The organism is Shimia sp. (assembly GCF_039969785.1).
Taxonomy (GTDB): Bacteria; Pseudomonadota; Alphaproteobacteria; order Rhodobacterales; family Rhodobacteraceae; genus Shimia.
Genome location: NZ_JBDVNC010000036.1, coordinates 56,395 through 113,491, shown reverse-complemented (window position 1 = coordinate 113,491; position 57,097 = coordinate 56,395). Strand labels below are relative to the sequence as shown.

Annotated in this window: 55 protein-coding genes and 1 tRNA gene (2 of these 56 running past the window's edge); 24 read left to right on the top strand and 32 right to left on the bottom strand. The window is 56.5% G+C overall.

Annotated features, from left to right (window positions below):
• Positions 1–2,529, top strand: partial view of a vitamin B12-dependent ribonucleotide reductase gene (locus ABJI08_RS16930; RefSeq protein ID WP_348403025.1) — the 3' portion only. Its footprint begins 1,152 nt before the window's first position; 2,529 of the gene's 3,681 nt are visible here — the last part of the coding sequence; its start codon lies off the left edge, out of view; the stop codon is at positions 2,527–2,529.
• Between the two features lie 443 nt (positions 2,530–2,972).
• Positions 2,973–3,215: a hypothetical protein gene (locus tag ABJI08_RS16925; protein ID WP_348403024.1), complete on the top strand. Its 243-nt coding sequence runs from the start codon at positions 2,973–2,975 to the stop codon at positions 3,213–3,215.
• A 58-nt stretch (positions 3,216–3,273) separates the two neighbouring features.
• Here the strand turns inward: ABJI08_RS16925 and ABJI08_RS16920 are convergent, their stop codons facing one another.
• The 3 genes from ABJI08_RS16920 to soxR form a co-directional block, all read right to left on the bottom strand.
• A complete protein-coding gene (locus tag ABJI08_RS16920) occupies positions 3,274–4,812 on the bottom strand; it encodes a trimethylamine methyltransferase family protein (protein ID WP_348403023.1) in 1,539 nt (512 codons plus the stop codon).
• Positions 4,813–5,026: 214 nt separating this feature from the next.
• Positions 5,027–6,202 carry a pyridoxal phosphate-dependent aminotransferase gene (locus ABJI08_RS16915; protein ID WP_348403022.1) on the bottom strand — a complete coding sequence of 392 codons (1,176 nt, stop codon included), beginning with the start codon at positions 6,200–6,202 and terminating at the stop codon, positions 5,027–5,029.
• Between the two features lie 155 nt (positions 6,203–6,357).
• Positions 6,358–6,825, bottom strand: a complete 468-nt coding sequence (gene soxR, locus ABJI08_RS16910) for a redox-sensitive transcriptional activator SoxR (protein ID WP_348403021.1) — start codon at positions 6,823–6,825, stop codon at positions 6,358–6,360.
• A 52-nt stretch (positions 6,826–6,877) separates the two neighbouring features.
• Between soxR and ABJI08_RS16905 the strand changes: the two genes are divergently transcribed.
• Positions 6,878–7,279, top strand: coding sequence for a VOC family protein (locus ABJI08_RS16905; RefSeq protein ID WP_348403020.1), 402 nt, complete (start codon positions 6,878–6,880; stop codon positions 7,277–7,279).
• Positions 7,272–8,207 carry a DMT family transporter gene (locus tag ABJI08_RS16900; protein ID WP_348403019.1) on the top strand — a complete coding sequence of 312 codons (936 nt, stop codon included), beginning with the start codon at positions 7,272–7,274 and terminating at the stop codon, positions 8,205–8,207. Before ABJI08_RS16905 ends, ABJI08_RS16900 begins: the two co-directional genes overlap by 8 nt.
• Here the strand turns inward: ABJI08_RS16900 and ABJI08_RS16895 are convergent, their stop codons facing one another.
• Positions 8,208–8,552, bottom strand: a complete 345-nt coding sequence (locus tag ABJI08_RS16895; RefSeq protein WP_348403018.1) for an MmcQ/YjbR family DNA-binding protein — start codon at positions 8,550–8,552, stop codon at positions 8,208–8,210. It lies immediately after the preceding gene.
• A 210-nt stretch (positions 8,553–8,762) separates the two neighbouring features.
• Here ABJI08_RS16895 and cysS point away from each other — a divergent pair, with 210 nt between their 5' ends.
• From cysS to ABJI08_RS16880, 3 genes are read left to right on the top strand one after another with little or no spacing between them, the layout of a single operon-like run.
• Entirely contained in the window at positions 8,763–10,127 is a 1,365-nt protein-coding gene (cysS, locus tag ABJI08_RS16890; RefSeq protein WP_348403017.1) for a cysteine--tRNA ligase, read from the top strand.
• Positions 10,127–11,758: a citramalate synthase gene (gene cimA, locus ABJI08_RS16885; protein WP_348403016.1), complete on the top strand. Its 1,632-nt coding sequence runs from the start codon at positions 10,127–10,129 to the stop codon at positions 11,756–11,758. Before cysS ends, cimA begins: the two co-directional genes overlap by 1 nt.
• Before the next feature lie 49 nt (positions 11,759–11,807).
• Positions 11,808–12,590, top strand: a complete 783-nt coding sequence (locus tag ABJI08_RS16880; RefSeq protein ID WP_348403015.1) for a squalene/phytoene synthase family protein — start codon at positions 11,808–11,810, stop codon at positions 12,588–12,590.
• An 11-nt stretch (positions 12,591–12,601) separates the two neighbouring features.
• Here the strand turns inward: ABJI08_RS16880 and ABJI08_RS16875 are convergent, their stop codons facing one another.
• The gene (locus tag ABJI08_RS16875; protein ID WP_348403014.1) at positions 12,602–13,810 is read right to left on the bottom strand and encodes an MFS transporter; all 1,209 of its coding nucleotides are present in this window, start codon (positions 13,808–13,810) and stop codon (positions 12,602–12,604) included.
• Positions 13,811–13,903: 93 nt separating this feature from the next.
• Between ABJI08_RS16875 and ABJI08_RS16870 the strand changes: the two genes are divergently transcribed.
• From ABJI08_RS16870 to ABJI08_RS16855, 4 genes are all read left to right on the top strand, one after another.
• On the top strand, positions 13,904–14,536 hold the full coding sequence (locus tag ABJI08_RS16870; protein WP_348403013.1) for a DNA-3-methyladenine glycosylase 2 family protein: 633 nt from the start codon (positions 13,904–13,906) through the stop codon (positions 14,534–14,536).
• On the top strand, positions 14,533–15,201 hold the full coding sequence (locus ABJI08_RS16865) for an alpha/beta fold hydrolase (RefSeq protein ID WP_348403012.1): 669 nt from the start codon (positions 14,533–14,535) through the stop codon (positions 15,199–15,201). Before ABJI08_RS16870 ends, ABJI08_RS16865 begins: the two co-directional genes overlap by 4 nt.
• Before the next feature lie 176 nt (positions 15,202–15,377).
• Complete coding sequence (locus ABJI08_RS16860) at positions 15,378–16,985, top strand: hypothetical protein (protein WP_348403011.1); 1,608 nt, start codon at positions 15,378–15,380, stop codon at positions 16,983–16,985.
• A gap of 250 nt (positions 16,986–17,235) precedes the next feature.
• Entirely contained in the window at positions 17,236–17,820 is a 585-nt protein-coding gene (locus ABJI08_RS16855; RefSeq protein WP_348403010.1) for an HNH endonuclease, read from the top strand.
• Between the two features lie 85 nt (positions 17,821–17,905).
• Here the strand turns inward: ABJI08_RS16855 and ABJI08_RS16850 are convergent, their stop codons facing one another.
• On the bottom strand, positions 17,906–18,952 hold the full coding sequence (locus ABJI08_RS16850) for an ornithine cyclodeaminase (protein WP_348403009.1): 1,047 nt from the start codon (positions 18,950–18,952) through the stop codon (positions 17,906–17,908).
• 47 nt (positions 18,953–18,999) lie between these two features.
• Positions 19,000–19,926 (bottom strand): arginase, encoded by a 927-nt coding sequence (gene rocF, locus ABJI08_RS16845; protein ID WP_348403008.1) that lies wholly within the window; start codon positions 19,924–19,926, stop codon positions 19,000–19,002.
• 119 nt (positions 19,927–20,045) lie between these two features.
• On the opposite strand from rocF, the gene ABJI08_RS16840 reads away from it, so the two are divergent.
• Positions 20,046–20,471 carry an Lrp/AsnC family transcriptional regulator gene (locus ABJI08_RS16840; protein ID WP_348403007.1) on the top strand — a complete coding sequence of 142 codons (426 nt, stop codon included), beginning with the start codon at positions 20,046–20,048 and terminating at the stop codon, positions 20,469–20,471.
• Here ABJI08_RS16840 and ABJI08_RS16835 read toward each other — a convergent pair.
• Both ABJI08_RS16835 and ABJI08_RS16830 read right to left on the bottom strand, forming a co-directional pair.
• Complete coding sequence (locus ABJI08_RS16835; RefSeq protein WP_348403006.1) at positions 20,468–20,935, bottom strand: disulfide bond formation protein B; 468 nt, start codon at positions 20,933–20,935, stop codon at positions 20,468–20,470. The genes ABJI08_RS16840 and ABJI08_RS16835 overlap by 4 nt on opposite strands.
• Positions 20,932–21,510: a YqaA family protein gene (locus ABJI08_RS16830; RefSeq protein ID WP_348403005.1), complete on the bottom strand. Its 579-nt coding sequence runs from the start codon at positions 21,508–21,510 to the stop codon at positions 20,932–20,934. Before ABJI08_RS16830 ends, ABJI08_RS16835 begins: the two co-directional genes overlap by 4 nt.
• A gap of 129 nt (positions 21,511–21,639) precedes the next feature.
• Here ABJI08_RS16830 and ABJI08_RS16825 point away from each other — a divergent pair.
• A tRNA-Leu gene (locus tag ABJI08_RS16825) sits at positions 21,640–21,725 on the top strand.
• A gap of 76 nt (positions 21,726–21,801) precedes the next feature.
• Here the strand turns inward: ABJI08_RS16825 and ABJI08_RS16820 are convergent.
• From ABJI08_RS16820 to ABJI08_RS16805, 4 genes are all read right to left on the bottom strand, one after another.
• Positions 21,802–23,247 carry a hypothetical protein gene (locus ABJI08_RS16820; protein WP_348403004.1) on the bottom strand — a complete coding sequence of 482 codons (1,446 nt, stop codon included), beginning with the start codon at positions 23,245–23,247 and terminating at the stop codon, positions 21,802–21,804.
• 305 nt (positions 23,248–23,552) lie between these two features.
• On the bottom strand, positions 23,553–24,140 hold the full coding sequence (locus ABJI08_RS16815; RefSeq protein WP_348403003.1) for a nucleotidyltransferase family protein: 588 nt from the start codon (positions 24,138–24,140) through the stop codon (positions 23,553–23,555).
• Positions 24,141–24,194: 54 nt separating this feature from the next.
• Entirely contained in the window at positions 24,195–26,612 is a 2,418-nt protein-coding gene (locus ABJI08_RS16810; RefSeq protein WP_348403002.1) for an FAD-dependent oxidoreductase, read from the bottom strand.
• A gap of 87 nt (positions 26,613–26,699) precedes the next feature.
• A complete protein-coding gene (locus tag ABJI08_RS16805; protein ID WP_348403001.1) occupies positions 26,700–27,455 on the bottom strand; it encodes an aldolase/citrate lyase family protein in 756 nt (251 codons plus the stop codon).
• A 165-nt stretch (positions 27,456–27,620) separates the two neighbouring features.
• On the opposite strand from ABJI08_RS16805, the gene ABJI08_RS16800 reads away from it, so the two are divergent.
• Positions 27,621–30,044, top strand: coding sequence for an FAD-dependent oxidoreductase (locus ABJI08_RS16800; protein WP_348403000.1), 2,424 nt, complete (start codon positions 27,621–27,623; stop codon positions 30,042–30,044).
• 8 nt (positions 30,045–30,052) lie between these two features.
• On the opposite strand, the gene ABJI08_RS16795 is transcribed toward ABJI08_RS16800, so the two are convergent.
• Positions 30,053–30,940, bottom strand: a complete 888-nt coding sequence (locus ABJI08_RS16795; protein ID WP_348402999.1) for a LysR substrate-binding domain-containing protein — start codon at positions 30,938–30,940, stop codon at positions 30,053–30,055.
• 133 nt (positions 30,941–31,073) lie between these two features.
• Here ABJI08_RS16795 and ABJI08_RS16790 point away from each other — a divergent pair, with 133 nt between their 5' ends.
• Together ABJI08_RS16790 and ABJI08_RS16785 are read left to right on the top strand one after the other, a co-directional pair.
• Positions 31,074–31,481, top strand: coding sequence for a GFA family protein (locus ABJI08_RS16790; RefSeq protein WP_348402998.1), 408 nt, complete (start codon positions 31,074–31,076; stop codon positions 31,479–31,481).
• Between the two features lie 17 nt (positions 31,482–31,498).
• Complete coding sequence (locus ABJI08_RS16785; protein ID WP_348402997.1) at positions 31,499–31,699, top strand: DUF1059 domain-containing protein; 201 nt, start codon at positions 31,499–31,501, stop codon at positions 31,697–31,699.
• 11 nt (positions 31,700–31,710) lie between these two features.
• On the opposite strand, the gene ABJI08_RS16780 is transcribed toward ABJI08_RS16785, so the two are convergent.
• The gene (locus tag ABJI08_RS16780) at positions 31,711–32,121 is read right to left on the bottom strand and encodes a Fur family transcriptional regulator (RefSeq protein WP_348402996.1); all 411 of its coding nucleotides are present in this window, start codon (positions 32,119–32,121) and stop codon (positions 31,711–31,713) included.
• A gap of 351 nt (positions 32,122–32,472) precedes the next feature.
• Between ABJI08_RS16780 and ABJI08_RS16775 the strand changes: the two genes are divergently transcribed.
• Positions 32,473–33,762: a DEAD/DEAH box helicase gene (locus ABJI08_RS16775; RefSeq protein ID WP_348402995.1), complete on the top strand. Its 1,290-nt coding sequence runs from the start codon at positions 32,473–32,475 to the stop codon at positions 33,760–33,762.
• A gap of 2 nt (positions 33,763–33,764) precedes the next feature.
• Here the strand turns inward: ABJI08_RS16775 and ABJI08_RS16770 are convergent, their stop codons facing one another.
• The 8 genes from ABJI08_RS16770 to mazG all read right to left on the bottom strand — a co-directional run bounded on the left by ABJI08_RS16770 (position 33,765) and on the right by mazG (position 41,737).
• Positions 33,765–34,607: a PhzF family phenazine biosynthesis protein gene (locus ABJI08_RS16770; RefSeq protein ID WP_348402994.1), complete on the bottom strand. Its 843-nt coding sequence runs from the start codon at positions 34,605–34,607 to the stop codon at positions 33,765–33,767.
• 4 nt (positions 34,608–34,611) lie between these two features.
• On the bottom strand, positions 34,612–35,871 hold the full coding sequence (locus ABJI08_RS16765; RefSeq protein WP_348402993.1) for a sodium:proton antiporter: 1,260 nt from the start codon (positions 35,869–35,871) through the stop codon (positions 34,612–34,614).
• A gap of 54 nt (positions 35,872–35,925) precedes the next feature.
• A complete protein-coding gene (locus ABJI08_RS16760; protein WP_348402992.1) occupies positions 35,926–36,627 on the bottom strand; it encodes an endonuclease/exonuclease/phosphatase family protein in 702 nt (233 codons plus the stop codon).
• Positions 36,628–36,704: 77 nt separating this feature from the next.
• Entirely contained in the window at positions 36,705–38,114 is a 1,410-nt protein-coding gene (locus tag ABJI08_RS16755; RefSeq protein WP_348402991.1) for a protein adenylyltransferase SelO, read from the bottom strand.
• Between the two features lie 74 nt (positions 38,115–38,188).
• Complete coding sequence (locus ABJI08_RS16750) at positions 38,189–38,641, bottom strand: GNAT family N-acetyltransferase (protein ID WP_348402990.1); 453 nt, start codon at positions 38,639–38,641, stop codon at positions 38,189–38,191.
• Entirely contained in the window at positions 38,638–39,579 is a 942-nt protein-coding gene (locus ABJI08_RS16745; protein WP_348402989.1) for a nucleoside hydrolase, read from the bottom strand. Before ABJI08_RS16745 ends, ABJI08_RS16750 begins: the two co-directional genes overlap by 4 nt.
• Before the next feature lie 235 nt (positions 39,580–39,814).
• Positions 39,815–40,828: a Fe(3+) ABC transporter substrate-binding protein gene (locus ABJI08_RS16740; protein ID WP_348402988.1), complete on the bottom strand. Its 1,014-nt coding sequence runs from the start codon at positions 40,826–40,828 to the stop codon at positions 39,815–39,817.
• Between the two features lie 81 nt (positions 40,829–40,909).
• A complete protein-coding gene (mazG, locus tag ABJI08_RS16735) occupies positions 40,910–41,737 on the bottom strand; it encodes a nucleoside triphosphate pyrophosphohydrolase (RefSeq protein WP_348402987.1) in 828 nt (275 codons plus the stop codon).
• A gap of 62 nt (positions 41,738–41,799) precedes the next feature.
• Here mazG and ABJI08_RS16730 point away from each other — a divergent pair, with 62 nt between their 5' ends.
• The gene (locus ABJI08_RS16730) at positions 41,800–42,960 is read left to right on the top strand and encodes a M20 aminoacylase family protein (RefSeq protein WP_348402986.1); all 1,161 of its coding nucleotides are present in this window, start codon (positions 41,800–41,802) and stop codon (positions 42,958–42,960) included.
• Positions 42,961–43,199: 239 nt separating this feature from the next.
• Positions 43,200–43,604 (top strand): DUF1499 domain-containing protein, encoded by a 405-nt coding sequence (locus tag ABJI08_RS16725; protein WP_348402985.1) that lies wholly within the window; start codon positions 43,200–43,202, stop codon positions 43,602–43,604.
• On the opposite strand, the gene ABJI08_RS16720 is transcribed toward ABJI08_RS16725, so the two are convergent.
• Entirely contained in the window at positions 43,527–43,790 is a 264-nt protein-coding gene (locus tag ABJI08_RS16720; protein WP_348403029.1) for a hypothetical protein, read from the bottom strand. The two genes, ABJI08_RS16725 and ABJI08_RS16720, sit on opposite strands and share 78 nt — an antisense overlap.
• 106 nt (positions 43,791–43,896) lie before the next feature.
• On the opposite strand from ABJI08_RS16720, the gene prfA reads away from it, so the two are divergent.
• From prfA to ABJI08_RS16705, 3 genes are all read left to right on the top strand, one after another.
• Positions 43,897–44,949 (top strand): peptide chain release factor 1, encoded by a 1,053-nt coding sequence (prfA, locus tag ABJI08_RS16715; protein ID WP_348402984.1) that lies wholly within the window; start codon positions 43,897–43,899, stop codon positions 44,947–44,949.
• The gene (gene prmC, locus ABJI08_RS16710; RefSeq protein WP_348402983.1) at positions 44,946–45,773 is read left to right on the top strand and encodes a peptide chain release factor N(5)-glutamine methyltransferase; all 828 of its coding nucleotides are present in this window, start codon (positions 44,946–44,948) and stop codon (positions 45,771–45,773) included. Before prfA ends, prmC begins: the two co-directional genes overlap by 4 nt.
• Positions 45,774–45,993: 220 nt before the next feature.
• Positions 45,994–46,629, top strand: coding sequence for a DUF4167 domain-containing protein (locus ABJI08_RS16705; RefSeq protein WP_348402982.1), 636 nt, complete (start codon positions 45,994–45,996; stop codon positions 46,627–46,629).
• 54 nt (positions 46,630–46,683) lie between these two features.
• On the opposite strand, the gene rsmA is transcribed toward ABJI08_RS16705, so the two are convergent.
• Genes rsmA through lptF form a run of 6 tightly spaced genes read right to left on the bottom strand, consistent with a single transcriptional unit; the run spans position 46,684 to position 54,110 of the window.
• The gene (gene rsmA / locus ABJI08_RS16700) at positions 46,684–47,523 is read right to left on the bottom strand and encodes a 16S rRNA (adenine(1518)-N(6)/adenine(1519)-N(6))-dimethyltransferase RsmA (protein ID WP_348402981.1); all 840 of its coding nucleotides are present in this window, start codon (positions 47,521–47,523) and stop codon (positions 46,684–46,686) included.
• 34 nt (positions 47,524–47,557) lie between these two features.
• Positions 47,558–48,526: a 4-hydroxythreonine-4-phosphate dehydrogenase PdxA gene (gene pdxA / locus ABJI08_RS16695; RefSeq protein WP_348402980.1), complete on the bottom strand. Its 969-nt coding sequence runs from the start codon at positions 48,524–48,526 to the stop codon at positions 47,558–47,560.
• Complete coding sequence (locus ABJI08_RS16690; RefSeq protein WP_348402979.1) at positions 48,523–49,761, bottom strand: peptidylprolyl isomerase; 1,239 nt, start codon at positions 49,759–49,761, stop codon at positions 48,523–48,525. Before ABJI08_RS16690 ends, pdxA begins: the two co-directional genes overlap by 4 nt.
• Position 49,762: 1 nt before the next feature.
• Positions 49,763–51,901 carry an LPS assembly protein LptD gene (gene lptD, locus ABJI08_RS16685; protein WP_348402978.1) on the bottom strand — a complete coding sequence of 713 codons (2,139 nt, stop codon included), beginning with the start codon at positions 51,899–51,901 and terminating at the stop codon, positions 49,763–49,765.
• The gene (lptG, locus tag ABJI08_RS16680) at positions 51,898–52,995 is read right to left on the bottom strand and encodes an LPS export ABC transporter permease LptG (protein ID WP_348403028.1); all 1,098 of its coding nucleotides are present in this window, start codon (positions 52,993–52,995) and stop codon (positions 51,898–51,900) included. The genes lptD and lptG overlap by 4 nt, the downstream gene beginning before the upstream one ends.
• Positions 52,992–54,110: an LPS export ABC transporter permease LptF gene (lptF, locus tag ABJI08_RS16675; protein WP_348402977.1), complete on the bottom strand. Its 1,119-nt coding sequence runs from the start codon at positions 54,108–54,110 to the stop codon at positions 52,992–52,994. The genes lptG and lptF overlap by 4 nt, the downstream gene beginning before the upstream one ends.
• A 127-nt stretch (positions 54,111–54,237) precedes the next feature.
• Between lptF and ABJI08_RS16670 the strand changes: the two genes are divergently transcribed.
• Both ABJI08_RS16670 and ABJI08_RS16665 read left to right on the top strand, forming a co-directional pair.
• On the top strand, positions 54,238–55,713 hold the full coding sequence (locus tag ABJI08_RS16670; RefSeq protein WP_348402976.1) for a leucyl aminopeptidase: 1,476 nt from the start codon (positions 54,238–54,240) through the stop codon (positions 55,711–55,713).
• Between the two features lie 4 nt (positions 55,714–55,717).
• On the top strand, positions 55,718–56,179 hold the full coding sequence (locus tag ABJI08_RS16665) for a DNA polymerase III subunit chi (protein ID WP_348402975.1): 462 nt from the start codon (positions 55,718–55,720) through the stop codon (positions 56,177–56,179).
• On the opposite strand, the gene ABJI08_RS16660 is transcribed toward ABJI08_RS16665, so the two are convergent.
• A complete protein-coding gene (locus tag ABJI08_RS16660) occupies positions 56,176–56,757 on the bottom strand; it encodes a TIGR02281 family clan AA aspartic protease (protein ID WP_348402974.1) in 582 nt (193 codons plus the stop codon). The genes ABJI08_RS16665 and ABJI08_RS16660 overlap by 4 nt on opposite strands.
• A gap of 38 nt (positions 56,758–56,795) precedes the next feature.
• Positions 56,796–57,097, bottom strand: partial view of a MarC family protein gene (locus ABJI08_RS16655; protein ID WP_348402973.1) — the final stretch only. The gene runs 316 nt beyond the window's last position; the window shows 302 of its 618 coding nt (coding positions 317–618); the start codon falls outside the window, past its right edge; its stop codon occupies positions 56,796–56,798.

Genomic DNA, 57,097 nt, shown 5'->3' with positions numbered 1-57,097 from the left:
GTGTCTGGCCAGAACTCGAACAATTCGATCCGGGTGACTGATGCGTTCCTCAAGGCTGTTGAAGACGACGCTGACTGGGAACTGATCCGCCGGACCGACGGCACGGTTGCCAAGACCATCAAAGCGCGCAAATTGTGGGAAGACGTTGGTCACGCGGCGTGGGCTTGCGCCGATCCCGGCATTCAGTATCACGACACAGTCAATGCCTGGCACACATGCCCGGAAGACGGCGAAATTCGCGGTTCGAACCCATGTTCCGAGTATATGTTCCTTGATGATACGGCGTGTAACCTTGCCTCTATGAACCTGCTCAGCTTCTTTGAAGATGGCGAGTTTCAGGTCGAAGATTATATCCATGCGACGCGTCTGTGGACCGTGACATTGGAAATCTCGGTGACAATGGCACAGTTCCCATCCAAGGAAATCGCGCAATTGTCGTATGATTTCCGCACCTTGGGTCTGGGCTATGCCAATATCGGCGGATTGCTGATGAATATGGGGCACGGCTATGACAGCGACGAAGGTCGTGCCTTGGCCGGTGCGCTGACAGCGATCATGACCGGTGTTTCTTATGCGACCAGTGCCGAAATGGCGGGTGAACTGGGTGCGTTTGACGGGTATGCCCGCAACAGCCAGCATATGCTGCGTGTGATCCGCAACCACCGCAACGCAGCCTATGGCCGCAGCGAAGGTTATGAGGCGCTGGCGATCCAGCCGGTGGCTTTGGATCACGCCAACTGTCCGGACCAAAAGCTGATCGGTCTGGCCAAGTCGGCATGGGACGAGGCGCTGAGCCTGGGTGAAAAGCACGGCTATCGCAACGCGCAGACCAGCGTGATTGCCCCAACCGGCACCATTGGTCTGGTGATGGATTGCGACACAACCGGGATCGAGCCTGACTTTGCCCTGGTGAAGTTCAAAAAGCTGGCCGGTGGCGGTTATTTCAAGATTATCAACCGGTCTGTTCCGGCGGCGTTGGAAAACCTTGGTTATTCCTCCAGCCAGATCGAAGAGATCGTCAGCTATGCTGTTGGCCATGGCACCATTGGCAATGCGCCGGGTATCAACCACACATCGTTGATCGGACATGGGTTCGGCCAGAACGAACTGGACAAGATCGAAGCCGCACTTGGCTCGGCCTTTGACATCCGGTTTGTGTTCAACCAGTGGACGCTGGGCGAAGAGTTCTGCACCAATGTGTTGGGCATTCCCACCGAAAAACTGAATGATGCGGGCTTTGATCTGTTGGCATCGCTGGGCTATTCCAAGGCAGATATCGACGCGGCGAACGATCATGTTTGCGGAACGATGACGCTGGAAGACGCGCCATTCCTGAAGAAAGAGCATTATCACATCTTTGATTGTGCCAACCCATGCGGCAAAAAAGGTAAGCGTTATCTGAAGGTTGACAGTCACATCACAATGATGGCCGCAGCGCAGTCATTCATTTCGGGCGCGATCAGCAAGACGATCAACATGCCAAATGACGCCACCATTGAAGATTGCCAAAAGGCCTATGAACTCAGCTGGTCGCTGGGCATCAAGGCCAACGCGCTGTATCGCGACGGCTCCAAGCTGAGCCAGCCTTTGGCGGCAGCACTGGTCGAAGATGACGACGACGCGGCAGATGTGCTTGAAAGCGGTTCACCGCAGGAAAAGGCACAAGTTCTGGCCGAGAAGATCATTGAAAAGATCGTGGTCAAGGAAGTGGCACGCGGGCGTGAAAAAATGCCTGAGCGCCGCAAAGGGTACACGCAGAAAGCGGTTGTCGGCGGGCATAAAGTCTATCTGCGCACAGGCGAATACTCTGACGGAAACCTCGGCGAGATTTTCATCGACATGCACAAAGAGGGCGCAGGCTTTCGGGCGATGATGAACAACTTTGCCATCGCGGTGTCGGTTGGGCTTCAGTATGGTGTGCCGCTGGAAGAATTTGTTGACGCCTTTACGTTCACGAAGTTTGAACCGGCAGGCATGGTTCAGGGCAATGACAGCATCAAAAATGCGACGTCGATCCTGGATTATATCTTCCGCGAACTGGCCGTGTCGTATCTGGACCGCACCGATCTGGCGCATATCAAACCAGAAGGCACATCCTTTGATGATCTGGGCCGTGGTGAGGAAGAGGGCGTTTCCAACGTTTCCGAACTCAGCGACTCGGCAGCGACACGGTCGCTTGAGGTGCTGAAACAGATTTCCTCGACCGGATATCTGCGCAAGCGCCTGCCACAAGAGTTGGTGGTGTTGAATGGCGGCGCCGGTGGCGCAGCGCTGGACAGCGCCAGTGATCCGGTGGCGACGTTGCAGACACTGGTGCCGGAAACGGCTGTGGCCAGCGGAACGGTTGCGGCGGTATCATCCACGACAACAGCAGTTTCATCCGGGACGGTCAGCATGGATGCCCGTGTCAAAGCAAAGATGCAGGGGTACGAGGGCGATCCTTGTGGTGACTGCGGAAACTACACGCTGGTGCGCAACGGCACTTGCATGAAATGCAACACTTGCGGAGGCACTTCCGGGTGTAGCTGATCCCGGGGGGGACCTTGGGTAGGGGGGCCTCGTCCCCCCGACGAACACGGAGCGGGTGCGCTTGCTCCGACGACATTCAGGCCGCAGGCAAAAAACATCGAGCGGTATAAAGAGTGAGCCTGAATGGCGAAACTGGGGGGCCTGGGGCCCCCTATTTTTTTTGAGATTCGCCCGGGTTTCCCGAGCGGCAATGGGCCGCTTATCGGGCTGGGCTGCGTTTTTGTGGCGAGGGTTTGCCATTTTAACCATTTCTTGCGCGAAATTTTCCGCCGAAACGCAACCAGAAGGTTTGGAGAAGCATGGATTCGCGCATGATTGGCGCCGGTTCCGGCGGGCTTTGGCGGGTTTGAGCGCAAAGTACGTTTCGCCCTGACCAAGGGTGGGAAATTGGTGTGACTAGGGGCGTCCGGACACGAAACATGACCTCAATTGGAGATTAAACAATGACCCTTAAGACACCCGTACTTGCGGCTTTGACAGCCGTTATTCTTGGTACACCTGCATTCGCCGCGACGCTGGATGCGAATGGCGACGGCGTTCTGACCATCGAAGAAGTGAACGCCGCATTCCCTGAAATCAACGCCGAAGCGTTTTCTGCAATGGATGTGAATGCCGATGGCGTGCTGGACGCTGAAGAAGTGTCGGCTGCCGAGCAGGCCGGGTTGATGCCGGCGACTGACGGATAAATATCGGGGGCGGCGATCCATTTTGGATCGCCGCAACTTCTACTATCGTTTCAAAGACTTATAATGGTAAGTGAATGTTGAATTTGCGACGAATTTCCTGATCTGTGACCGGGTCGAACCGCGCTTTTGATGGTTCTGACAGGATGGTATTTTTGCGCGTCGTGGCCTTGGTGATCAGATCTGGTTTGTCCATTTCCATCCATTCCTTGGGCGATGTGCGATCGCCCAGGGTCGGGTAGACGTGGTCGCTTTGCATACGGGTCAATGTTGCATCCGTGCCAAGGTAATGACCCGGCCCACCGACACAGACGTCACGTATCTGATCCAGCGCCAGCGTCGCGTCGTCGACTTCGATGCCACGCACACAGCGCATGGCCTGACCGATCAGATCATCCCCCAGGATGAGCGATTCATGGCAGAATCCAAGCAGTGAAGCGTGCATGCCGGCGGCTTCGTACACCATGTTGAGACCAGACAGGCCAGCCATCACGTTGGAGCACATCTGTTCCCAACCCGCCTGCATGTCCGGCAATTTTGAGTCCGACGCACCCGCTGCTGCGCCGCCGGGAAGGCCATAGAATTTGTGCATTTGTGCGCAGCCTGCGCTGAGCAGGGCCTGTTCGCCGGATCCGACCGACATGGCCCCGGTGCGCAGATCAAGGCCAAATGGCCAGGTACCAAACAGCGCCGGATGCCCCGGTTTGATGGCATTTACATAGACCAGCCCGGCCAGACATTCTGACATCGATTGCACGATGGCCCCGGCGATGGTTGAGGGGGCGGTTGCGCCCGCCATCCCGGCCGAGAGCAGCAACACTGGCATTCCACCGCGAATGCATTCTTCCATCACAAGACAGGATTCAGTTGCAAATTTCATCGGAGGCACGACGAAGCAATTGGAATTACACACAAAAGGACGCTCGCGCCACTTGTCCTCGCCACCTGCGATAATGTGCAACATCTCCAGCGCGTCGGCGACATAAGAGGGATCCGTGAACGAGGTTCCAACGTGTTTTGTGGTGCCCGCACAGCAGGCGTAGATGGTGTTCAGATCCAGTTCCCGATTGTCGGTCACATCACGGCATACCATAGGGCGCTGAACAAAGTGGATGTTATCCAACTGATCGCAAATTCGGGCGGCGTCATGCAGATCCTGCAACGTGCTTTCACGATAGTTTCGCCCGTCAGGTTCGACCATATGCACCGCGGCTCCGGCGGTGCCGTAATGCACCCGGTTGCCTGTCAGATGAAGATCGTTTTCAGGAATACGACCGGGTAAAACTATTTTTTTACAGGCGTTTGCGATTGTATCTTCAATCAAAGCGCGGGGAAATCTCAGGCGACCATCATCACCCAAAATGGCGCCTGCGGCGGTCATGGCATCGATACCGCTTTGGGGGGCGTCGGCCAGACCGATTTGTTCAAGTGCGTCCAGCGCGGTAGCGTGAATGCGGTGCATGTCATGTTCGGATAGGGGGCGATATTTACCGCCTTCTAACCCTGCGCGGATGGGGCGAACATCATGTGAAAGCGGTGCTGCACGGGCTGCGCGGCGGGCTGCGCGACCACCAGAGCGGCGGGGGGCGGTGTTTGTCATCTTGTGGAACGTCCTGTTTTAACTGCCAAAATACGGTTTGGAATTGGCAATTCAGGGACGGCCACGCGCTGCGCGGCCGCGTTCAGCTCCTATGGTGATGACCACCAGCTTAAGTTTGCTTCGGTCGCCCTGCATCTTGTCTCCCTTGGAACAAGTCTGTTGATGCGTCCGGGGGCTGTCTTATCTGTTTGCGACATGTGTCGTTTTTCGACTTTCAGGCGGCCAGTTTGGCGGCGTGATCGACCAGAGTTTGCATGGCAGTGGCAAATTTTTCGTCGGCGACGGTCATAGCGACGCGAATATGCCCGGCGGCGGATTGGCCAAAGCTTTCGCCCGGCATGACGGCAATGTTGTGGTGATCTAGAAGCGAGTTGGCAAAACATTCGCCGCTGAGACCGGTCGCGCGGATGTCGAGCATCAGATACATCGCGCCTTGTGCTGGCACCAGGGTCACGGTTTTCTGAGCGTCAAGAATAGTGTGCGCCAGCGCCCGTCTCCGACGGAAGGGAGCGGCGATTTTCTCTTCGAGTTCAGGGCCTTGGTTCAGCGCGAAGATGGCGGCGTCCTGAATGAACCCGGCCACGCCATAGGTCGTGTGGGTGGCCAGATTGATCAGGTGATCGATCGCTTCTTCCGGACCAACAAGCCATCCGATGCGGCTGCCGGTCATGGCGTGGGATTTGGACATGGAGCCGATCACAAGGGTGCGGTCGGCCATGTTTTTTAATGTGCGCGGGCTGATATGTGCGCCTTGCCAGACTTGCGTGTCGTACACTTCGTCGGAGATCAGCCAGATGTCGTTTTGAATGCAGGCGTTTGAAATTTCCTGAAGCGTTTCAAGGCTATAGACGGTGCCGGTTGGATTGTTGGGCGAGTTAATAAGCAAAGATGCTGCGCCTTTAGATGCGGCGGCGGAAATGTCCTGACCGTTTGGCAGAAACGCATTTTCAGCGTGGGTTCGGATTGGGACCGGGACCGCGCCTGCACCGCGGATTGTGCCCGGATAGGTGGCGTAATAGGGATCGATAAAGAGCGCGCGATCACCGGGGTTACAGGTGGCCATGTGGGCGGCGAACAGCGCAGATTGGCCGCCGGGGGTGATAAGGATATTCCGGTAAGTTGTTTCTGCACAAGTGTTTTTCTGAATACGTGCGGCAACCTTTTCTCGCAGTGCCTGAACACCCGAAATAGTGGCATACCCGGTGTGCCCGCCGGTGGCGGCGCGGTGCATGGCGGCCAGAATTGTGGCGTCTGTGCGGACGTCATGTTCGCCGATGGTAAGTTCTATGACGGGAACGCCGTCGGAAATCATGCGGCGGGCTTTGTAGAACACGTCCCATCCGTCTGAGCCGCCGCCGGTGATGTTGGTAAGTCTTTGAGAAAGCTGCATCTGACAATCCCCTGCAACCGTGGTTTTTCTCAGAGGGTCAGAGAGCAGTAGATTCGTCAAATGCGATTTTGTGATCATCTGATTGACAGTTCGGAATGCCCGAAACATGTTTCGGCCTTGCGTCGGTATGGCATCGGTTTTGCGTCGGTGCTGGTTTACATGTCTGGTTGGTCCCCCAACAGATAACGAGGGCCTTTGCCACGCGCGTGCGCGCGGTCGTCGGCGTTATAAAGACGGCACGTTTTCAACGACAGGCAACCGCAACCGATACAGCCGTCCAGTTTTTCGCGCAGGGCCGTCATTTGGGCAATGCGCGCATCCAGATGATGACGGAACCGGGCCGAGATGCGTTCCCAGTCGCGCTTGGTGGGGGTGCGGTGTTCGGGCAGGGTTGCGAGCGCTTCGCGAATCTCTGCAATCGAGAAACCCAGGTTTTGCGAAATCATCACAAAGGACAGACGACGGATGTCAGCCCGGTCAAACCGGCGCTGGCCGCTGTCGGTGCGGAACGGATGCACAAGACCCTGTTCTTCGTAGAATCGAATTGCCGAGGGTGCCAGCCCGGTTCGCTCTGATATGTCGCCAATCGTCAGGCCGAATTTCCTTGGTGCCTTGTTTTTCATGTGTTTTTTCCGTTTGACCTCAAGTACACTTGAGAAACTAGAGTGGAACGGGATGAAAAACAATAGAAAGGTTGTTTCGATGAAACTCGAACATATCAACATCACGGTTCCGGATGCCAAGGCCCATGCGGCGGTCCTTGTTACGCTGTTTGACTGGCATGTGCGCTGGCAGGGCATGGCGTTGGATGATGGGTTTACCGTGCATGTGGGCACGGATGACGGGTATCTGGCGCTGTATTCACCGCCATGGGAATTGACGGGCATTGAGCGGCGTTATCATCAGAGGGCGGGTATGAACCATATTGGCGTGGTGGTGGATGACATTGAAGCCACCGAAGCACGCGTTAAGGCGGCGGGTTTCACCACGCATTCGCATGCAGATTATGAGCCGGGACGGCGGTTTTATTTCGATGGGCCGGATGATGTGGAATACGAGGTGGTCAGTTATGCCTGAACGCATAGGTCCAATTGGTTTGTTATTGTGGTGTGGTTTTCTGCTTGGGGTAGGGTTTCCGCTGAGCAAACTGTCGAGCGCGGCGGGTGTACCGCCGATGGTGTGGGCGGTTTTGGTGTCAGCCGGGGCCAGTTTGCCGTTGATCCCTGTGTTGGTGTCGCGCGGTGTGATGGTTTTGCCGCGCGGGCGGATGCTGCGCTATGTGCTGTTATCTGGCGCGGTTACGTTTGCACTGATCAACCTGATGATCTTTGAGCTGGTGCCACGCATCGGGGCCGGGCAGGTGGGTATGATGTTTGCGTTATCCCCGGTCGCAACACTGGCGGTGTCTGCCATGTTCGGCTTGAAAATTCCGGGTCGGCTGGGGCTGTTGGGCATCGGTATTGGTTTGATCGGTGCGCTGACGGTCGCTTTTGGGCGTGGCGGTGTCGAGGGCGGGTTAATCTGGTCGCTGGTTGCGCTGTTGATCCCGGTCGTGTTGGCCGTGGGCAATGTGTACCGCACGCTGGACTGGCCCGAGGGCGCAGATCCGATGGTGTTGGCGTTCTGGAGCCATGTGGTGGCAATGGGCGCACTGGTCGTTGCGATGTTGACGACGGGCCAGGGTGTGCCGCTGGTCACATTGCGCGAAGTGCCGGTCATATCGGTGGTTCAGGCGGTTGCGGCTGGGCTGACATTTCCAGCGTATTTCCGTCTGCAAAAGCTGGGTGGGCCGGTGTTGCTGAGCCAGATCGGGTATGTAGCGGCGGCGGTCGGGTTGATTGCAGCAACGATGTTTTTGGGCGAGCGGTACGGTGTGCTGAGTTGGTCCGGTGTGGCAATCACGGCGGTGGGTATTGCGCTGACCATTCTGGCGCAGTCAGGCAAACGGGTCGCGATGCCGATTGGGCGTAGCACCCGGGCGCGGCTTTGGCTGGGGCAGCCGTAATCAGCTGCGCCGCGGCAGTGCGTTTTGAACCTTTTTGGTCAGACCGGCGCGAATTGTGTCATAGGCGATCTCAAGCCTGTGGCGCAGTTCGTCCGGGTCGCTGTCCAAAGGCAGATGCACCCAGCTGCGATGAAAATAGGGCGCTTTGGTGCCAACCCCGGCATCGATAAGCATCTGTGCGGTTTCGATGTCGGGGGTTTTGACGGACACACCGGTGCCCAGACTGCCGATACAGGCAAACATCTTGCCGCCCACTTTCCACGCATCATGCCCATCCCCCCAGGGATCGGAACGTTCGGCGCCGGGCAGGGGCGCGCAAAGGGCATTGACAGTATCACGGCTCATACGGGCAAACATGGGCGGCTTGGGCCGCCGCGTCAACGGGCTTGACCCGCGCCGGGGGGCTGCGTAAGGTCCGGCGCTATGAACACTGTACGCATCATCATTATTTGCTGCATTCCCTGCTGAGACATTCTGGCGGGCCGTTCTTCTATTCCAAACATGATTTGAAGTTGTTAAGCCCGCCACGAGCGTCATTGCGCCCGAGGACAAGAGATGACAACGATCAAGTTACATAACACCAGGACCCGCAGGAAAGAGGTCTTTGAACCCATTGAGGCCGATAATGTGCGGATGTACGTCTGCGGGCCGACGGTTTATGACCGCGCCCATATTGGCAATGCGCGCCCCGTCGTGGTGTTTGACGTGCTGAACCGGCTTTTGCGCCATGTTTACGGTGAAGATCACGTAACCTATGTGCGCAATTTCACCGACGTGGATGACAAGATCAACGCACGTGCGGCGGAAAGCGGGCGACCGATATCGGATATCACGGCTGAGACAACCCAGTGGTTTTTGGACGATATGGCTGCCTTGGGTGCGCGTGATCCGGATCAGATGCCACGCGCAACGCAGTATATCCCGCAGATGGTCACGATGATCGAAAAGCTGATCGCGGATGGGTTTGCCTATGCCAGGGATGGCCATGTGTTGTTTCGGGTGCGTGCGTACAAGGATTACGGCAAACTGTCGGGCCGTTCAGTCGACGATATGATTGCCGGGGCGCGGGTCGAAGTGGCGCCGTACAAAGAAGACCCGATGGATTTCGTTTTGTGGAAGCCATCCGGGGAGGATCAGCCCGGTTGGGAAAGCCCATGGAGTTGGGGGCGTCCGGGGTGGCATATTGAGTGCTCGGCGATGGCTTATGAACTTCTTGGGGCGAGTTTTGATATCCATGGCGGCGGCAATGATCTGATGTTTCCGCATCACGAGAACGAAGTGGCGCAAAGCTGCTGTGCGCATCCTGAGGGGGATTTCGCGCGCTATTGGATGCACAACGAGATGTTGCAGGTTGAGGGCAAGAAGATGTCCAAGTCGCTGGGCAATTTCTTTACGGTGCGCGACTTGCTGGACCAGGGCGTGCCCGGCGAAGTGGTGCGGTTTGTTTTCCTGAGCACGCATTACGGCAAGCCGATGGACTGGACCGCGAAGAAGGCCAGCGAAGCCGAGACAACGTTGCGCAAGTGGCGAACGCTGAGCGAGGGCATCGAACCCGCGCCCAGCGTGCCTGCGCAGGTGGTCGCTTGCCTGGCGGATGATCTGAACACAGCTGGTGCAATCACCGAGCTGCACCGGCTGGCCAGCGCAGGCGATGGCGCGGGGGTGTTGGCCGGGGCGCAGATGATGGGGTTGTTGACAGATGCATTGGGAGAATGGGCGCGTGGTGTTGATCTGAGCGTTTATGAGGCACTGCTGGCGGATACGCGAGACAAGGCCATGGAAACCAAAGATTTTTCGGATGTGGATCGTATCAAATCAGCGTTGATTGAAGCGGGTGTTGAAGTGCGGATGAGCAAAGCAGGGGTTGAGTTGTTGCCTGCTGCCGGATTTGACGCGGGCAAGTTGGAGGGGCTTTTGTGATGGCGAAAGAACGTCTTTATATCTACGACACCACGTTGCGCGATGGCCAGCAGACGCAGGGTGTGCAGTTTTCGACCGCCGAAAAAGCGCAGATTGCTGCGACACTGGACGGGCTGGGTGTGGACTATGTCGAGGGGGGCTGGCCCGGGGCCAATCCGACTGACAGCGAATTTTTTGAGACCAAACCGCAGATGAAGGCCACCTTTGCGGCCTTTGGCATGACCAAGCGGGCGGGCATGTCTGCAGAAAATGATGACGTGCTGGCAGCGGTGATCAATGCGGACACGCCGGCGGTGTGTCTTGTGGGTAAGACCCATGATTTCCACGTGACAACCGCGCTTGGCATCACGCTGGAAGAGAACATCGAGAACATCTCGCGGTCGGTGGCCTATCTGGTCACGCAGGGGCGCGAGGCGTTGTTTGACGCGGAGCATTTCTTTGACGGGTACAAAGCCAATCCGGGCTATGCTGTAGAGGCGGTGATGGCGGCCTATGACGCCGGTGCACGCTGGGTGGTGTTGTGTGACACCAATGGCGGCACTTTGCCCAATGAGATTGGCGAGATCACCCGTGCGGTGATTGCAGCAGGTATACCGGGCGACCGTCTGGGCATTCACACGCATAATGACACGGAAAATGCGGTGGCCGGGTCGTTGGCCGGGATTGATGCCGGGGCGCGGCAGGTGCAGGGCACGTTGAATGGGCTGGGCGAGCGTTGTGGCAACGCCAATCTCACCACGCTAATTCCGACGCTGTTGCTGAAAGAGCCTTATGCCAGTGCGTTTGAGATTGGGGTCGAGGTGCAGGCCTTGTCCGGGCTGACACAGGCGAGCCGTTTGCTGGACGATATTCTGAACAGGGTTCCCATGCGGCAGGCGCCTTATGTCGGGGCCAGCGCCTTTGCTCATAAGGCCGGGCTGCATGCCAGTGCGATCCTGAAAGATCCGTCAACCTATGAACATATTGAGCCGGGTGTAGTGGGTAATGCGCGCGTGATCCCGATGTCCAATCAGGCCGGGCAGTCGAACCTGCGGCGCCGTCTGAGCGAAGCCGGGTTGAGTGTGGAAAAGGGCAATCCGGCGTTGGGGCGCATTCTGGATGTGATCAAAGCGCGTGAGGCGGTTGGGTATTCCTATGACACCGCACAGGCGAGTTTTGAGCTTTTGGCGCGCGGTGAGCTGGGATTGCATGCGACCTATTTCGAAGTGGAACGGTATCGGGTGATTTCCGAGCGTCGGCGCAATGCGCGCGGGCATCTGGTGGTAGAATCCGAAGCGGTGGTCACAGTGCAATTGCCAAGTGGTGACAAGACCACTTCATATTTCAAGAACGAACACTCGGACGAAATGAGCGATGACGGGCCGGTGAATGCGTTGTGGCAGGCTTTGAAGCATGATCTGGGGCCGTATCAGCAGTTGATCGGCGATGTGCGACTGGTGGATTTCAAAGTACGGATCACCAATGGCGGTACCGAGGCGGTGACGCGGGTGATTATCGATTTTGAGGATGATGATGGGCATCGTTGGGCCACGGTTGGCGTGTCGGCCAACATAGTGGATGCGTCCTTTGAGGCGCTGTTGGAGGCGCTGAACTGGAAATTGATGCGGGACGGCGCAGCGCGGGCAGTTTGATGATGGCGTTTGTGGTTTCTGAACTTGGGTATTGTGTGGTCAGACTGGCATGAGTGATGTGATAGATCAGGACATCGCGGCCTGCGCCGGGATTGTGCAACGCGGCGATCCGGATCGGTTTGCGGCTGTGATGGCGGTGAAACCTGCGGCGCGCGATGTGCTGTTTCCGATCTATGCGTTCAATGTCGAAGTGGCACGCGCCCCTTGGGTGACGCAGGAAACCATGATTGCCGAGATGCGGTTGCAATGGTGGCGCGACGGGTTGTCGGAAATTATTGCGGGCGGTGATGTGCGTCGCCACGAAGTTGTGACGCCCTTGGCGGGCGTGCTGGATGCGCATGGGGCAGGGGTTTTGGATTGGCTGGTCGAGGCCCGCCGCTGGGACATCTACAAAGACCCGTTTGAAGATCAGGCGCATTTTGAGCGTTATTTGATGCAGACCGCGGGCGGGTTGATGTATATCGCCGCGCGCGCACTGGGCGACGTGCGCGAAGATGTGGCGCGCGATGTTGGGTATGCGCAGGGGCTGGCCAATTGGCTGCAGGCGATCCCGGCGTTGGAAAGCCAAAAACGCGTGCCTTTGGTGGATGGACGTCCCGAGGCCGTGGCAGCATTGGCGCAGGACGGGTTGCGTCGTCTGAAAAAAGCGCGCGCGGCGCGCGGTGCTGTGAGCAGCGCGGCTGGACAGGCGTTGTTGGCCGGGTGGCAGGCGGAAACCATTTTGAAACAGGCGGCTCAGGAACCACACCGCGTCATCGAAGGCGCGTTGGGGGCCAGTGAGTTTGGTCGGCGCGCGGGGCTAATGGCGCGCGCGTTGTCCGGTCGTTGGTAGGGCGTCAGGTGTCAGGCTTCTTTCGGGCGTAGCAACAGCCAGATCAACGCGCCACCGGCCAGCATTAGGAACGGCGCCATCGCGAGATTGACGCTGGTCCAGCCGGTTACGGCGTCGCCGCCGGAACAGTTCATCAATCCACCTGAGGCCAGAGAAGCAACGGTCACGCCGCCAAACACGATCAGGTCGTTCATGCCCTGCATGCGGCCGCGTTCATGTGGTTCGTGGGCGCCCGCCAGCATGGTGGTGGCGCCAATAAAGCCAAAGTTCCAGCCCAGTCCCAACAGAACCAGAGCTATAAAGAAGTTGCTGAGCTCAACCCCCTGCAACGCAACTGCGCCTGCTCCGGCAAGGATCAGGAGGCCAGTGGCGAGGATTTTTTCGACACCGAACTTGGCGATCAAGTGGCCGGTGAAAAAGGATGGGACAAACATGGCCAATACGTGAGCGGTGACCACGTCAGCAGCGTCGTTTTGGTCAAAACCACAGCCGACGACAGCCAGCGGTGTTGAGGTCATTACGAGGTTCATCAAAGCGTAAGACACCATGGCACAAATCACGGCAACGGCGATGCGCGGCGTTTTTATCAATTCCCAACGGGTCCGGCCGCGTGGCGCACCTTCGGCCGGGGGCGTGGGTTTTGGGATGTTGATGAACAGGAACAGCGAAGAGCCAATGATATTGATCACGATGACACCGAGATAGGCGCCCATAAAGGGGACCACCATCGCGTCGGCAGTGACTTTGACGAGCTGCGGGCCGATAATCGCCGAGGCCAGCCCGCCTGCCATAACATATGAAATCGCTTTTGGCCGGAAATCATCAGAGGCTGAGTCTGCCGCCGCAAATCGATAAAAACCCTGCGCACTCATGTAGATGCCGGTCAAAAATGACCCGGCCAGAAAAAGCGTGAAAGAATTCAGGTAGAGCGCATATGCTCCGACAGCCCCGCCAAGTGCCCCACCGGTCGTACCCAAAAAGAAACCGGCACGTCGCCCATAGCGCTGCATGATGGCGGACATTGGGGTCGCAGAGAACATAGACCCGACCACGATCATCGAAATCGGCAAGGTGGCAAAGCAGGCGTTGCTGGCCAGTGACTGACCCGCCAGTCCGCCGATGGTAAAAATCATTGGCATTTGCGCGCCTAAAAACGCCTGTGCCAGCACCAGAATGAGCACGGTGCGGCGGGCGGTTTTATCATCAATGTCGTGGCTCATAGCGCAGGGTTAGCTTGTTAAGTGATGAAGGTCCAGAGCTTGTGGAACCTGAACTGGCATGCCTAATGTAGCGCGCGGGAACAGGAGATATGGATGAACATTGGGCGGATCATTGAAACGCCGGATTGTGTGGCAGAGGGGGCCGTTTGGCTGGCGACGCGGGACGCACGGTTTGCCCGTGCGTTGGAGCTGACCGGACCGTTGCCGTTGCGGCGCAAACCCGATGGGTTCGCGCAGCTTTTGAGCGCAATTGTGAGCCAGCAGGTCAGCGTTGCGTCGGCCAATGCGATTTGGAAACGGCTGCAGGACGCGCGTCTGACCGGGCCGCGCAAGATCATGTGGGCCACGGATGAGGATTTGCGCGCGGTTGGGTTGAGCCGACAGAAAATCCGCTACGCGCGCGCCCTGGCCGAAGCCGGGATCGACTATGACGCGCTGCGTCAGGTCCCCAATGATCAGGTGATTGCCACACTGACCGAAGTCAGCGGAATTGGTACGTGGACCGCCGAAGTTTACGTCATGTTTTCGCTTGGTCGCGCTGACGTGTTTGCGCCGGGTGATCTGGCGCTGCAGGAAGCCGCCAAAGTCTTATTCGATCTTGAGGAACGGCCCAGGGAAAAAGCCCTGCGCGAGATGGCCGCGGACTGGTCCCCATGGAGGTCGGTTGCGGCGCGCCTGTTATGGGCCTACTACCGGGTGGCAAAAGACAGGGAAGGTATTCGATGACTCGCGTTTTGCAAACCGACCGCAAAGAGCCGCTTTCAGGTGAAACAAGATCCGCGGTGATCTTTCTGCACGGCTATGGCGCCAATGGCGCGGACTTGATGGGGTTGGCCGACCCGCTGAGCGAGCATCTGCCAGATACGCTGTTCCTGTCACCTGATGCGCCTGAGGAAATTCCAGGCATGCCCATGGGGCGCCAATGGTTTCCAATCCCGTGGATTGACGGGTCTTCCGAAGAAGAAAGCGCGCGCGGTATGGCGTCGGCAGTTGATGACCTGAACGCGTTTCTGGATGCGGTGATGGTCGACGAAGACCTGTTGCCGGAACAGGTTGTGCTGTTCGGGTTTTCGCAAGGCACAATGATGGCGCTGCATGTTGGTCCGCGCCGCGAAGATGAACTGGCGGGAATCGTTGCGTTTTCGGGGCGGCTGTTGTCGCCGGACCTGCTTGAGGATGAGGTTGTGAACATGCCGCCAATCCTGCTTGTGCATGGGGATCAGGATGACGTGGTGCCGGTTCAATCCCTGCCAGAGGCGGCGGAAGCCTTGCAGAAAGCCGGATTCAAGGACGTTTATGCCCATATTATGAAGGGTACCGGACATGGGATTGCTCCAGACGGTCTGAGTGTCGCGCTGGCTTTTATGCGCGACAAACTGCATTTGGGTTGAGTTCAGACAATCTTGCGTGGCAAATCTGCAATAAATTCGGCCAGTTGGGCTGTCTCGACCGGCCAAGACCGGGAATATCCGTTCCGCTGCGAGCACGAACGCCCTATAAGTCGGGGCAGAACATTTTTTGAGAACTGGAACGCGTTATGACTTTCCAATTGGCCGCCAAGCGCCGGATGACACAATTTAAGTCGACGTTGATGGCGGGAACCGCTCTTGTATGTCAGTTTGGCATTGTAAATGCCGAACAATCCGATGTTCCTTTGCACAACACGCCGACGCGGTTGTATTCGTTTGAGACAGCGAATGTGAATCCAGGTGGTACGTTGCAGCTGAGTGTTGGCACGTCGCAAGCGAACACGAGCTCTACGACAGGCACAGGAAATCAAACATATTTTGGGGGCGGCAGCTACTCTGTCAACGATCAGCTTAGTTTTGGTCTGGATTTACAGAATTACGTTGATCCGGTGGCCAGTCCGATCAACGGTCTGTTGCCGGAAGTCAAAATGACGACGTTGGCGTTTTCGGGAAAATATCAGTTTTTCTCAAACGACAAAATGTCCTTTGCTGTACAGGGCTCGGTCGAAAGTTTCGTGACCCTGGAATCGCCGCTGTTTGGCGGCAAAAACTCCAATGTCATTATTGGGTCATTGAAAGCGCCAGCCACGTTTAACGCCGCGCCGGGGCTTCAGTTTCACCTGACGCCATCGGTATCGTTCCTGCCAGATACGCTGAACGGAACTCAGTTTTACGGAACTATTGCCAGCCTTGGCGGCGGTGTCAGTTATAAGCCGTCCGACCGATTGTCGTTTTACGGCTCAGTCGATATGCCATTCAGCGGTTCAAATACGATTTCATCCACCGGAACTTATGAGAAGAAACCGGTCTGGGTTGTTGGTGGACGATATAACGTGACGCCAAAAGTGGCATTGGATGCATATGTGACCAATGGCATCGGTATTACCCCTGCAACCAGCGTTTTGACTATGTGGCCGGAGGGGGACAGTGTTTTGGCCGGTGTTCAATTGGTCTATACGCCGGGCGCAAAACGGCCCGAAAGCTATCGCGGTGTGCCGATGCCAGTGACGTCGTATCAGGCAAGCTTGCAGCAGGACGGGTTTACCATGGGGTCAGCGGACGTCGTTGAACCGGGCCGATTGCGTGTCGGGGGATGGTATGGCTCGGACAGCAGCGGAGGTGTTCTGTTTGGACTGAGCCCGGATCGTGACGTAGAGGTTCAGTTCATTGTCGAGGACTATTCGAACAATCCGACAGTGCCTGCGGCTTTGATACCCAGAAATGATGCGCGCTATATGATCGGTGGTAAGCTGCGGTTTATGGACCAGAACAATGGCAATCCGTTTTCGATGGCCGCGAGGGCATTGTACGGACGCTCAACGTCTAGCAACAACCAGATTGGTGTTTTCTTCCTTGAGGGCATGGCCAGCTATAAAACGCAAAATCAGCTTACCTTGACTGCCAACCCCAAAATAGCGGCGTTTGGCAGTACCGAACTCGCAGGGTTGGGTCTGGGTTTGAACTATGAAGTTACTGATGGTCTGGAACTGATCGCTGAAGCCACCCCTGTGTGGGTAGACGGGACTGATGCAACATGGGCAGCTGGACTACGCTATAATGTTGGTCAGTCAGGCTTTTCCGTAGACGCAATGGCGACAAATGCCATCGGGCGCTATGGTCTGGGCACAATGGTTGCACAGGATGATGTGCGCGTGTCAGTTATGCTGTCCAAAACATTTGACCTGCGCGGTATCGCCGGACGCTAAAGCAATTCGGATCAGGATTTGTGATCTGCCCAATTTGTGCGCAGGTTACAACTGGTCCATGATTGATAAGACGCCGTTGTCCGTCTGATCCAACGCCTTCCTACTTTATTCCCGGTGCTTACATATATCGTGAGGGTTGTCAGACGCTTGCCACGAGATATAGTGGCATTAAGCGTTGACGCGGGCCAGCCGCGCCGACGGAAAACAAGATTGGGAACGAGCGAGCAGACCGGACAGAGAGTGGGTCACCATGGATGGCGATTTCAGAACTGAATTCACACGGCAACCAGCGGGACTAAAACAGCATGCGGCGCTGGTTCTGAACGCGGACTATCGTCCTTTGTCCTATTATCCGTTATCGTTATGGGCATGGCAGGATGCCGTCAAAGCGGCCTATATGGACCGGGTGGATATTGTCGCTGAATATGACGAGGTGGTGCACAGCCCGTCGACGGTGATACGCATACCCAGTGTGGTTGTTCTGAAAGACTATATAAAACCTCAAAAGCGCGTGGCCTTCACGCGCTTTAATTTATTTCTGAGGGACGGTTTTTGCTGTCAGTATTGTGGCAGCAAAGGCGACCTGACGTTTGACCATGTTATACCGCGCGCTGCAGGCGGCATCACGAGCTGGCAAAATGTTGTGGCGGCCTGTTCGCCCTGCAACCTCAAAAAGGGGTCAAAAAGTTTGCGCCGCGCCGGGATGCGGTTGCGAAAACCACCTTGTCAGCCGGAAGCAGAACAATTGCGCAATCTGGGGCGTAAATTCCCCCCAAATCATTTGCATGAGAGCTGGATGGATTTCCTTTATTGGGACGCTGAATTGCAGGCGTGATCCAAATGAGCGCCCGCAAGGCGGGCGCGCCGGATGAGCGCTGACGCGCGGATTGGCGCTTGTTTCTGATGTTTGCGCGTTTTGGTCAGGCCCCGGCGCGTTGCAACATACCAAACAAATCGCGCGGATCATCCGGGTCGGCCAGCATGTCCAGATCGATGTGGAATGCGGTGTTGTGCACCTTGTCCCGGATATAGCGCAGTGCGGAAAAATCCTCGATCGCAAAGCCGACACTGTCAAACAGTGTGATTTGACGGTTGTCTGTACGACCTGGCGCGGCACCGGTGATGACCTGCCAGAGTTCGGTTACGGGATGATCGGCAGGCAATTGTTGGATCTCGCCCTCGATGCGGGTCTGGGGCGGGAATTCTACGAATATATCGGACCGTGTCAGAATCCCGGAAGCCAGTTCGGTTTTGCCCGGGCAATCGCCGCCAATGGCGTTGATATGCACGCCTGATCCAACCATGTTGTCGCTGAGAATGGTGGCGTTTTGTTTGTCGGCGGTGCAGGTGGTGAGGATTTGTGCGCCCTGAATGGCGTGTTCGGGGGTGGCGCAGATGACAACTTCCAGACCGCTGTCCCGCAGGTTTTCCGCGCATTTTCGCGACGCTGTGGGATCTTTGTCGTAAAGGCGCACGACTTTGAGCCCGAGGATGGCTTTCATCGCGATGGTTTGAAACTCGGATTGAGCGCCATTGCCGATCATTGCCATTGTGTGTGCGTCTTTGGGGGCAAGGTGTTTTGCGGCCACGGCGGACATCGCGGCGGTGCGCAGGGCGGTCAAAAGCGTCATTTCGGTCAGCAGAACCGGATATCCGGTGTAGACATCGGCCAGCAGGCCAAAAGCGGTGACCGTTTGCAGGCCTTCGGATGTGTTTTTTGGATGGCCGTTGACGTATTTGAAGCCATAAGCCTCGCCATCCGAAGTTGGCATCAGTTCGATGACCCCAACGTCCGAGTGGCTGGCAACGCGTGGGGTTTTGTCAAACAATTCCCAGCGGCGAAAGTCTTCTTCGATATATTCCGCAAGGTCGCGCAGAACCTGTTCGATACCAATGTGATGCACAAGGCGCATCATGTTGTCGACGCTGACGAAGGGCACGAGGGCCTTTTCGGATGGGGATGTCATGCGTGTCTCCTTGGGGGTGTTTGACGTCTTGAATATGTCGCGGCAGGTCATGTGAAGCTTGGGGTCTGGCGGTCAAAGACACGGCGGCCCAGGGCGGATGCGGCCAGATCAACCATCAGTTTGGCGGTGCGGCCGCGTTCATCCAGAAACGGGTTCAGTTCCACGAGGTCCATCGATGTGACAAGGCCGCTGTCATGCAACAGCTCCATAACAAGATGGGCTTCGCGCACTGTCGCGCCGCCAGGCACGGTTGTGCCAACGGCCGGGGCCTCGGAGGGATCAAGGAAATCGACGTCCAGCGAGACATGCAACATGCCGTCCTGTTTGGCGACGTCTGTCAGAAACGCGTTCAGCGGGCGCGCGATGCCATGTTCATCAATGTCGCGCATATCGTGGCAACGGATGTTTGAGGCGGTTAAGGCGGCGCGTTCTTCCATGTCGACCGAGCGCAGACCAATCATGCAAATGTTTTCTTCGGGGACCGGGTTTTGCACAGAAGGAAATCCGTCAAACCCGTCGCGACCGGTGAAATAGGCCACGGGCGTGCCATGCAGATTGCCCGAGCCAGAGCTGGCCGGGGTGTGAAAATCGGTATGAGCGTCCAGCCACAGGACATATTGCGGGCGGCCTTGTTTGGCGGCGAAATTTGCCACCCCTGTGACAGAGCCTGCAGACAGGCTGTGATCGCCACCAAGAAACAAGGGCACGCCCTGTGTCATCGTGTCTTCGGCAACTTTGGCCAGCGATTTTGTCCAACCGATGGTTTCATTCAACGCGTAGGCCGGGCTGTTGGGCAAATCGGGATCATGTGGGGCAGGGGTAACGTTGCCTAAATCAATGGCTTTGTGCCCAAGATCGGACAGGCTTTGGTCAAGACCAGCGGTACGGTAGGCGTCCGGGCCCATCAGGCAGCCGCGGCGGCGTTTTCCGGAATCTACGGGAGCTCCGATAAGAATGCAGGTGTTGAGTGTCATGTTTCAGTCCATCGCGCATGTAATTGCCTGAGTATTGCTTCCGAAATGCGTTGAATTGCAGGGGTATTTTTGCGCAATATGAGGGTATATTTGACGAATCGGATGCAGGTGGTGCCGAAATGGATGATGTAGATAGAAAGCTGATCTCGGCGCTTCGGCATGATGCGCGGGCGTCTCTTTCTGATTTGGCGATTCTTTTGGGAGTGTCGCGCACAACTGTACGTGGACGTATTGAACGGTTGCGTCAGCGCGGGGATATCGTTGGGTTCACAGTGGTTTTACAGGATGATACCAAACGCGACCCGGTGCGCGGGTTGATGATGCTGGGTATCGAAGGGCGCGGGACAGATCGTATTGTGCGCCAGCTGTCAGGGTTTACGGCCGTGCGGGCGATCCATTCGACGAATGGCCGGTGGGACGTGATCCTGGAACTGGGCACAGACACGCTGGAAGAGCTTGATCAGGTTTTGGGTCAAATCCGGCGGTTGGACGGGATTGCCAACAGCGAAACCAGTTTGCTGTTGGCGACGCGCAAGGCGGGCTAGGTTTTCTGGCGCGCCGCGAAAATCCAGATCAACGCGGCGCCCAAGGAAAACAGGGCGTTGAGATTGGCCATGGTGAGGCCAAACATTTCCCATGGGATTTCATCGCAGCGTATCATCGGGGCGCTCATGATCTGGTCAAATAACTCGTCCGTGGACAAGCCGCCAATATTGCCAGAGGTACAGGTTGCCGGACCGTCCCAGAGTTTACGCTCGACGCCGCTGTGATAGATGCCGATGGCGCCAGTGACAGCGGCGGACAGGCCAGCCAGATAAGGCAGTAGCACGCCGCCAAACAGCAGCGCCAGAATGCCAAAGCCGGCTGCGGCCCAATGCGGGTAGCGCTGATAATAGCAGAGCTTGCACGGCGGATAGCCAAAGACATACTGAAACACCCATGCCCCAAGGATCATCGAAACGGAGAACCCGGTGAGCAGGAGGATCAGGTGGTTTCGAGACAAGGTCATAGGTACCTCACAAGGAAAAAGCCGCCGATGAGCAGAATGAAAAACAGGGTGGCCACAAGACCAAGGCGTTTTTCGATGAAGTCGCGCACCGGATCACCAAATTTCCACAAAAGCGTGGCGACAAGGAAGAAGCGGATGCCCCGGGCCAGAATGGCTGTGGCGACAAACGTGCCCAGCGGCATGGATGTCCAGCCTGACATGATGGTGATGACTTTGAACGGGAACGGCGTGACGCCAGCGCCCAAAACCGCCCAGAACCCGAAATCGTTAAACCGCTGATTGAATTCGGCAATCGCGTCCGACTTGCCCAGCGTCTCCAAAATTGGCTGGCCGATCTGCTCAAAGGCCAGTGCGCCGATGGCATAACCCAGAAGGCCACCAAGAACCGACGCCACCAGAGCCACCAGTGCAATCAACCATGCGCGCGAGGGGCGGGCCAGAATCATCGGGATCATGAGCACGTCGGGTGGAATCGGAAAAAAAGAGCTTTCTACAAAGCTGACCAACGCCAGCGCCCAGAGCGCGTGCGGGTGATCCGCCAACCGCATTGTCCAGTTATAGAGCCCTTGCAGCATGTGATTTCCGGTTTTCTGCCTCTTGAATGTGGGTAGGGATTTGCCACGGAAGTGCAAGCAAATAATCTGTGAAGGAAGGCGCAATTTGGGCTGGACGCCGGTCTCAGGCTTGGGTAGATCAGGGACGAGGCCCAAGTGGCGGAATGGTAGACGCAGGGGATTCAAAATCCCCCGCCTTAACGGGCGTGCCGGTTCGAGTCCGGCCTTGGGTACCAACCTCAAAAAAAACCCGACCTGCTTTCAGGTCGGGTTTTTTGTTGGTTTATGAGTTCGTTGTCCGGCTCGCCATGTCTAGACGTTCATTGCAGTGCGATAGGCGTTGATCTTGTCCTCAAGAAGTTCGGTGGCGTTGGCCCCGATCCTGCGAGAGTGATACGCCGTCGGCTTGGCCAGCGGGATTGCATGCATCGTCGCGTTTAGCTGGCGCATGATTTCATCATAAAAGCTTGTGTTTTGGCGGAGCTTACCCGGTACCTGCATTGAGGCCCGAAAAATCTGACGGTCGCTTGCCGGCGCAACATAGAACTGCTGATTATAGCCATGAAAATTGGCCTGTGGCGGGGCGGTGGTCAGGTCCATATATGTGTAGTCGTGGAAATGGCGTTCGAAATCGTAGTCAAAGCTGGTCGACCATTCCTTGAGCTGAGCCATTTTGCGGGCGCGGTCGGCGTCATCTCCCAAACCGATGCGAAGGTTTTCGAGAGCGTGACCCATTTCGTTTCGAAGGCTTTGGTTTCGGCGCGGCCAGGAACGTGCGGTGGCAATTTCAAGAAAATTGCCGCGAATCCAGACGCCGCCGGGTTTCAATTTGCGCGCAAATCCGCGTTGCCACCATTCATCGCCCGTATGCATCAGGCCTGACGATACTGCAAATCTGTGGCGGAGGGGCGCGGCACGACGTTTGTGCGGCAGGAAAGAGCCACGACACCCCGACTCGGGTATTTGCGTCAGAATGGGTCGGCCCACCAGTCTTGCCATCTCCTCGGCCACGCGCAGGTCGAGCGTTGTCATGTAGTTATTGGCGTAACTGTATAGTTGAATGCCTGACTGTGACAGGTCCGGGCACGCAGCAAGCAGCATACGGGAATCGCGCCCGCCCGAAATGGCAAAGTAGCCAGACAAGTCTTTGCAAAACGCGATCATAAGCTGGCGCATGCGATGCACGATGATCTCTGCCGCTTCGGGCATGCTGAGCGGTGAAAAATCGTCATTTCCCGGCCAGAATCGGTGTTCGCTGAAATCGGTCAGATCAATATAGCGGTTGGCCAACAGGCGGCGCACATGGGCATCTGGCGTTTCGCCGAACCCAAAGCCGCCAGGCGGCAGGGTCGGATCGAACTCCGGCAATAGTGCGGACAATTGCGCGTCATTCAGAACGCTGTCCTGAAGCCGGTAGTTGGTGCTTGGCACAATGTCGCGGTCAAGGCACAACAAAAGGCTGGAGGCGAGAGTGCGTGATTGCGGATCATACACAAGACCATAGGACCCAAGAGGGTCATGATAGGCCCGTTGCGCGCGCGTCTCTCCGGGCAGGTCGAGCAGAACGACATATCGACCGCTGAGCCATTTTACCCAATCCTCAACTTTGTCCGCAATTTTGGGATCAGATTGTGAAATGGGTAATTTTGTTCTGTCAGACAACAAAATGCCTTCGGCATCGACAGCATGACCAAGAACCCAACCCAGAGGCGCCCCTTCTGACGATGTGATCTCGCACAGGGCGAGATCGGGACACACGTAAAGGTGGCGTTTCGCAAAAGTACGAGAGACAAATTTCGGCAATTCACGGGGTGTTGCGCTGAGAACAAATTGATAGCGAAACGTTGCCTCAAATTTCAAGCTTAAGGCGTCGCAGTATTTTTGCCCCAGAAAAAGGGATGTGTTGCCTGACATAGTTTGTTTTTCTTACCGCTCTTTTTTCGGGGATTGTGGCACAGGTAAGCTGAGCCAGCCAGAAAAAACTTATGCGGACATGAATGTTGGACGCGGCCGGTGTTTAGGTTCTGGCCTGGGCTTAAGTTGAGGATCACTCGACATGTAATTTACGACCGGGCATGCCAGTTTTGCCAGTCTTCGGGCGTGTCCAGATCCGTCAGCGCGTGTTGTGCGGGCAAGGGGACCAGACGGATTTCCCCGTCAAACCCCGAAATCACGGGTTTGGCGCCGGTATCGCCTGAAATTCCGGCGAGTTTATTGAATGTGCTTTTGGGAAAGACCACCGGATGCCCGGGGCGACCATCTGCGCTGGCGCCGCGTATGATGGCGGTTGGTGCAGCTTTGTGGGCGGTGTGCATTTGGCGCAGGTCCCGAGCTGTGATTTCGGGCATATCCGCAGGCAGGATCATTATTGCACTACAATCGTCGGGCAGGGTGGAGGTCCCGGCGCGGATACTGTGTGCCATGCCGAGATCAGCGTCAGCAACGGGCACCATCGACACCGCCAACGAATGCAAAGCGTTGGCACGCGGTCCGGTCAGATCAGGTAAACACACGCTGACCGGCAAACCCGTCGCCAGCGCGCGCTTTGTCATCGTAACGATCAACGGGGCGTTCTGCACCGTATTCAACAGCTTATCCGCCCCACGCATACGCGAAGACCGTCCAGCAGCAAGAAGCAGAATGCACAACATGGTTCGCATTCTGGAGATTGCAGGGCCAGAGGCAAGCCCGAATTTAAGCGGTATTCACCCGCGCATTCGGGCCCCGTCTGCATCAAACAGCGGTTCATTCAACATCCGCGCTTTGCGGCGGTGTCCCAAAATTTCGATGTCGACCTCCAGATCATCGGTGATCAGTTCAACCGGCACAAACCCCAATGCGATGGATTTCCGGGCGTAATGGCTGTAGCCGCCGGAGGTGCAAAAGCCGACCACAGACCCGTCAATCCAGATCGGTTCATAGGCATTCACATCGGCGTCTTCGGCGTTGACTTCGAAGGCGCAAAGTCGCCGGGACGGGCCAGAGTCCCGCTCTGCCAAGGCGGGCTTTCTACCAATGAAATCAATATCTTTCTTAAAGGAGATAAACCGATCCAACCCGGTTTCAGCGGCTGTGTAATCTGGTGAATATTCAGACAGCCACGAGCCAAAAAATTTGTCCAGCCTAAGAGACATCATCGCGCGCATTCCAAATGGACGCATGCCAAAGGGTTGACCGGCATCCCACAGCGTGGCCCAAAGGTTGCGTTGCGCCATGGGGTCACAATAGATTTCATAGCCCAGATCGCCGGTGTAGGACACGCGCTGAACCAGACAGTCCACCATGCCCATCGTCAGGTGCCGCACGTCCATAAAACGCATTTGCGAAATATCTGAGCGGGTGCAAGATTGCAGGACATCGCGTGCATTTGGGCCAGTGATTTGAAAACCGTTTAATTGATCAGAGATGTTTTCGACGGTGACATCATTGGCTTCATTCTGCTCAAACCAGCGCATGTGGTAGGCTTGACTGCCATAAGAGGCGGTCAGCTGAAACGCCTGCTCTGAGAGGCAGGACACGGTGAAGTCTCCTATCAGGCGACCTTTGGGAGACAACATCGGCGTCAGGCTCAGCCGACCGGGCTTAGGGATGCGACCGGCCATGATCCGATCCAGCCAGCCACGTGCTCCGGTGCCGGTTACCAGATACTTGCCAAAATTGTGAACCTCATTGATTCCAACGGCTTCACGGACGGACTTCACCTCACGCGCTGTTGCGTCAAACGCGTTGGAACGGCGGAATGACGGTGTTTCAAAACGCGCTTCGTCGTCTTGCGCAAAGTAGTTCACCACCTCTAGCCCATATTGATGGCCCCAGACCGCACCCATGTTGTCGAACACGTCAAACATTGGGGTTTGGCGAAACGGACGCGCTGCGGGAAGCTCTTCGTTAGGGTAGGACACTGAAAACCGTTTCTGATAGTTTTCAATGACTTTGGGGCGGGTATAACCGGGTGTGATCCAATCGCCAAACCGGGCGCAATCCATCGCAAACGTATCGCGTTCACATTCGCCCTGGGTCATCCATTGCGCCAGCATCAGGCCAACACCACCGCCCTGGCTGAACCCGGCCATCACGGCGCAGGCAGACCAGTAATTGCGCATACCGGGCACCGGGCCAACCAGCGGATTTCCGTCAGGTGCAAAGGTAAACGGGCCGTGGATTACAGATTTAATGCCCGCCTGTTCCAAAGCGGGAAAGCGTTTGTAGGCGAATTCGATCGAGTCTTCGATCTTGTCGAAGTCATCCGGTAACAGTTCATGGCCGAAATCCCACGGCGTACCGTCGACCGCCCAGGGACGGCAAGGTTGTTCGTAAAACCCGATGCAAAGACCGCGCCCCTCCTGTCGCAGATAGCTTTCTCCGGCGGGGTCCATCACATGCGGGTGTTCGCCACCGGAATCGATGATGTCTGCGATCATCGGGACTTCTTCGGTGACAAGATATTGGTGTTCCATTGGGTGTAACGGGAAATAGACGCCCGCCATTGCGCCCACTTCGCGCGCCCAAAGACCCGCTGCATTGACGATATGTTCGGCGTGCACGGTGCCTTTGTCGGTCACGACGTCCCATGTGCCATCAGCGCGTTGGTTGGTCTCGATAACTTTGCAATGGGTTTCAATGGTCGCGCCACCCATGCGCGCGGCCTTGGCATAGGCATGCGTTGTGCCGGATGGGTCCAGATGTCCGTCAAGCGGATCAAACAGCCCGCCGATGATCCCCTCGATATTTGTGACCGGCGCGATCTTTTTGATTTCATCCGGGGTCACAATCTCGGTTTCAAGGCCCATAAACCGGTGTTTGGCCCGTTCAGCCACAAGCATGTCAAAGCGATCCTGATTGTCGGCCAATGTGACGCCGCCAACGTGATGCAGGCCACAGGACATGCCGGTGATCTCTTCCAGTTCGCGGTAAAGCCGGATGGTGTAGCCCTGGAGGGCGGCCATGTTGGTATCGCCGTTCAGCGTGTGGAACCCACCCGCCGCGTGCCATGTGCTGCCGCTGGTCAAGTCGGAGCGTTCCAATAGCATTACATCTGACCAGCCAAGTTTGGTCAGGTGATACAAGACAGAACATCCAACGACGCCTCCGCCGATGATGACCACGCGCGCGCTGGTTTTCATAACAATCCTCCGGTGTCAGTGCCTCCATGAGAAAAGGATGCAGCATCGCGGGCCCGTCACTTTACGACGATCCGTGTCGGAAACGGATTATCCGGTCGTCCAGCTTTGCGCCTCGGCTGCTTTTTGCCGGAGCCAGATGAGATCGAAACCCGCGATGACACGATATCCACGCTGAAAAAGCGCGTCGGCCTGAGGTTTGGCAAGCGCGACATTGCCAAGTGGGATACCTGCCTTGGCGGCTGTAGTCTCGACACGGGCCAGTGCGGCGATGAAATCGGGGTGGTCGAACTGGCCGGAAATGCCCATGTCTGTGGACAGGTCAAACTGGGCGGGCACGATCAGGTCGATACCGGGGACCGCGCAAATAGCATCGATATTGGCGATGGCGTCAGCGGTTTCAACCAACAGGCAGCACACAAGTTCTGGTTCAATGTCAGTGCGATAATTCATCAGATCGCTTGACCAGCGGCTTTGCGCAATGAAGGGGCCAAATCCACGGCTTCCATTGGGGGGATAGTGCATCATTTCAACGGCTTGCTGCGCGTCGTTCGCGTCGCGGATCAGTGGAAAGACAATGCCTTCGGCGCCGATATCCAGGGCGCGTTTCACTTGTGCCGGGGTGTTTTCAGCAATGCGCACCAGCGGTGCACAGTCAAATCCGGAGGTCGCGGAGATCATTGCGTGGCCGCTGCCATAGTCAACCGCGCCATGTTCCATATCGATGATCACAGCATCCGCGCCCGAGGCGGCTATTGCCTGTGTCACGGTTGCGGATGGGATCGTGCACACATGGGCGGTGAGTTTGAGAGTTGGGTCGGAAAGCTTTTTCTTGAGGCTGGGCACTAAAATATCCTTTGTGAAACCAGTTTAGCCTAGGCTGCAGGTTTAGAAAAACAAGTTGCTAAATCGGGCGTGGTTGTGTGTTGGCGACGAAAAGTGTCGCAAACTGGCAAATGATTACGGCCCGGGAACGGCAGGTTTTGAGCAAGTGGTGGTGGGAGATGCCAAATGCGAACCGAGGCACAGGCAGTTGTGATTGGAGGCGGGGTGATTGGGTGTTCGATCCTGTATCACCTGACCAAGCTGGGGTGGCACGACGTTGTCTTGCTGGAACGTGATGAGCTGACAAGTGGCAGCACATGGCACGCGGCGGCCAATATCCACGGGCTGCATGACAGCGCCAATATCAGTCGGCTTCAGCATTACACCATGCGGCTTTATGATGAGCTGGAAGAGGAAACCGGGCAAAGCTGTGGCGTGTTTCGTCCTGGATCTCTGTATCTGGCGCAAACCGAGAATCGCGAACACCAGCTGCGTCTGCAGGCGGCCAAGGCCAGGTTATACGGCATGAATTTCCACGAAATCAGCCGCGATGAAGCCGAAAAACTGCATCCACTGGTCAATTTCGACGGTATCCGGTGTATCATGTGGGAACCGGATGGGGGCAATGTGGACCCGTCGGGTGTAACCAATGCCTATGCGATTGGCGCGCGCCAACGCGGCGCTGAAATCAACCGCTTTACGCCCGTGACAGGCACTGAACAGCAGGCCGACGGAAGCTGGATTGTGCGCACGCCCAAAGGAGACATCCGCACGCCCTGGGTGATCAATGCCGCTGGTTTATGGGGACGCGAGGTGGCCAGGCTGGCTGGTGTGCAGGTGCCGCTGCAACCAACCGAACACCAGTATTTTGTGACAGAATCCATTGCAGAAATCGACGCGATGGATCGCCGGTTGCCGTCGGTTGCGGATCGGGACGGGGAATATTACCTGCGCCAGGAGGGCAAAGGGCTTTTGGTTGGGGCCTATGAGCGCGACATGCGGTTTTGGGCCGAAGACGGCACGCCGCTGGACTTTGCGCATGATCTGTTTCCCGATGATCTGGAGCGGATTGAGGAAAATATGCTGCGCGCGATTGACCGGGTGCCGGTTGTCGGCATGGCGGGGATCAAACGCGTGATCAACGGGCCAATGATCTGGTCGCCCGATAGCAATGTTATCCTGGGGCCAGTGCCCGAACTGGACGGCTATTTCATGTGCGGCGGGATCATTCCGGGCTTTAGCCAGTCTGCCGGAATGGGGCTGATGGCGGCGCAATGGATCATCAAAGGCGAAATGGAATACGACATGTTCGCATGGGACGTGGCGCGATTTGGGGACTGGGCCAATGACCGCGCCTTTGTCAAAGCCAGGGTGCAGGATGTGTATGCGCACCGCTTTGCGATCCATTTCCCGAATGAGGAACGTGCAGCTGGACGCCCGCTGCGCACACGTCCTGTGTTTGAGCACCAAAAGAAACTGGGTGCCGTGTTTGGCCTGAACTATGGCTGGGAACATCCGCTGTGGTTCGCGGATAGTTCGGGAGTGGAGGATACAAACGGGTTCACGCGGCAGAATTGGTGGGGCCCGGTTGGTCAGGAATGCCGCATGTTGCGCGATGCGGCCGGAATTATCGATATCTCGAATTTTGCAAAATATGTGTGCAAGGGGCCGGGGGCCGAAGGCTGGCTGAACGCCGTGTTCGCCAATAATATGCCCAAGGCTATAGGGCGGTCGTGTCTGACACCTTTGATTGGTAAACGTGGCGGGATCGCGGGCGATTTCACCGTGACCCGGCTGGACGAAGATGAATTCTGGATTATCGGATCAGGCATGGCTGAACGGTATCATCAGCGGTTCTTTAAGCAGGTGCCGCTGCCGAATGGGACAGGTTTTGAAAGCAAGACCGAGGCAATGTGCGGATTTAACATCGCCGGTCCCAAATCTCGTGATCTGTTGCAACGGCTGACCAATGCGTCGCTGGCAACGCAGGATTTCCCGTTCATGCGATCCCAGAAGATCGAGATTGCGGGTGTGCAGGCCATGGCGCTGCGGGTGTCGTTTACCGGCGATTTGGGTTGGGAAATACACTGTGCTGCAGAAGATCAGGCGCGGCTGTATGAGGCATTATTGGAGGCCGGGCGCGATTTTGGGGCAGGGCCGGTGGGCAGTCGCGCGTTGATGAGTTTGCGGATCGAAAAGGGGTATGGGTCGTGGAGCCGCGAATACAGCCCCGAATACTGGCCACAGGAAGTCGGGCTGGATCGGTTGTGTAAATTGGACAAAGCGTTTCTGAATAAGGCGGCGGTTGAGGAAACGCTTGCTGACACCCCACGCGAACAGCTTGTTTTGTTGCATCTGGATGGGGCCGACACAGACCGGTCCAATGCGGATGCAACCGGAGGGGAGCCGATCTTTAAGGACGGTCAGGGTATCGGGCGCGTCACGTCTGGCGCGTATGGCTATACTGTCGGGATGTCTCTGGCGCTGGGGTTTGTCAAGAATGCCAAACCCGGGGATGACGTTGAGGTCATGGTTCTGGGACAACCGCACAAAGCGCGCATTCTGAAAGAACCGCCATTTGATCCCAAGGGAGAGCGGCTGCGAGCCTGAGACGCGTGTCACTTGATTTGACGTCGCCGCGGCGAAGCCTGTCTTTTGAGCCATTTAATAAAGGCATGCACTGCGGGGCGCATGACGTCGGACTGGGTTTGAATGTAGAACACCGCCTCATCTTTTTCCACGTATCGGGCAACCAGTTGCCCACTGTCCAGATCATCCTGAAGCCATTCGCATAAGGTGTACGTAATTCCGTCGCCGCGCTGAACTGCGTCCATTACAAGATTGCCAGGCATATGAGAAATCGTTGGCGGTTCGGATTTTTGAACCCCAAGCCGTGACAGAACCTCGTCCACTTCATTTGTTCCAAGTTCCTGTAACCAGGGCAGGTGCAGAAGGTCTGTCTCGTTCATTTCGTTGTCACCGAGAAAATCAGAAGTGCCGATGACTGCAAGGTCGCCGCTTACAATGACGTCAACGCCTTTTGGAAGTGCTCTGCGTCGACTGTATCTCAGGGCGACATCAATTTCATTGCGACGCAGGTCAAGTATTTCACCACTTGGGTCGAGAAGAAGAGTTACTTCGGGGTGAATCTGCCGAAATTCGGCCAGTCGGGGCATCAGCCATTTCGCGGCAAATGCCGGAGACATAGTCACTTTGACAGGTCTCGACATACTACTTTCGCTCAATTCTTCCACGCCTGCACGGATATGATGAAACGCTGAACTGAGATGACGGGCCAGTGTTTGCCCGTCTTCGGTGAGCACAACATTGCGCCCGACCCGGTTGACCAGTTTGAGGTCTAAGCGTTCTTCAAGAGACCGAACTTGTTGGACGATGGCTGCATGCGTCACGTTTAAGGCGGCTCCTGCATCAGTGTATGATCCGCAAGATGCCAGCGCCGAAAATGCACGAAGTGCATTAAGAGGTGGGATGCCGGACCAGTCCATTTGTTAGAAATTCTAACAACTATCCAATATTATTCAATCGAGTTTGATTGCCAGATCAGGAATGATTGGCACGCCAAAGCAAAAATAATGTTGATTTGGTTATCTGACTTAACCGACAACGAAAGGGTGAATTATGACACACACGCAAGTCAAATATGACGGGCGATGCATGTGCGGCGCTGTACACTTTGTCGCGCAAGGCGATCCAACGTATGTCGGGCACTGCCATTGCGACGATTGTCGGCGTGCGACAGGCGGCGTGTCAGTGGCTTGGTTCGGCGTGAACCCGGCAAACTTTGAAGTTGTCAAGGGAACCATGTCGGAACATCAATCATCCCCGGGAATTTTTCGTGGCTTTTGTTCGGACTGCGGATCGTCCCTGACTTTCCGGGGGCAAGGTTGGGATGATATTGGCGTGACGATTGCGTCGCTTGATGATCCCAATTGTCTCACGCCAAATTCGAATGTCTATATCAGCGAAAAATTGCACTGGGTGCCAATCACCGCTGGCACTCGTAATTACGACGGCTTTCCGGCCTGAAAACTGGAGGAAGATCCATGGCACTAGCGTATTCATATGCCTGCAGGGATTGCGAAGGCATGGAAACTTGTCCTGCCAGCGTCACTGCGGCGACGAAAGAGGAGTTGTGGAAGCTAACCGAACTTCACGCGGAAATCGCGCATGGTGAAATTCCTGCGGACTGGGATCCTGAGACGCGCGCTTACCTTGAAACTCTGGTTCGCGAAGTACGCGTCTAAATTCTGGTTGTCTATTTGCTGTTGGGAACGCCGTAAAGTTCCAGCTTGTGGCCCATCAGGCGATACCCCAGTTTCTGAGCGATCTTTTCCTGAAGCGCCTCAATCTCGGGATCGACAAATTCGATCACTTCGCCAGAATTGATGTCGATGAGGTGGTCGTGATGCTCTCGCTCGGCGTCTTCGTAGCGCGCGCGACCGTCGCCGAATTCCAGTTTGTCCAGAATACCGGCCTCTTCAAATAGTTTGACTGTGCGATAAACAGTTGCCAGCGAAATGCCTGCATCCTTGGCGGACGCACGGGCATAAAGCTCTTCGACATCCGGGTGGTCGTGGCTTTCCTGCAAGACGCCCGCGATAATGCGGCGTTGTTCGGTCATGCGCAGGCCCTTGGCTTCGCATCGCTCAAGAATTGTGTCGTTCATGCCCATGGCGTGTTTTGGCCCTCGTTTTGGGAGTCCTGTCTATCCAATGCCCGCGCCTGTGGCCACCGGTTTTGCAAGGTTATCCACACCAGATCTGACTTGACACGGTTGGGTTAAGGCCCCATGTGAGGACGACTGCCTTCTGCCGCGTGAGCAGCGGGGCCCCTGAGACATGTGTCCGGGTCCCATTCAAGGCACCAGATGATCCCAAAATCACGCGTGGGGCCAAGGTCTGGATCGGCTGTTTTGCATCAGGCAAACAGTTGGGATCGGGGCCTACCACCGAACCGCCCGCATGAACGGGCAGATGACAGGTGTCGTGCAATTGCGCGGGGCCGGAAAGCAAATATTTTGACGACTTTTAATGACCTGGGTTTGCCCGAAAAGCTGGTAGCCCGATTGAACCAAACCGGCATCTCTGCGCCGACACCCATTCAGGAACGTGCCATTCCGCACGCGCTGGAAGGGCAGGACGTGATGGGGCTGGCACAGACCGGCACTGGTAAGACGCTGGCGTTTGGTTTGCCGCTGATTGCGCAGATGCAGTCTTATGGAAAGAAACCCAACCCACGCAAAGTGCGCGGACTGGTGCTGGCGCCAACACGCGAGCTGGCCGGGCAGATTGCCAAAAGCCTGCGCGAACAGGTGGATGGCACGCCCTTTAAGGTGGGTCTTGTGGTTGGCGGCGTGGGCATCACCCCGCAGATTAAGCGGCTTGAAAAGGGTACGGATATTCTGGTGGCAACACCGGGCCGTCTGATTGACCTGATGGAACGCCGGGCGATGCAACTGGACGAAACTGATTTCCTAGTTCTGGACGAAGCGGACCAGATGCTGGATATGGGCTTTATCCACGCGCTGCGCAAAATCGCCAGCTGGCTGCCTGAAAAGCGCCAGACCATGCTGTTTTCGGCCACCATGCCCAAGCAGATGTCGGAAATCGCGAACACCTATCTGACCAACCCGGTCAAAGTGCAGGTTTCGCCTCCGGGCAAAGCAGCGGACAAAATCACCCAGGCGGTGCATTTCATTGCCAAGGCCGAGAAAACGTCGTTGCTGATCGAGTTGCTGGCCAAGCATCGTGACGAAGCGGCGATTGTGTTTGCGCGCACCAAGCACGGGTCCGAACGTTTGATGAAGGCGCTGGTCAAGGCCGGGTACGACGCAGCGTCGGTGCATGGCAACAAGAGCCAAGGCCAGCGCGAACGTGCCATCAAGGGATTCCGTGAAGGCGATACCATGGTTCTGGTGGCGACGGATGTTGCGGCGCGTGGTCTGGACATTCCGCAAGTGCGCCATGTCTACAACTTTGACCTGCCCAATGTGCCAGAAAACTATATTCACCGGATTGGCCGCACGGCCCGCGCCGGTATGGACGGCGCAGCAGCGGCGTTTTGTGCACCTGACGAAGTCGATGAACTGAAGGCCATTCAGAAAGTGCTGAAAGCTGAAATTCCGATTGCGTCCGGGCGTCCATGGATGGGTATGGAAGAGACTGGCAAAAAGTCAGGTGGCGGTCGGCGCAAAGGTGGCCCGCGCAACAATAGCGGTGGCGGCGGCGGTCAGGACAAGCCCGGTGGCGGTCAGCGTCGTCGGCGCAAGGGTCCGCCCCGGGGCAAACGCCCACAAAAGGCGGCCTGAGGTCAGTAGACCAATGTGCCTTGCATAGTCTGAACAGCGGCGCCGGAAATTGTTACGGCGCCGTTTTTCGTTTTCAGGCCAATCAAGCTGGGGCGTCCCATGTCGTCGCCCTGATGAATGGTCAGGTCCAGATCGCGGTTTTCCAGCTGCGCTAGAAATGCACCCAAAGCCGCACAGGCGCTGCCCGTAGCGGGGTCTTCTGGAATATTGTCAAGCGGTGCAAACATCCGGGCATGCAGCGTATCGCCATCTCGCACATAAGCGAATTGCGCGAAATCAAGGCTGGACGGAAAGGCGTCGCGCCCTTCGCGAAACGCGCCGACATCCGGGGTCAGCTCTGACAGAACTTTGCGCGATGCCAGTTCGGTTAATGTGAACGCCAGACCCAGTGACGCCATCACAGGGCGATGAGATGTCAGGGCAATCTGATCCGCAGACGTGCCAAGCGCACGCGCCACCAGATCGGTGTCTGGTTCTGCGATCCTCTCGAGCGTGGCGGACGTGGAAAATCGTGCCTGACCAGATTGCGCTTGGCAGGTCAGCGGACCAATGCCCAATTCCAGCACCATGTCAGGACCCTTGCCAAGATCGGCCAGCGCGACAGCGGTGCCAATCACAGGATGCCCGGCAAAAGGCACCTCCATCGTCGGCGTAAAGATACGCACCCGGGCGGTGTTTTGCGGATCCGCAGGGGGATAGACAAAGGTCGTCTCGGAGAAATTGAACTCGCGCGCGATGCGTTGCAGGTCGTGTTCGGGCAGGGCGGTGGCATCCGGGATGACGGCCAGCTGGTTGCCGCCAAAGGGCGACTGAGAAAACACGTCATACACCAAGTAGTTTGTCATGAAATCACATCAGGTCCGGTTCGCGTCCAACCTTGTTGGCCAAAGGCGCAACGGTCAGACCTTGTACAATAATCGAGAAGATAACCACGACATACGTCGCCGTCAAAATCACAGGCTTCCAGTCACCTTCGGGCAGAGACAAAGCCAGCGCAACCGAAATACCACCCTTGAGGCCACCCCATGTCATGACGGGAATGACGCCGCGGCTGAAGCCACGGAAGGGTCGTAAGATCAGGATTGGCACAGCCACGGCGGCGAAGCGCGCCACCAGGGCCAATACGACGGCGAAACATCCGGCGACAAGAAAACGTTGATCAAAGGCGACGGCAAAGACCTCGAACCCAATCAGGAGGAACAGTACAGCGTTCAGAATTTCGTCGATCATTTTCCAAAAAGAATCAACATATTCTCGGGTTTGCGCGGACATACCTTTCTTGGTGCCAATCTCTCCGATCAACAATCCAGCACACACGGCCATAATGGGTGCGGACACATGCAACACCACGGCCAGCTCGTAACCGCCAAATGCAAGCCCCAGTGTGAGCAACACCTCGAGAGCGGGATCATCGATCAGACGCATAACGCGGAAAGTCAGCCAGCCCAGCACAATGCCCAGAATGGCACCCCCGACAGCCTCCTGGATGAACAGCAAGGCGGCATCATCAAGCTCGGATGCGCCGTGGTCGCCGCCATGGGACGTTGAGGCAAAGGCAATGCCCGACAGAACCAGAAAGACGACATAGCCCACGCCGTCATTGAACAGACTTTCGCCGGCGATTTTGGTTTCCAGAGATTTTTGCAGATTGGCCTCGCGCAAAACGCCCAGCACAGCAACTGGATCAGTGGGTGAGATCAGCGCCCCAAAAACCAGGGCGACGATCAGTGGCATTCCGGTGATCCAGCTGAAGCCAAAGCCGACAATTGCGGTCGAGAGCCCCACGCCAAGTGTCGCCATCAGTGCAACAGGCAACCATTGCGCACGCAAGTCGGCCAGCTTGACGTGCAGCGCCCCGGCGAAAAGCAACAGACCCAGCATGCCTTCGAGCAATGCGTCTGAAAAATCTATGCCGTTGATCACCTGTCGGGCGCTGTCTGCGATCAACAATTGTGGCCAGACATAGTCGATCCCCAGGACGGCAAAAGAGGCAAGCAAGGCCACGACAAGGATGCCAATCGCCGATGGCAGCTTGAGGAAAAGATAGTTGATGGCCCCGAAAACTCCGGCCAAAACAATAAGTAAGGATGCGATTTGCAGAATATTCATGATGTTGATCCCGGTCGATAATGGGCAAGCCCTAACATGGTGACTGGCACCTGACTAGGCAGAAGAAAGTTCAATCCAGACCGGCAGATGATCCGACGCTACAGCCGCTGGGCGACGTGCGTGCACGCCGGTTTTTTGGGCGGTCAGATGGTGGGACAACGCAAAGCTGTCCAGCGGGGCGATTGGACGTGGCGCCGGAAACGAATGCCCGGGGTCGACAAAGTCCAGACCGGGAGTGGCAACATCCAGCGCGCGTTTGGGACCCCATTCATTGAAGTCCCCGGCCATGATGGTTGGCATGTCGGGCAATGGTCTGAGGGCGCGTGTGATGGCGGAAAGCTGCATCAACCGGTGGCGCCGTAAAAGGCCCAGATGCACGCCGATCACTCGCACGGGGCCTATTGGTGTCTCAAATTCGGCCCGTATCGTGCCGCGCGGTTCAAGACCGGGCAGGTCCATATTTGCAGTATCGCGCAGGACAACAGTTGGTTTGATCAACATGGCATTGCCGTGCACTCCAAGTGAACCGCCGGGTTGACCAAAATCGACGGCAACGTATCCCCGTTTCTCAATCTGTTCCAAAGGCAGTGCTGTTGGACGGGGTGGCAGACGTTTGTCGGCCTCTTGCAGAACCACAATATCAGCCCGCAAGGCCCGGATCACCACCATCGACCGATCCGGGCGGCGCTGCATATCCATGCCGACGCATTTTTGCAGGTTATAGCTGGCAAGGCGCACAGTGTTTATCATGGTCATCCCGAGTGATTTGCCTGTGTTTACCGCAGGTTCGGGGGCAATGAAACCGTGATGGGTTTCGTTTCAATGCAGTTATGTCAGGTTCCGCAAAAAGTCTGTTTGACCCGCTCGGCTTCGATCGGCGGCGTGGTCAGGTCCGAATATTGGCGGTCATCGGCATAGGGCGCTGACAAGGCCTGCATCAGACGGTTGAACGGCGCATAATCGCCTTGCAGGGCGGATTGGATCATGTGTTCGACCCTGTGATTGCGCGGAATAAGGACTGGGTTGGCCGCATTCATCGTCTCATCCGGACTACTGTCTTCATGTGCCAAACGGCGCTGCCATTTGTCGTGCCAGTTGGTGAATGTTGCCTTGTCATCAAATTGTGTCGCCGCTGACGGATCAGACAAAGATCGGAACGTATTGGTGAAATCCAGCCCCTGTTGTTCCATCATGTCCAAGAGGTCTTGAACCAGCGCGGCATCTTCAGGTTGTTGGGACGTTAGCCCGATTTTGGTCCGCATCAGTTTTTGGTGATTGGCTTCGATCTGGGCCGGCATGGAATGCACGGCGGCGGTGAATTCCGTCACGGCCAGGTCCTGATCGGGCATCAACGGGACCAGCGCCGTGGCCAGTTGCGCCATGTTCCAAACGATGATTCCGGATTGGTTCCCAAAGGCATAGCGGCCCTGGCGGTCAATCGATGAAAACACGGTCATCGGGTGGTAGGCATCTATGAACGCACATGGCCCATAGTCGATGGTTTCGCCGGAAATCGCGCAATTATCGGTGTTCATGACCCCATGAATAAAGCCAACCGACATCCAATGGGCGATCAGGCGGGACTGGGCAGCAATCACTGCGTTCAGAAAATCTGTGGGTGATCGGGATTCCGGATAGTGGCGGTCTACTGCGTGTTCATACAATGCCTGCAGGCCTGCGATGTCGCGCCGTGCGGCCACGGCCTGAAACGTGCCAACCCTGATGTGGCTGCTTGCGACGCGCGTCAGAATCGCGCCCGGCAGGGCCGTTTCGCGGTAGACCGCTTCGCCTGTTTCCACAGCAGCCAAGGCGCGGGTGGTTGGGATGCCAAGGGCATGCATCGCCTCGGACACCAGATATTCGCGCAGGACCGGACCGAGCCAGGAGCGTCCGTCGCCACGCCGTGAATAGGCCGTCGGACCAGAGCCCTTGAGTTGAATGTCAAATCCGTTGGATTCCCCTAATAAAACGGCGCGTCCATCGCCCAGCTGAGGATTCCAGCCGCCGAACTGATGCCCTGCATATAGCTGGGCCAGTGGTTGCGCGCCTTCGGGAACCGTCGATCCAGAGAAGACCGCGGTCAAATCCGCGTCGTCGAAATCTCCTGTGAATCCAAGGTCCTGGGCCAATGCATGATTGAAAGCCACCAACCGGGGGGCCGCCACAGGTGTTGGCGATTGCGCAGTAAACAATTGCGCGGGCAGGCGCGCATAGCTGTTGTCGAATGGGATGTGCAGGGTCATGCACAAAAAGATAGCTTCTGAATGCAGGAATACCAGAGCTGTATTAAATTTCTGCTAATGGTGCGCAAGTCAGTTCAGGTCAACAGCCGAGTCATGAGCATATAGCGGTCGCGCGGACGAAATCCTGCCCGGGTATAAAGCCGTTGCGCGGCGGCATCTTCACGGTCGACTTCCAGATGAAAGGCGCGAATTCCGGCATCAGACAAGGCCTTGGGCAAGGCAATCAAGACATCGCTGCCAACACCACGACGCCGCACACCGGGGCGAATAAAGAATTCGTCTACAAAGGCGTCCAAGCCACCAAATTCGACGGACCAGCTAAAGGTTACAATGACATAGCCGACAGGCGCGCGACGTGGACCGAGTATGTAGATGGCACCATATGGCGATCCTTCGAGCAGCGGGATCAGCGCGTTTTGGCGGGCGTCTTCATCCTGATCAATTTTCATCTCAGCGTGAAATGCGGCGACCAGTTTGGCGAGCGGGGCCAGATCGTCGGGTCCGGCAAGATGAAGAGCGGTGCTCATAGTCGTGCAAGCCTTTCTGTCAAAAGGGAAAAGAAGCCGTCGGCATCAATATCCCCCATGAATGTTGCGTTGGGTGGGCGTTGGGTCACGCCCCACCAATCGGCCACAGTCATACCCATGGTCAGTTCGGATTGCGTTTCGATTTCCACATTGATGTGGCGTCCGGAGAACAGATCGGGGTTGATCAGATAGGCCGTGACACAGGGATCATGCAGCGGTGCGCCTGCTGATCCGTATTTTTCCTTGTCAAATCGTTCAAAGAAATCAGTCATTTGCGCGACGGCCTTGCCAACGGGCGTGCCCAGTTCGCGAAACGCATCATTGCGGAATTTGGTGACAAGCGCCTTGTGGGTGACGTCCAGCGGCATGACCGTGATTGGCGCACCGGCGCGGAACACAATATGGGCGGCTTGCGGGTCGACATAGATGTTGAATTCGGCGGCTGGGGTGATGTTTCCAACCTCGAAATATGCGCCCCCCATAAGCACAATTTCCTGAACCTTTTCAACGATATCCGGGGCTTTCTCAAACGCCATTGCGATGTTGGTTAAAGGGCCCAGCGGACACAGTGTGACGGTTCCGGCATCGTGCGTGCGCAGTGTTTCGATGATAAAGTCGACGGCATGTTGATCCTGTAGCGGCATAACGGGATCAGGCAGGTCGGGGCCATCAAGGCCGGTTTTGCCATGCACATGTTCCGCAGTGACCAGATCGCGGCCCAGTGGACGGTCACATCCGGAAAACACCTTTACATCAGTTTTACCCGCTAACTCACAGACAATAAGTGTATTTTTCTGCGTTAATGGCAGAGGAACATTGCCAGCGACAGCCGTGATGCCCAGCACGTCAATGTCTTCGGGACTGGCCAGAGCCAACAGGATTGCGACCGCGTCGTCCTGTCCGGGGTCGGTGTCGATGATGATTTTTCGCGCGCTCATGGCTGGTCCTCGTCAAGATTGCGGCCACAGTGTCAAGTGCCTGCGCGCTTGGCAAGCACGTCCCGTCAGAGGGTGCAAAAAAGCCCGGCAAAGGTGGATCGGCAGCGCATCGGTTCTACGTCGGTATTGCGTCGGTGTTGTTTTCCTAACTCAGCAGGTTAGGGCGCGGGCGATGCGAAAAAAGAGACGGCACCCGAAAGCGCCGCCTCTTCTTGCGAGTAATGTCTTGAGACTATCAGCCGTCGAAATCGACTTCTTCGGTGATGCGTAGGGCGGCACCGCGATTGCCCGCCAGCGTCATCAGGTTGACGTCGTCAGCCGTGAAGCTGCCCCAGCCTTCGACCAGAGGGTCGGCCTTGGTGCCGGGTGCGATAGGGTATTCAAAGTTGGCCTGGGCATAGATTTCCTGAGCTGTGGGTGAGGTCAGGAATTCCATCAGCTTCAACGCGTTTTCAGGGTTGGGAGACGCTTTGGTCATGGCAACGCCAGAGATATTTACGTGGGTGCCGCCATCCTCAAAAGTTGGGAAAATGACGTCAACGCTGTCGGCCCATTCTTTTTGCTCTTCGTCAGCCAACATTTTGCCCATGTAATAGGTGTTGCCGATGGCGACGTCGCATTCACCGGCCCAGATCGCCTTGACCTGTGCGCGGTCGTTGCCTTGCGGTTTGCGGGCGAGGTTGGATTTGAGGCCTTCCAGCCAAGCTTTGGCACCTTCTTCGCCGTGATGTTCTACGACGGCCGAGGTCAGCGCGACATTGTAGGCGTGTGTGCCCGAGCGGGTGCAAATGCGGCCCTGCCATTTAGGATCAGCGAAGTTTTCGTAGGTTGTAATTTCGCCATCTGCGACGCGTTCTTTTGAGGCATAAGCGATGCGTGCGCGGGTTGTCAGCCCGTACCAGTGCCCGTCGGGGTCCTGATATTGCGCTGGCACGTTGGAAGACAATGTTTCGCTGTTCACGGGCTGTGTCAGCCCGGCGTCAACAACGCTGGCCAGACGCGAAATATCAACGGTCAGCACCACATCCGCGGGAGAGCGGTCGCCCTCGGCCTGAAGACGTTCGACCATACCTTTTTGCAGGTAGGCCACGTTCACTTTGACCCCGGTTTCGGCGGTAAAGGCGTCGGTCAGCGGCTTGATCAGCTCTGGCTGGCGATACGAATAAATATTGACCTCTTCGGCAAGGACAGGGGTGGCCACGGCCAGAGCGGCGGCTGCGAAGAAGGAGGTTTTAAGTGGGTTGGTCATTGCTCAGCTCTTGTGGTTGCAATTCGGTTGCGGCAGCTTAAACCTGACTTTTTTACTAAGGTCAATACCTGAATAAAACATTCAGGTATTATTTGCGGCTTTTTCTTCGGCTTTAATAGCGTTCCAAAGGGCGTCCATATCCTCAAGCGAGGAGTCTTCGGGGCAGGCGCCGCGCGCGGCCAAACGGGTTTCGATTGCTTCAAAGCGGCGAATGAATTTCTGGTTTGTGCGGCGCAGGGCGGCTTCGGGGTCAACATGCATGTGGCGTGCGAGGTTCGCCATGACAAAAAGCAAGTCGCCAAATTCATCTTCGACTGCGTCCTGGGTCAGCGTATCGCGGGCTTCGGCCAATTCGTGTGCCTCTTCGGTGATCTTATCAAGCACGTGGCTGGCATCGGGCCAGTCAAAGCCAACGCGTGCGGCACGCTTTTGCAATTTCACGGCGCGCAGCAGGGCAGGCAGGCCAACGGCAACGCCATCAAGTGTGCCGCCCTGTGCTTTGCCAGCGCGTTCGGCGGCTTTGATGGTTTCCCAGTCGCGAGTTTGTTGTTCGGATGATTTATCGCGCGACTCGTCACCAAACACATGCGGATGGCGGGCGACCATTTTGTCGGACATGGTGTCGGCGACATCGTCAAACGAGAACAGACCCTTTTCAGCAGCCATTTGGGCGTGAAAGACCGATTGGAATAGCAGATCGCCAAGTTCGCCTTTGAGTTCGTCCCATGATTGTCGCTCAATTGCATCGGCGACCTCGTAGGCCTCTTCAATGGTGTAGGGCGCAATGGTCGCGAAATCCTGTTCGATGTCCCACGGGCAGCCTGTTTCGGGGTCACGCAGACGGCGCATGATTTCAAGCAGACGCGGCATACCGCCATTTGGGTCATGGATCAGCGGGTCTTGGGCCATTGCGATAAGTTCCTTTTTGCGGTCTGCTGTAGTTGAGGGAAAGTCGTGCGGGGAGTCCAGACATGCCAGTAGTTAACCGGATTGCGGATTATGCGGAAGATATGAAGCGCTGGCGCAGGTATTTGCATCAGCACCCGGAACTGGAGTTCGCCTGTCACAAGACAGCGGCCTTTGTGGCGGAACGTTTGCGCGAATTTGGTGTCGACGAGATCCATGAGGGTATCGCGACCTCGGGCATTGTGGCGATTATCAATGGTCAGGGTGATGGGGATACCATTGGGTTGCGCGCGGATATGGATGCGTTGCCGATGCAGGAGATGACTAAGCTGGATTATGCGTCGACCGTGCCGGGAATGATGCATGCATGCGGCCATGACGGGCATACAACGATGTTGCTGGGAGCGGCGCGGTATCTGGCGGAAACGCGTAAATTTTCCGGTCGGGTGGCGTTGATATTTCAGCCGGCCGAAGAAGAAGGCGGTGGTGCGGACATCATGGTGCAAGAGGGCATCATGGATCGGTTTGGCATTTCGCAGGTTTTCGGCGTTCACAATATTCCGGGGCTGGAGTTCGGGCATTTTTACACCACGCCGGGACCAATCATGGCGGCTGTGGATACGTTTGAGATCAATATACAGGGGCAGGGTGGGCATGGTGCTTATCCGCAAGACACGATTGATCCGGTGGTGATTGCTGTTGCGATGGTGAATGCCATACAGACCATTGTCAGCCGTAATCACGATACGCGCCAGCAGGTGGTTGTGTCGGTGACGCAGATCCATGCAGGCACGGTTAACAATGTGATCCCGGATGTGTCTTATCTGAATGGCACAATTCGCACGTTTGACAAAGACGTGCAGCAGATGGTGCACCGCCGGTTGGACGAGATTGTGCAAGGGACGGCAGCGGCCTATGGGTCGACGGCGGAAATATCGATAGAAATCGGCTATCCGGCGACGGTTAATCATGCAGCGGAGACCCGGTTTGCGGCAGATGTGGCGCGCGAAGTGTCCGGCGCAAACGCGGTGGCGGACGCTGTTGATATGGAGATGGGGGCGGAGGATTTTGCCTATTTTCTGGAAGCGCGTCCCGGGTCGTATTTGTTCTTGGGGGCCGGGGACGGCGCAGGGTTGCATCACCCGAAATACAATTTCAACGATGATGTGGCGCCTGTGGGAGCTTCGTTTTTTGCCCGTATTGTGGAGAGGGCGCAGCCTGTGTAGCTGGATGGGGATTTGCATGGCAGATCGCCCACCCACCCACCCCGATCCGCCATGCAAATCCTGGAAATGGGAGCGGTGCAACATTTTCACTCGATAGGAGACGCGCGGTAGATTTCACTTGTAACCTGCGGTTTTTGTCGTTCTTTTGGCTCTGCCTTCAGGCGGGTGCCGGTCTACTTTTCGCAGCCGCCGCATGTTTTAGAAGAAGGCTGGTCCAGAAAGGAAAGGACGTGCGCAAAATGGTGGTTGTCTGGCTGCTGATTGGGGTGTTTCTTTCGGCTTTTGCCTATATCCGTTTGGCGCCCAGCGATCTGACGCGGTGGCATCAAGTGCCCGAGATCACGGCCGACAAAGGGTTTGCAAATGGCTTGACGCGGGTTGTTGTGATTGGCAAAGACGGGCTGCGCAGATTTGCGGATGTGGTCGAAGATGATCCGCGCTCACATGTTCTGGCGGGCAGCGTTCAGGAGGGGATGATAACCTTTATCACCCGCAGCCGCACAATTGGATTTCCCGACTACACCACAGCCATTCAAGACGGTGAAGAGCTTAAAATACTGGCGCGATCACGCTTTGGGCGGAAGGACTTTGGTGTCAATGCGGAGCGTGTTGACCGCTGGATTGCGGCTTTGACCGCCTTTTAGCTCTGAGCTGAAGCAGCCCGGAGACACCTCGCGCCACATCGGCACATTCAGCGACATCTGACATTGTGCCATAAACATACGACCGTCCACCTGAAGGCAAATGGTTTCCCCAACCTCAATCCGCTGGCCCTGTTTGTCTGTGCAGTAGCAATCGACCGGAACACCATTTATGAAACCGTCCGACATTACGGGCGATGCCACAAGACAAAGAAGGATGACAATCCGTTTCATGCAGCAAGTATACAACGTAACAGGCTCTTGACCAAGTCCGCGGATTGTCCCAGTTAGCCCCATGGTTCCAATAGAGCGTTTAGAACAGATCACCCAGCGTTTCGAGTTTCTTGAAGCGCAGATGGCGGAAGGGGGCAGCGCGGATATTGCGGCGCTGGCCAAAGAGTATTCGGATTTGCGTCCGGTGGTCGAACAGATCGTCGCGTATCGAAAGTTGCTGGCCGACATTGTGGACGCCGAGGACATGTTGGCGGATCCGGATATGAAGATGTTGGCAGAAGAAGAGCTGCCGACGTTGCGTGCGAGTGTGCCTGACGCAGAACATGCGTTGCAATTGGCGTTGTTGCCCAAGGACGCGGCGGATGCACGGCCGGCAATTCTGGAAATTCGCCCGGGCACCGGCGGCGATGAAGCGGCGTTGTTTGCCGGGGATTTGCTGCGGATGTATCAGCGATATTGCGAAGCGCGCGGTTGGAAGCTGGAAATTCTGGAAGAGCAGTCAACCGAGCTGGGTGGGATCAAGGAAGTTGTGGCCCATGTCAAGGGCGTCAATGTGTTTGCGCGTCTGAAATACGAAAGCGGCGTGCATCGCGTGCAGCGGGTGCCGACAACCGAAAGCGGCGGACGCATTCATACATCCGCGGCAACTGTCGCGGTTTTGCCCGAAGCCGAAGACGTAGATATTCGCATTGATGCCAATGATCTGCGGATTGATACGATGCGGTCCTCTGGTGCGGGCGGGCAGCACGTGAACACCACGGATTCGGCCGTGCGGATCACGCATTTGCCGTCCGGGGTTGTGGTGACGAGTTCCGAAAAATCCCAACATCGCAATCGGGAGATCGCGATGCAGGTTCTTAAGACCCGGTTGTTTGATCTGGAACGTCAGCGGATTGACAATGAACGTGCGGCGAACCGGGCCGGGCAGGTGGGATCAGGCGATCGGTCTGAGCGCATTCGCACGTATAATTTTCCGCAAGGACGCATGACGGATCACCGGATCAACCTGACGCTTTATAAGCTGGATCAGGTGATGCAGGGCGATCTGGACGAAGTGATTGACGCGCTGACAGCAGATGCGCAGGCGACGTTGCTGGCGGAGATGGAAGGGTGAATGTAGGCGCGGCTTTGCGAATGGGCACTCAGATGCTGCGCGACGCAGGCATTGCAGACCCGGCGCGAGACGCGCGCAAACTTATGGCCAGCCACCTTGAAATTGAGGCGGGGCGATTGACGCTGCATTTGGCTGATGAATTTGACGACTTACCCGAGGTCGGGTTCTTTGCTGATATACTTGAACGCGGCAAGGGTATGCCGGTGTCACACTTGTTGGGTTGGCGAGAGTTTTATGGGCGTCGTTTTTCGGTTTCGTCCGATGTGCTGGACCCCAGACCAGAGACAGAATCCCTGATCGAAGCGGCCCTGGCGTCGTCGTTTTCCGACGTTCTGGATCTTGGGACCGGGTCCGGGGCAATCATAGTTACGTTGTTGGCAGAGCGCCCGGATGCGGTTGGAATTGCGACGGAAATATCATCCAGGGCATTGGCCGTTGCGCGGGAAAACGCCACCTCTCATCAGGTCGAAGACAGAGTCCAATTTGAGGAATGCAGCTGGTTTTCAGCCATTGGTGGCCAGTTTGATCTGATAGTGTCAAACCCGCCCTATATTGCGTTGGACGAAATGGACAGGCTGGCGCCAGAGTTGAGTTTTGAGCCGAGGATGGCGCTGACAGATGAAGGCGACGGGCTGGCGGCATATCGCGTGATAGCGCGCGATGTCGGGGATCATCTAAAGCCCGGTGGTCGGTTGCTGGTGGAAATCGGCTGGCAACAGGCAAAGGATGTTCATGCGCTGTTTCAGAAGGCCGGATTGACCGATATTCAGGTTATCCCTGATCTGGATGGCCGTGATCGTGTGGTTTCGGCGCGAAAATACTGAAATAGTTTGCGATATTTTTGCAATATCGTGTTTTCCTCGCAAAAGACACTTGCCCCGCAGGGCAAGGCAGATTAGTCAGGACGTGTCTTATCGGTGGATGCCAAACTTGGCGGTCCCGGAGGACACCAAGCCACAAATTGTCGCAACCGGTTTTTCAGAGCGCACGAGGCGCGACACGGCAAAAGCGACTGCAATTGATTAAGGCTGGATTGCAAGGATTATGAGATCTTCCAAATCACGTTCGCGGAACAAGTCTAACCGCAATCGCCCTACTTCGGGCAATATCGTCAACCGTGTGTTTGACAGTTCGGGGCCCGAGGGCAAAGTGCGCGGCACCCCGCAACAGATTATAGACAAATACAACCAACTGGCGCGTGATGCCCAGTTGGCCAATGACCGGGTTGCGACGGAGAATTTCCAGCAACACTCGGAACATTATCTGCGTTTGTTGAACGAAGCGCAGCGCGAGCAAGAGGCGCGCCGCGAAGAGCAGGAGCGTCAGAACCGCGAACGCCAGGCCGAGCGTGATCGCGAGCGTCGCGACCGGATCGAGCGTCAGGAACGCGAAGCCAACAACAATGAGGCCGCGCCTAAGCCAAGCGATGTGGTTCTTGACCCGTCCGAGGCTGAACAGCCGGATATGATTGTGGATGCACCGCAGTCCGATCTGGTGGAGACGCCAGAAGCAAAAACCGAGGAAAAACCACCCCGGACGCCGCGCAAATCCACGCCGCGCAAACGCGCGCCTGCGCCTCGCAAAAAGAAGAGCGATGAGCCCAAGGCAGAGGCCGTGGCCGACGCAGAACCTGCGGCAGCCGAAAAAGCGCCAGTGGATGAAGGTAAAGCGGCAGAGTAAACGCCGCCGATTAACACAGATTATTTGAGGAAGCCCGGTTCGAGTGACCGGGCTTTACTTTTTGAACTGACGGGCCAGCGCGCAGAACTGCTCAAGGCTGACTTGTTCGGCGCGTTCAGTGGGGTCAATTCCGGCCGCAATCAGGCGATCCTGAATATCGGGTGCCTGTCCTTTGAGGGCCGCGCGCAACATTTTGCGACGCTGGTTGAAAGCGGCCGCCACAATCCGGCTAAGCGTCGCGGCGTCCGCCGGAAAGCGGGGTTCTGCAAGAGCGGTCAGATGCACCACTGCTGAGCTGACCTTGGGCGGTGGGGTAAACGCGCCGGGTGGCAGGGACATCACGATTTTGGCTTCGGCGCGCCATTGCGCCAACAATGCCAGACGCCCATAGGCTTTGCTGCCGGGTTGGGCGACAATGCGTTCGGCCACTTCGCGTTGAAACATCAACGTCAGGCTTTGCCAATAAGGCGGCCATTCCTTTGGGGTGAGCCAACGCACAAGCAATTCGGTGCCCACATTATAGGGCAGGTTGGCCGCCACATGGATTGGTGGTGTCAGGTGGCTAAGCGGATTGATTTCCAGCGCGTCGCCATTGATAACCTGCAATCGCCCCGGATAGGCAGCTGAAATTTCCTCAAGCGCGGGCATACAGCGGGCGTCTTTTTCGATGGCAAGCACTCGGCGGGCACCTTCGGCCAACAATCCGCGGGTCAGCCCACCGGGGCCCGGTCCGATCTCCAAAACGTCAGCTTCGCTGAGGTCTCCGGCCTGACGGGCGATTTTAGCGGTCAGGTTTAGGTCGAGCAGAAAGTTCTGGCCCAGAGATTTGCGTGCAGACAGGCCATGGGTTTCGATCACGTCACGTAGCGGGGGCAGGGTGTCGATGGCGCTCATAACGTTATTATACCAGTTTTGGCCAATTCAGGTGTCATGTGGTGTGCGCCATTTTATAAGCGAGGCGCAGCGCCTCGATCGTGCTGGTTGGGTTGGCCATGTTTTTACCGGCGATATCAAAGGCGGTGCCGTGATCCGGTGATGTGCGAATGAAGGGCAAGCCAAGCGTCACATTCACGCCCCGGTCAAAGTCCAGTGTCTTGATCGGGATCAGCGCCTGATCATGATATGCACACACGGCAACGTCATAGTTCTGGCGTGCCGCAGCGTGAAACATCGTGTCGGCAGGCCAGGGGCCGGTTACATCCATACCTTCGGATTGAAATTCGGCTATGACAGGCGCGATGATCGTGGCGTCTTCGTGCCCCATGGCCCCACCTTCGCCGGCATGCGGGTTGAGACCCGCAACGGCGATGCGTGGATTGGTCAGACCAAATTGGCGGGACAGGCTGTCTGCGGTAATGCGCAACGTGTCACGCAGCAGATCAGGCGTAAGGGCAGTCGGCACGTCGGCGAGCGGAATATGGATGGTGGTTGGCACCACGCGCAACTGATCAGATGCCAGCATCATAACCACGCGGTCGACGCCGCCCAGATAGGCAAGGTATTCCGTATGGCCCGGCCATGGAAATTCCGCGCCGTCCTTGAGTGCCTTTTTGTGGATTGGTGACGTGCACATGGCGGCGGCTGATCGGCACATGACGAGATCGGCAGCACGTGAGATTACTTCGACCACACCTTCGGCGTTTTCGGGATCGGGAGTGCCCGGTGTGATTTTTCCGAAAAACGGATGCGGCAACACGGGTAACGCGTCAGGCATCAGGACAATGGCCTCGGCGGGGTCCTGAATGACGGATGAGGGCACAGTGCCGGGTAAATGATCAGGGTCAGCGATCAGGAAAAACGGCAGGTCGTTGCGCAACGCCGACCACGCCTTTTCTGCCAGTTCCAGGCCGATGCCTGCGGGTTCGCCGCAGGTCAGTGCAATTGGGGAAACCGTCATTTTTGAACAATGATGGCTTCGGCGCGCAGTTGAGCCAGGTAGCTGTTGGCAAAGGATGCAAGACGCTGTTGGCGCAGCGCAGCGGCCACGTCTTCGCGCGACAATTCTTCGCCAAGCTCGGCCGTGCGGCCACACATCATCAGAAAGATCAGCATCTGGCGGTTCTGCGTGGTCAGCGCGGTGGAGACTTCGTTGTCATCCAGTTTGGCCAGTTCAAGTGCAACGTCGCGGGCAATTTCACCGGGTGCCTGTGCTTCGCGAATAAGCGAGCCCTGAGGCATGTCCTTGGCGATACCGTAAAGGTCGTCGCAGCGATCGATCCGGTCGCGCATTTCAGTGGCCTGGGCCAAGGTCTCGGCGGTGCGACCACCGGGCAGGTACAACATCGCATAGTCGATGGCGGAATATTTTGGCGACGGTGCGCTGGTTTCTTCGATGCCGCGCATCTGAAACAGCGCAACCGCGTTGGGAAGCTGTACCGGATCAGAAACTTCGCCCGGGCCAAGCGACGTGATCAGCGGGCGCAGATTGGCTGGCAGGTTGGTGATCGACATCCAGTTGATCTTGCCGCCGTCAACCTTTGTTTTGGATCCTGAATAGGTGCGGGCGGCGGCTTCGAAATCGGCAAAACTGCGAATTTCCGAAAGCTGCGTGGCCAGGCTGTCGACCTGTTCGCGGGTTTGTGGCGTGGTCGGAATGACAATTTCCGACAGCAATACCCGGATGCCACCAGTCCCGGAATTGGCGGCGATGGCGCGGTCGATTTCTTCTTCGGTGATCTGGACCTGAGAGCCGTACCGGTTCTGGATGACGCCCTGCCATGCAATGCCGGAAATCGTGAAGCTGCGGATGGTTTCTTCGTCGACGCCCTCTGCGGCCAGCGCCTTGATAAAGTCTTCGGGTTTCATGTTGACGCGCTTGGCCATTTGACCAATGGCCGACTGAATGCCGCCTTCGTTGGGTGAAATGCCCGCGATTTCGGCAGCCTCAAGCTTGAGCCGATCTTCGATCAGCTGTTCACGGGACAGTTTACGTGCATCGCCTGGCGTGTTCATGATCGCGAGCAACAAGGCGCGCTGTTCAATCTCGTAGTAAGAAATCACCCGGTCGTTCACCTGAATGGCTGGTGAAAACGCACTTTGCGCGAACGATGCGGTTGCCCCGAACAAACCAAGGGCAGCAGCGGCGATACCAAGTATAAACCGAGACGTCATATCTGTCTTCTTCCTGCTCATTCTACGTATGTCCGCATGTGCGGTCGTAGCTTCTGTTGCCTGACTTGATGGAAAAGCCCAAAAGGGCGAGAGACAGGCCGATATTTGTGCTGGATTGCACAGTAGTGGATGTAGAGAACCGGCGCGAGACTGAAAGTTCGACCTTCACGCATTCGTTTCTGTATTCAACCCCGACACCAGCTTCAGCCGTGCGTCCGCTTCCGGCGTCATAACGCCAGTCAAACAGGCCGGTCCAGTGACGCGCGATCCGGTATTCGCTGTCGATTGTCCATTCTGAAAGGATCGAGTTGCGGTCTTCTGCCGGATCAACACCGAGCCAGACATAGCTGGCATCAAGTTTCAGTTTCTTGTTGTTCCAACCTGCCCGTGCCGCCGCCTTGGTCAGCCCGTTTTCATGGTCGAACAATGTACGCGCGGTCAGATCAAACCCGTTCTTTGTGATGATTTGACCAGCCAAAAGAAAGTCAGACACCGTTCCGGATAGGCCGGAAGATTCCGTGAAATCGACCTGATTTTCCTGATGATAAACCTGCCCGATTGTGAAATTGCCGCGCCAGCCTTTGGTTGTTGTGCGCGCCCAATTCAAACCAATTGCACCAGACAGGCCGCGTTCGCGGCGGTCATATGAAGGAAACCGAGACAGGGAAAGCAGGTTGCCTTCGTCAAATTCAACGCGGGTGCTTTCATCGTTGGCGATGTCCAGATTATTGCCACCTGTCCAGCCGATCTGGGCGACAGGTTCCAGACGATAGGTGGCACCATCAGCCCCTTGTTTGGTCATCGGATAACCGAATTGCGCCGCGACGGTTGGCGTAAATGCCTGATCATAAGAGGCGACGGTGGAATCGTCTTCGGTACGATAGGCATCAAAGGCCAGTTCGCCGATGATCCCAGCCCGCAGGCCGCTTGGCATAGTCCAGTTTCGTTTCCACAGCAGGGCGGCGTTGAGGCGTGCGACGTCGCGGCCATCTACATCCAGATCGGATTCGCGTACGTGGGCGTGCGTTTCGAGACTAGCCCGCAACTCGCCACCAAGTGCGGTAGGGAAATACCTGCGTTCCGTTTCAGCAACAGCCACCATTGTGGGCAGCGTGCTGTTGTCTTCGTTTTCCCGCAACGAATGATAATGTAACAATGCAAACCGGGTGTTTTCGTCGCGTTTGGCGCGCCGGGCGGTAATATCGCTGACCAGTCTGTCGTCATCCGAGTAATCGTAGTCTGTCAGATAACTTTCGTCGGTTACGGCCTTAAGATCAAAGGTCAGTTTGTAGTCGCGCGGCAGATCAAACTGACCATCGACAAAGATATATGCACGGGTTTCACCCGGGAGAATAGTGTCGTCAGAGATCGCACCATTGATATAAATACGTCCCTTTTTGAACGCCTGACGATAGCGAAATTCGAGCGTTTTTGTTTCTGACGATATATATGGCGTGAGCGTAAGATCCCGGTAATTGCCCAACGTGAAAAAGTAAGGGAATTTCACACCATAACTAAGCTGGGACGTTGAATTGATCGTCGGGATCAAAAAACCGTTTGAGCGATCCAGCGTTGGATCAGGCAGGCGCAAATGCGGGAAATACATGATTGGCACATCACGTACCAGCAGGCTGGCGTGATCAAAGTATATCTGGCGTTCTTCCTGATCATGGACAACGCGGCGTGCCCGGATATGCCAAAGAGGCGCACCTTCGGTTTCGCAGACCCGGCAAGACGTGACCGAGGTCTTGGTCAGAATGTTGTAGCGCCCTTCGACACGGTCAAGCTGATTGGCGGCCAATTGAACCTGCTGATTCAGGACGACCCTCGCGCTGCGCAAAATCCCGTTTTGAAACCCCTTGTCCAGTTCTGCGGATGACGCAACAATCGTGGCTTCTTGACCTTGGATAATGCGAATTGGGCCAGTGATATAAACCTTGTCAGCTTTTTGGTCGTAGACAATTTTGGGCGCGAGGATACGTGACCCGTTCATCAGCGCCTCAACATGTCCTTCGGCGGTCAGGATCGACTCTCCGGTGACATAGACGTGGTCCGCCACAAGCATAACATCCCCATCATCAGACTCGGTCTGAGCGAGGGCGGGCAATGCCAGGAAAACCAGCAGTAGCAAGCTGGACAGATGACGAAGGGCAGCGTTCATCCGTCCTCCATATGCAACAATAACCCGAGTGCCAACATGACACTGGCCACGGGGGGCGCCCATGCCGCCAGTTCAACGGGAATCTGCCCATTTTCCCCAAGAATCTGGGCAAAGTTTCGTATGAAATAGAGTGCAAACCCGATCAGGACTGAGGCAAGAACAGCAACGCCAGTATTGCCAAACCGAGTGTGACGCATGGTAAAGGCTGATGCGATCAAAACCATGGCCATCAGAAAGACGGGTTGTGCCATTTCCATGTTAAACCAGACGATGTGGCGACGCGCTGAAAAACCTGCTTCTTTGAGTTCTTCAATGAATTCAGGGAGTTTCCAGATTGAAATGGCCGCAGGCGTGCCAAACCTGTCACGAATTCTGTCTGGGGTTAAGGTGCTGCTGAGGCGCAATATGTCATGCGATACGGCGTTGGTTTCCGCGTTGACCCCATGCACCAGAGGCCACGCCTTGGCGTTGGTCAGTTCCCAGGCGCCTTCAACAAGCCGCGCAGATTCCGCTTCAATCCGGGTTATGGGACCGCCGTCTTTCGCGTAAACAACGATGGTGACATTCTGAAAGATGGTTGCGTCTTGATTGGTCTGGACAGCGTGAATGACCGCCTGACCCTGTTCGCCACCCTGACGTAGCCAAAGGCCTTCGCTGGACAGTGATAACGCACTGCGGCCCCCGGCGCGCATTTCATCGGACAACTCGTCGTATCGCACAGTTGTGGCAGCAACCACAGGGTTCAAGGTTGTCACCGCGAAGATGCCGATCAGCAAGGCGACAATCACTGGAGATAGCAATGACAATATGGCAGACCGCCCGGCGGCGCGGACAACCACAAGCTCTGACGTGCGTGCAAGGGTGATAAAAAGCGCAACTGTGGAGAGGATGATAATGAGAGGAAGAAGTTGATACAGCCCCTCTGGTGTACGCAGCAAGGTCAGAAACACGACTGCCGCGAACCCGACTTCTTCGACATCAAAACGGCGCAATTGTTCCATCAGGTCAACCAGCGCCATAAGTACGAAAAAGACGGTCAGCAGACCCAGGAAAATCCAGATGAACTTGCGTGCAAAATAGAGGTGGATTGTCATGTCGCCAACCTTCTGCGCCATTGGATCGGGTGGGACGCGAGATATAGCAGGCCAATGACCAAAATCGTGCCTGTGACGGCAGGTAAGTACATGAGCGGCCACATGTCAGGATCGCTGCGCACGGGATCTGTTACGGCGCTCTTGAGCATTTCAAGTGCGACGAGCGCGATGAAGGCGATCAAAATCTGGCGCCAGACACCAAAGCGGCTATACCCGCCGACCAACAACATCGCATAACCGATCAATGCAAAAACAATCGCCGTCAGCGACTGCGCAAAACGGGCATGGCCTTCATAGACGACACGCCCCCGGTCAACGGACAACTCCTCGGCCACAGCTGCACTGTTGAACACCAGCTGCATGGTAGGCAGATGTTTGATTTCACGCTGTTGAGCGCTGTCCTGGCTTATCATCCCGCTGATATCATAAGAAAAATCGGAAAAGTTAGTAGTAGTAAGCTGACCATCTTCTTCGTCATAGACCTGGGCCAGACCACTGACCATAACCAGCTTTGGGCCGGTTTCATCCTGTACAAGATAGGCTTTTTCAGCGGTGTAGGTTGTGGTCTGGTCGGTCGCGCGACGGTCGGACAGAAACACATCCAACAGCACGCCGTCAGGGGCAATCTCGCGGATATAGAACGTGGCCCCTTTGGCCGGGTGCAGAAATGTGCCTTCGCTGAGCAACCGTGCGGTGATGTTTTCAGCAATTTCCTTTTGCCTTTTCTCCATCTCAACAAGGCTGGCGGGAACCAGATAATGTGTCAGCGCGGACATCATGACCACGACAATCATTCCGAAATACAACACAGGCCGGGCCAGCCGCCACGGGCTGAAACCGGTGGCTTGCATGACGGTCAGTTCGCTTTCGCTGGACAGTCGGTTGATGACATAGACGGTCGCTGCAAAAACTGCCAATGGCAGCACAAGCCGGATGACGTTGGGCAGACTGAGAACGGTCAGTTCCAGAAATACAGTTGCATTCTGACCGCTGGCGATCAGTTGATCAAACAACAACACCGCACGATTGACCCAATATACCGACACCAGAACCAGTGCGAAAAAGCCAAACAAAGTCAGGAGCTGCGACAGGATGTATCTGTCGAATCGTCCCACTGCTCAAGAATCCCCCAAGTCTTCTTTTGAGCGGACATTAAAGGAAATGAGACACTGGGAAAACTGCTATCTGGTCAAGCCGCGCGACGCGAGATAGGTCTTGTCCGACAGAACAGGGAGTTTGAGCGTGTCAAAACCGGTGAGCCTTTCTTTTGAAGAAACGAATCTGGACCTTATTGCCGAAGCCGAAGGGCGCGTTTGCGTGCTGGTGCCGGTCGAAGGTAACCTCGGGCAGGAAGCCCGGCGGGTGAACCGGCTGACGCGGGGTGCGGTCGAACGGATGCGTGCGGCAAAATCTGAAGGTGCCAATACCGGTGACGTTATTACAATGGCATGGCCTTCGGGCATGGCCGCAGAAGCGGTAGATATCGTATTTTTGCCGCGCCAGTGTTCGTTTCAGGAGGCACGCGAGGCGGGGGCAAAGATTGCCCAGAAGCGGGGCGAACAGCCTTTGTTGGTGTTGGCCGGAAACCACCGCAAAGCCGCCGAAATCGCAATGGGCATTGCATTGCGCGACTATGGGTTTGACGATCACAAGACTGCCGAGGCATCTGAGGATGCGCGCACGGTACGCATGATGGTGTCCAAACCCGACGAAATCAAAGCAGCCGCTGATCCATTACTGGCCGTGGCAGAGGGCGTGTTTTTCACCCGCGATCTGATAAACGAACCGGCCAATGTTTTGACCACAACTGAGTTTGCCAATCGGCTGGACGCGATGCAGTCGATTGGGCTGGACGTAGAGGTGCTGGACGAAGACAAGCTGGCCGAGCTTGGCATGGGCGCGTTGTTGTCTGTCGGGATCGGGTCTGACAGCCCGTCGAAAGTTGTTGTGATGCAGTGGAATGGCGGTGAAACCAATGCCGCGCCGCTGGCTCTCGTCGGCAAAGGTGTGGTGTTTGACACCGGCGGGATTTCGCTGAAACCGGCGGCGGGCATGGAAGACATGACCATGGATATGGGCGGGGCCGGTGTTGTGGCGGGTGTGATGCGCGCACTGGCGCTGCGCAAAGCCAAAGCCAATGTTGTCGGGCTTGTGGGTTTGGTCGAAAACATGCCCTCGGGGCGTGCGACGCGACCTGGCGATGTTGTGACATCGATGAAGGGTGACACGATCGAAGTGATCAATACGGATGCAGAGGGTCGGTTGGTGCTATGCGACGTGATGCACTATGCGCAAGAACGGTTCAATCCGGCGGGCATGATTGATCTGGCGACGTTGACCGGTGCGGTCATCATCGGGCTCGGGCATGCAAATGCCGGTGTTTTTGCCAACGAGGACATGATCTGTAACCAATTCCTAAAGGCTGCTGCCACCGAAGGCGAAGGCGCGTGGCGTATGCCATTGGGAAAAGCTTATGCGGATCAGTTGAAATCGCGGGTTGCCGATTTGAAAAACGTTGGCGGGCGTCCGGCCGGGTCGGTGACAGCAGCAGAATTCCTGCGCCGGTTTGTGCGGGATGGGATGCCGTGGATTCACCTTGATATTGCAGGCGTGGCCAGCGTTAAAACGGCAACAACATACGCCCCGGCAGGCGCCACAGGCTGGGGTGTGATGGCGTTGAACCGGTTGGTTGCGGATCAATACGAAGTTTCGGAGTAGGGTTTTGGGCGCGGTCTATTTCTATCATCTGACACAAGCACCGTTAGAAGTGACGTTGCCGCGCCTGTTGGACAAGGCACGTGGTGCCGGGTGGAAGATATTGATCCGGGGCCGCGATCCGCAAAGGGTGGACTGGCTGGATCAAAAGCTCTGGCTGCTTGGCGACGAGAGTTTTTTGCCCCACGGGCAGGCGGGCGGGCCACATGATGCGTTGCAACCTGTGCTGTTGAGCGCAGGTATGGACAACGCAAATGGGGCAACCTGTGTCATGACCATTGATGGCGCAGAGGTTCTGGCGGACGAGGTCAACGCAGCGGATCGGGTCTGTGTTCTGTTTGACGGGCACGACATTGAGGCGGTGCAACAGGCGCGGGTTCAATGGAAAACCCTGACAGATGCCGGGTGCAGCGCGCAATACTGGTCCGAAGAAAGCGGAAGCTGGCAGAAGAAAGCCGAAAGCGGCTAACGGGTCAGGATCATTCGATTGCCCGAGATGGTGATCTGATCATAACGCTGCAAATAGGCCATTCCCAACAAGGATTGCCCCATCTCACCGCCATTGATGCGCGCGGACACATTGTGGTCCTCGATGCCTTCCAACGCGACACGTTTTAGGGTGACAGGTGCGGTTTTCACCTCGCCATTGGCGGTCATGGCGCGCCCGTAATAGGGCAATGTGTCCGGGTCAAACCCAACGCGGCGCGCGTCTGATTTGGACAGCACAATATCTGAGGCCCCGGTATCAACAATGAACGTCACAGGCGCGTCGTTCACATCCAGTGTCAGGCGGTAATGACCATCCTGACCACGTGGGATTTCTATGCGACCAGAGTCGGAAAACACGGACTGCGTTGGTATTACGGTTGAACGGATATCGTCCCACAAGCCAACGACGGCGATCACACCAAGAAAGATAAGTCCCCACAAAACAGCATGTTGCATGGTTTTGCCCAGGCTTTGCCGGTTGGAGCCGAAAAACCAGAACGCCACAGCGGAGGTCAAAAGGACGAGGTAGGCAAGATTGCCAAGTTCAAGACTGCTCATGACAAAGATATAGGGTGCCGTCGTTCAGGAAGGAAGTGTCAGGCAGCAAATCCGAAATCGCGCAGGCCTTCGAGGATGAATTGCACCGACAGAGCGGCCAGAAGCATACCAAGCAATCGAGTGACCACGGTGATGCCGGTGCGCCCCAAAAGACGCTCAAATAACCCGGCCATCAAAAAGAAGCCGAGGACAACGACAAGAACCGCAAGGGCAACCCCCAGGATCAGAAAGGTGGACTGTACGCCTGGGTATTGCCCGGCCAAAAGAATGACGGTGGCGATGGATCCCGGCCCGGCGATCAGCGGAATGGCCAGTGGAAAGACGGATGGATCGGGGTGGT

Coding starts and splice junctions, on each gene's coding strand:
- ABJI08_RS16925 (WP_348403024.1), top strand. CDS start 2,973: ATGACCCTTAAGACACCCGTACTTGCGGCTTTGACAGCCGTTATTCTT.
- ABJI08_RS16920 (WP_348403023.1), bottom strand. CDS start 4,812: ATGACAAACACCGCCCCCCGCCGCTCTGGTGGTCGCGCAGCCCGCCGC.
- ABJI08_RS16915 (WP_348403022.1), bottom strand. CDS start 6,202: ATGCAGCTTTCTCAAAGACTTACCAACATCACCGGCGGCGGCTCAGAC.
- soxR (WP_348403021.1), bottom strand. CDS start 6,825: ATGAAAAACAAGGCACCAAGGAAATTCGGCCTGACGATTGGCGACATA.
- ABJI08_RS16905 (WP_348403020.1), top strand. CDS start 6,878: ATGAAAAACAATAGAAAGGTTGTTTCGATGAAACTCGAACATATCAAC.
- ABJI08_RS16900 (WP_348403019.1), top strand. CDS start 7,272: ATGCCTGAACGCATAGGTCCAATTGGTTTGTTATTGTGGTGTGGTTTT.
- ABJI08_RS16895 (WP_348403018.1), bottom strand. CDS start 8,552: ATGAGCCGTGATACTGTCAATGCCCTTTGCGCGCCCCTGCCCGGCGCC.
- cysS (WP_348403017.1), top strand. CDS start 8,763: ATGACAACGATCAAGTTACATAACACCAGGACCCGCAGGAAAGAGGTC.
- cimA (WP_348403016.1), top strand. CDS start 10,127: ATGGCGAAAGAACGTCTTTATATCTACGACACCACGTTGCGCGATGGC.
- ABJI08_RS16880 (WP_348403015.1), top strand. CDS start 11,808: ATGAGTGATGTGATAGATCAGGACATCGCGGCCTGCGCCGGGATTGTG.
- ABJI08_RS16875 (WP_348403014.1), bottom strand. CDS start 13,810: ATGAGCCACGACATTGATGATAAAACCGCCCGCCGCACCGTGCTCATT.
- ABJI08_RS16870 (WP_348403013.1), top strand. CDS start 13,904: ATGAACATTGGGCGGATCATTGAAACGCCGGATTGTGTGGCAGAGGGG.
- ABJI08_RS16865 (WP_348403012.1), top strand. CDS start 14,533: ATGACTCGCGTTTTGCAAACCGACCGCAAAGAGCCGCTTTCAGGTGAA.
- ABJI08_RS16860 (WP_348403011.1), top strand. CDS start 15,378: ATGACACAATTTAAGTCGACGTTGATGGCGGGAACCGCTCTTGTATGT.
- ABJI08_RS16855 (WP_348403010.1), top strand. CDS start 17,236: ATGGATGGCGATTTCAGAACTGAATTCACACGGCAACCAGCGGGACTA.
- ABJI08_RS16850 (WP_348403009.1), bottom strand. CDS start 18,952: ATGACATCCCCATCCGAAAAGGCCCTCGTGCCCTTCGTCAGCGTCGAC.
- rocF (WP_348403008.1), bottom strand. CDS start 19,926: ATGACACTCAACACCTGCATTCTTATCGGAGCTCCCGTAGATTCCGGA.
- ABJI08_RS16840 (WP_348403007.1), top strand. CDS start 20,046: ATGGATGATGTAGATAGAAAGCTGATCTCGGCGCTTCGGCATGATGCG.
- ABJI08_RS16835 (WP_348403006.1), bottom strand. CDS start 20,935: ATGACCTTGTCTCGAAACCACCTGATCCTCCTGCTCACCGGGTTCTCC.
- ABJI08_RS16830 (WP_348403005.1), bottom strand. CDS start 21,510: ATGCTGCAAGGGCTCTATAACTGGACAATGCGGTTGGCGGATCACCCG.
- ABJI08_RS16815 (WP_348403003.1), bottom strand. CDS start 24,140: ATGTTGTGCATTCTGCTTCTTGCTGCTGGACGGTCTTCGCGTATGCGT.
- ABJI08_RS16810 (WP_348403002.1), bottom strand. CDS start 26,612: ATGAAAACCAGCGCGCGCGTGGTCATCATCGGCGGAGGCGTCGTTGGA.
- ABJI08_RS16800 (WP_348403000.1), top strand. CDS start 27,621: ATGCGAACCGAGGCACAGGCAGTTGTGATTGGAGGCGGGGTGATTGGG.
- ABJI08_RS16795 (WP_348402999.1), bottom strand. CDS start 30,940: ATGGACTGGTCCGGCATCCCACCTCTTAATGCACTTCGTGCATTTTCG.
- ABJI08_RS16790 (WP_348402998.1), top strand. CDS start 31,074: ATGACACACACGCAAGTCAAATATGACGGGCGATGCATGTGCGGCGCT.
- ABJI08_RS16785 (WP_348402997.1), top strand. CDS start 31,499: ATGGCACTAGCGTATTCATATGCCTGCAGGGATTGCGAAGGCATGGAA.
- ABJI08_RS16780 (WP_348402996.1), bottom strand. CDS start 32,121: ATGAACGACACAATTCTTGAGCGATGCGAAGCCAAGGGCCTGCGCATG.
- ABJI08_RS16770 (WP_348402994.1), bottom strand. CDS start 34,607: ATGACAAACTACTTGGTGTATGACGTGTTTTCTCAGTCGCCCTTTGGC.
- ABJI08_RS16765 (WP_348402993.1), bottom strand. CDS start 35,871: ATGAATATTCTGCAAATCGCATCCTTACTTATTGTTTTGGCCGGAGTT.
- ABJI08_RS16760 (WP_348402992.1), bottom strand. CDS start 36,627: ATGACCATGATAAACACTGTGCGCCTTGCCAGCTATAACCTGCAAAAA.
- ABJI08_RS16755 (WP_348402991.1), bottom strand. CDS start 38,114: ATGACCCTGCACATCCCATTCGACAACAGCTATGCGCGCCTGCCCGCG.
- ABJI08_RS16750 (WP_348402990.1), bottom strand. CDS start 38,641: ATGAGCACCGCTCTTCATCTTGCCGGACCCGACGATCTGGCCCCGCTC.
- ABJI08_RS16745 (WP_348402989.1), bottom strand. CDS start 39,579: ATGAGCGCGCGAAAAATCATCATCGACACCGACCCCGGACAGGACGAC.
- ABJI08_RS16740 (WP_348402988.1), bottom strand. CDS start 40,828: ATGACCAACCCACTTAAAACCTCCTTCTTCGCAGCCGCCGCTCTGGCC.
- mazG (WP_348402987.1), bottom strand. CDS start 41,737: ATGGCCCAAGACCCGCTGATCCATGACCCAAATGGCGGTATGCCGCGT.
- ABJI08_RS16730 (WP_348402986.1), top strand. CDS start 41,800: ATGCCAGTAGTTAACCGGATTGCGGATTATGCGGAAGATATGAAGCGC.
- ABJI08_RS16725 (WP_348402985.1), top strand. CDS start 43,200: ATGGTGGTTGTCTGGCTGCTGATTGGGGTGTTTCTTTCGGCTTTTGCC.
- ABJI08_RS16720 (WP_348403029.1), bottom strand. CDS start 43,790: ATGTCGGACGGTTTCATAAATGGTGTTCCGGTCGATTGCTACTGCACA.
- prfA (WP_348402984.1), top strand. CDS start 43,897: ATGGTTCCAATAGAGCGTTTAGAACAGATCACCCAGCGTTTCGAGTTT.
- ABJI08_RS16705 (WP_348402982.1), top strand. CDS start 45,994: ATGAGATCTTCCAAATCACGTTCGCGGAACAAGTCTAACCGCAATCGC.
- rsmA (WP_348402981.1), bottom strand. CDS start 47,523: ATGAGCGCCATCGACACCCTGCCCCCGCTACGTGACGTGATCGAAACC.
- pdxA (WP_348402980.1), bottom strand. CDS start 48,526: ATGACGGTTTCCCCAATTGCACTGACCTGCGGCGAACCCGCAGGCATC.
- ABJI08_RS16690 (WP_348402979.1), bottom strand. CDS start 49,761: ATGAGCAGGAAGAAGACAGATATGACGTCTCGGTTTATACTTGGTATC.
- lptD (WP_348402978.1), bottom strand. CDS start 51,901: ATGAACGCTGCCCTTCGTCATCTGTCCAGCTTGCTACTGCTGGTTTTC.
- lptG (WP_348403028.1), bottom strand. CDS start 52,995: ATGACAATCCACCTCTATTTTGCACGCAAGTTCATCTGGATTTTCCTG.
- ABJI08_RS16660 (WP_348402974.1), bottom strand. CDS start 56,757: ATGAGCAGTCTTGAACTTGGCAATCTTGCCTACCTCGTCCTTTTGACC.